At 62.6% G+C, this 55,982-nt stretch carries 50 protein-coding genes, 1 tRNA gene and 3 pseudogenes (2 of these 54 running past the window's edge); 25 read left to right on the forward strand and 29 right to left on the reverse strand.

Annotation, left to right across the window (positions count from 1 at the left end):
• The 3 genes in view from tauB to tauD are tightly spaced (at most 48 nt apart) and all read left to right on the forward strand, a layout consistent with a single transcriptional unit that may run on beyond the window.
• On the forward strand, nt 1–775 hold the 3' portion of the coding sequence (gene tauB / locus C4Q27_RS10525; RefSeq protein ID WP_064491768.1) for a taurine ABC transporter ATP-binding subunit. The gene continues 14 nt to the left of window position 1, outside the view; 775 of the gene's 789 nt are visible here — the last part of the coding sequence; its start codon lies off the left edge, out of view; it ends in the stop codon at nt 773–775.
• Complete coding sequence (gene tauC / locus C4Q27_RS10530) at nt 772–1,611, forward strand: taurine ABC transporter permease TauC (RefSeq protein ID WP_064491767.1); 840 nt, start codon at nt 772–774, stop codon at nt 1,609–1,611. Before tauB ends, tauC begins: the two co-directional genes overlap by 4 nt.
• Before the next feature lie 48 nt (nt 1,612–1,659).
• The gene (gene tauD, locus C4Q27_RS10535; RefSeq protein WP_020191044.1) at nt 1,660–2,493 is read left to right on the forward strand and encodes a taurine dioxygenase; all 834 of its coding nucleotides are present in this window, start codon (nt 1,660–1,662) and stop codon (nt 2,491–2,493) included.
• Between the two features lie 120 nt (nt 2,494–2,613).
• Here the strand turns inward: tauD and betT are convergent.
• Together betT and epsC are read right to left on the reverse strand one after the other, a co-directional pair.
• Nucleotides 2,614–4,616, reverse strand: a pseudogene (gene betT / locus C4Q27_RS10545) (choline transporter BetT).
• A 270-nt stretch (nt 4,617–4,886) separates the two neighbouring features.
• Nucleotides 4,887–5,819 carry a serine O-acetyltransferase EpsC gene (epsC, locus tag C4Q27_RS10550; RefSeq protein WP_003255846.1) on the reverse strand — a complete coding sequence of 311 codons (933 nt, stop codon included), beginning with the start codon at nt 5,817–5,819 and terminating at the stop codon, nt 4,887–4,889.
• 309 nt (nt 5,820–6,128) lie between these two features.
• Between epsC and tcyJ the strand changes: the two genes are divergently transcribed.
• The 9 genes from tcyJ to C4Q27_RS10595 all read left to right on the forward strand — a co-directional run bounded on the left by tcyJ (nt 6,129) and on the right by C4Q27_RS10595 (nt 15,150).
• Nucleotides 6,129–6,923: a cystine ABC transporter substrate-binding protein gene (gene tcyJ, locus C4Q27_RS10555; protein WP_003255847.1), complete on the forward strand. Its 795-nt coding sequence runs from the start codon at nt 6,129–6,131 to the stop codon at nt 6,921–6,923.
• On the forward strand, nt 6,920–7,588 hold the full coding sequence (gene tcyL, locus C4Q27_RS10560; protein ID WP_003255849.1) for a cystine ABC transporter permease: 669 nt from the start codon (nt 6,920–6,922) through the stop codon (nt 7,586–7,588). The genes tcyJ and tcyL overlap by 4 nt, the downstream gene beginning before the upstream one ends.
• 2 nt (nt 7,589–7,590) lie before the next feature.
• Nucleotides 7,591–8,349: an L-cystine ABC transporter ATP-binding protein TcyN gene (gene tcyN, locus C4Q27_RS10565; protein ID WP_010951607.1), complete on the forward strand. Its 759-nt coding sequence runs from the start codon at nt 7,591–7,593 to the stop codon at nt 8,347–8,349.
• Nucleotides 8,350–8,662: 313 nt separating this feature from the next.
• Nucleotides 8,663–9,904 carry an SfnB family sulfur acquisition oxidoreductase gene (locus tag C4Q27_RS10570; RefSeq protein WP_064491766.1) on the forward strand — a complete coding sequence of 414 codons (1,242 nt, stop codon included), beginning with the start codon at nt 8,663–8,665 and terminating at the stop codon, nt 9,902–9,904.
• Nucleotides 9,905–10,045: 141 nt separating this feature from the next.
• Nucleotides 10,046–11,227: an SfnB family sulfur acquisition oxidoreductase gene (locus C4Q27_RS10575; RefSeq protein WP_064491765.1), complete on the forward strand. Its 1,182-nt coding sequence runs from the start codon at nt 10,046–10,048 to the stop codon at nt 11,225–11,227.
• Nucleotides 11,227–12,612, forward strand: a complete 1,386-nt coding sequence (locus C4Q27_RS10580) for an LLM class flavin-dependent oxidoreductase (protein ID WP_064491764.1) — start codon at nt 11,227–11,229, stop codon at nt 12,610–12,612. Before C4Q27_RS10575 ends, C4Q27_RS10580 begins: the two co-directional genes overlap by 1 nt.
• Nucleotides 12,605–13,405 (forward strand): MetQ/NlpA family ABC transporter substrate-binding protein, encoded by an 801-nt coding sequence (locus C4Q27_RS10585; protein WP_064491763.1) that lies wholly within the window; start codon nt 12,605–12,607, stop codon nt 13,403–13,405. The genes C4Q27_RS10580 and C4Q27_RS10585 overlap by 8 nt, the downstream gene beginning before the upstream one ends.
• Nucleotide 13,406: 1 nt before the next feature.
• Complete coding sequence (locus tag C4Q27_RS10590) at nt 13,407–14,516, forward strand: methionine ABC transporter ATP-binding protein (protein ID WP_064491762.1); 1,110 nt, start codon at nt 13,407–13,409, stop codon at nt 14,514–14,516.
• Entirely contained in the window at nt 14,506–15,150 is a 645-nt protein-coding gene (locus tag C4Q27_RS10595) for a methionine ABC transporter permease (protein ID WP_010951601.1), read from the forward strand. Before C4Q27_RS10590 ends, C4Q27_RS10595 begins: the two co-directional genes overlap by 11 nt.
• A 27-nt stretch (nt 15,151–15,177) precedes the next feature.
• Here the strand turns inward: C4Q27_RS10595 and dibA are convergent, their stop codons facing one another.
• The gene (gene dibA / locus C4Q27_RS10600; protein ID WP_064491761.1) at nt 15,178–17,073 is read right to left on the reverse strand and encodes a phosphodiesterase DibA; all 1,896 of its coding nucleotides are present in this window, start codon (nt 17,071–17,073) and stop codon (nt 15,178–15,180) included.
• Between the two features lie 146 nt (nt 17,074–17,219).
• Here dibA and desA point away from each other — a divergent pair, with 146 nt between their 5' ends.
• Nucleotides 17,220–18,404 (forward strand): delta-9 fatty acid desaturase DesA, encoded by a 1,185-nt coding sequence (gene desA / locus C4Q27_RS10605; RefSeq protein ID WP_014589316.1) that lies wholly within the window; start codon nt 17,220–17,222, stop codon nt 18,402–18,404.
• 99 nt (nt 18,405–18,503) lie between these two features.
• Nucleotides 18,504–19,532, forward strand: a complete 1,029-nt coding sequence (locus C4Q27_RS10610; RefSeq protein WP_064491760.1) for a sensor domain-containing diguanylate cyclase — start codon at nt 18,504–18,506, stop codon at nt 19,530–19,532.
• 89 nt (nt 19,533–19,621) lie between these two features.
• Here C4Q27_RS10610 and C4Q27_RS10615 read toward each other — a convergent pair.
• The 3 genes and pseudogenes from C4Q27_RS10615 to gabD all read right to left on the reverse strand — a co-directional run bounded on the left by C4Q27_RS10615 (nt 19,622) and on the right by gabD (nt 23,921).
• Nucleotides 19,622–20,880 (reverse strand): annotated as a pseudogene (locus tag C4Q27_RS10615) (HDOD domain-containing protein).
• Nucleotides 20,881–21,018: 138 nt separating this feature from the next.
• The gene (gene gabT / locus C4Q27_RS10620) at nt 21,019–22,296 is read right to left on the reverse strand and encodes a 4-aminobutyrate--2-oxoglutarate transaminase (protein ID WP_003255866.1); all 1,278 of its coding nucleotides are present in this window, start codon (nt 22,294–22,296) and stop codon (nt 21,019–21,021) included.
• A gap of 182 nt (nt 22,297–22,478) precedes the next feature.
• Entirely contained in the window at nt 22,479–23,921 is a 1,443-nt protein-coding gene (gene gabD / locus C4Q27_RS10625) for an NADP-dependent succinate-semialdehyde dehydrogenase (protein WP_010951596.1), read from the reverse strand.
• A 475-nt stretch (nt 23,922–24,396) separates the two neighbouring features.
• Between gabD and C4Q27_RS10635 the strand changes: the two genes are divergently transcribed.
• The 3 genes from C4Q27_RS10635 to C4Q27_RS10645 all read left to right on the forward strand — a co-directional run bounded on the left by C4Q27_RS10635 (nt 24,397) and on the right by C4Q27_RS10645 (nt 26,974).
• Nucleotides 24,397–24,473 (forward strand) — tRNA-Arg (locus C4Q27_RS10635).
• 162 nt (nt 24,474–24,635) lie between these two features.
• The gene (locus C4Q27_RS10640; protein WP_064491759.1) at nt 24,636–26,366 is read left to right on the forward strand and encodes a dipeptidase; all 1,731 of its coding nucleotides are present in this window, start codon (nt 24,636–24,638) and stop codon (nt 26,364–26,366) included.
• Between the two features lie 170 nt (nt 26,367–26,536).
• On the forward strand, nt 26,537–26,974 hold the full coding sequence (locus tag C4Q27_RS10645) for a CBS domain-containing protein (RefSeq protein WP_010951586.1): 438 nt from the start codon (nt 26,537–26,539) through the stop codon (nt 26,972–26,974).
• A gap of 6 nt (nt 26,975–26,980) precedes the next feature.
• On the opposite strand, the gene C4Q27_RS10650 is transcribed toward C4Q27_RS10645, so the two are convergent.
• The 3 genes from C4Q27_RS10650 to C4Q27_RS10660 form a co-directional block, all read right to left on the reverse strand.
• Nucleotides 26,981–27,619, reverse strand: coding sequence for a hypothetical protein (locus tag C4Q27_RS10650; RefSeq protein WP_003255871.1), 639 nt, complete (start codon nt 27,617–27,619; stop codon nt 26,981–26,983).
• 69 nt (nt 27,620–27,688) lie between these two features.
• Complete coding sequence (locus C4Q27_RS10655; RefSeq protein ID WP_020190423.1) at nt 27,689–27,931, reverse strand: DUF2789 domain-containing protein; 243 nt, start codon at nt 27,929–27,931, stop codon at nt 27,689–27,691.
• 61 nt (nt 27,932–27,992) lie between these two features.
• The gene (locus C4Q27_RS10660; RefSeq protein WP_003255874.1) at nt 27,993–28,451 is read right to left on the reverse strand and encodes an aminoacyl-tRNA deacylase; all 459 of its coding nucleotides are present in this window, start codon (nt 28,449–28,451) and stop codon (nt 27,993–27,995) included.
• A gap of 98 nt (nt 28,452–28,549) precedes the next feature.
• On the opposite strand from C4Q27_RS10660, the gene C4Q27_RS10665 reads away from it, so the two are divergent.
• Nucleotides 28,550–29,896, forward strand: coding sequence for a nodulation protein NfeD (locus tag C4Q27_RS10665; RefSeq protein WP_064491758.1), 1,347 nt, complete (start codon nt 28,550–28,552; stop codon nt 29,894–29,896).
• A gap of 2 nt (nt 29,897–29,898) precedes the next feature.
• Nucleotides 29,899–30,651, forward strand: a complete 753-nt coding sequence (locus C4Q27_RS10670; RefSeq protein WP_064491757.1) for a slipin family protein — start codon at nt 29,899–29,901, stop codon at nt 30,649–30,651.
• 48 nt (nt 30,652–30,699) lie between these two features.
• Here C4Q27_RS10670 and C4Q27_RS10675 read toward each other — a convergent pair whose 3' ends face one another.
• From C4Q27_RS10675 to C4Q27_RS10690, 3 genes are all read right to left on the reverse strand, one after another.
• Entirely contained in the window at nt 30,700–31,332 is a 633-nt protein-coding gene (locus C4Q27_RS10675; RefSeq protein WP_010951582.1) for a LysE family transporter, read from the reverse strand.
• Nucleotides 31,333–31,530: 198 nt separating this feature from the next.
• Complete coding sequence (locus C4Q27_RS10685; protein ID WP_010951581.1) at nt 31,531–32,118, reverse strand: mechanosensitive ion channel family protein; 588 nt, start codon at nt 32,116–32,118, stop codon at nt 31,531–31,533.
• Nucleotides 32,118–34,028: an ATP-binding cassette domain-containing protein gene (locus C4Q27_RS10690; RefSeq protein ID WP_064491756.1), complete on the reverse strand. Its 1,911-nt coding sequence runs from the start codon at nt 34,026–34,028 to the stop codon at nt 32,118–32,120. Before C4Q27_RS10690 ends, C4Q27_RS10685 begins: the two co-directional genes overlap by 1 nt.
• Nucleotides 34,029–34,078: 50 nt before the next feature.
• On the opposite strand from C4Q27_RS10690, the gene C4Q27_RS10695 reads away from it, so the two are divergent.
• A complete protein-coding gene (locus tag C4Q27_RS10695; protein WP_064491755.1) occupies nt 34,079–34,558 on the forward strand; it encodes a TIGR02444 family protein in 480 nt (159 codons plus the stop codon).
• Here the strand turns inward: C4Q27_RS10695 and C4Q27_RS10700 are convergent.
• Nucleotides 34,537–35,556: an AlgP family protein gene (locus tag C4Q27_RS10700; protein WP_104886830.1), complete on the reverse strand. Its 1,020-nt coding sequence runs from the start codon at nt 35,554–35,556 to the stop codon at nt 34,537–34,539. The genes C4Q27_RS10695 and C4Q27_RS10700 overlap by 22 nt on opposite strands.
• 178 nt (nt 35,557–35,734) lie before the next feature.
• Between C4Q27_RS10700 and C4Q27_RS10705 the strand changes: the two genes are divergently transcribed.
• Complete coding sequence (locus C4Q27_RS10705; RefSeq protein WP_049588040.1) at nt 35,735–36,373, forward strand: FKBP-type peptidyl-prolyl cis-trans isomerase; 639 nt, start codon at nt 35,735–35,737, stop codon at nt 36,371–36,373.
• Nucleotides 36,374–36,381: 8 nt separating this feature from the next.
• Here the strand turns inward: C4Q27_RS10705 and C4Q27_RS10710 are convergent, their stop codons facing one another.
• From C4Q27_RS10710 to C4Q27_RS10735, 7 genes are all read right to left on the reverse strand, one after another.
• On the reverse strand, nt 36,382–36,852 hold the full coding sequence (locus C4Q27_RS10710) for an Rsd/AlgQ family anti-sigma factor (RefSeq protein WP_003255887.1): 471 nt from the start codon (nt 36,850–36,852) through the stop codon (nt 36,382–36,384).
• Nucleotides 36,853–37,083: 231 nt separating this feature from the next.
• Nucleotides 37,084–37,590, reverse strand: a complete 507-nt coding sequence (locus C4Q27_RS10715) for a disulfide bond formation protein B (RefSeq protein WP_010951575.1) — start codon at nt 37,588–37,590, stop codon at nt 37,084–37,086.
• A gap of 222 nt (nt 37,591–37,812) precedes the next feature.
• On the reverse strand, nt 37,813–39,051 hold the full coding sequence (locus tag C4Q27_RS10720) for a heme biosynthesis protein HemY (protein WP_014589299.1): 1,239 nt from the start codon (nt 39,049–39,051) through the stop codon (nt 37,813–37,815).
• Nucleotides 39,048–40,148, reverse strand: a complete 1,101-nt coding sequence (locus C4Q27_RS29770) for a uroporphyrinogen-III C-methyltransferase (RefSeq protein ID WP_003255892.1) — start codon at nt 40,146–40,148, stop codon at nt 39,048–39,050. The genes C4Q27_RS10720 and C4Q27_RS29770 overlap by 4 nt, the downstream gene beginning before the upstream one ends.
• A 45-nt stretch (nt 40,149–40,193) precedes the next feature.
• Nucleotides 40,194–40,961: a uroporphyrinogen-III synthase gene (locus C4Q27_RS29775; RefSeq protein WP_003255894.1), complete on the reverse strand. Its 768-nt coding sequence runs from the start codon at nt 40,959–40,961 to the stop codon at nt 40,194–40,196.
• Complete coding sequence (gene hemC / locus C4Q27_RS10730) at nt 40,958–41,899, reverse strand: hydroxymethylbilane synthase (protein ID WP_064491752.1); 942 nt, start codon at nt 41,897–41,899, stop codon at nt 40,958–40,960. The genes C4Q27_RS29775 and hemC overlap by 4 nt, the downstream gene beginning before the upstream one ends.
• 118 nt (nt 41,900–42,017) lie before the next feature.
• A complete protein-coding gene (locus tag C4Q27_RS10735) occupies nt 42,018–42,761 on the reverse strand; it encodes a LytTR family DNA-binding domain-containing protein (protein ID WP_010951571.1) in 744 nt (247 codons plus the stop codon).
• Between the two features lie 297 nt (nt 42,762–43,058).
• Here C4Q27_RS10735 and argH point away from each other — a divergent pair, with 297 nt between their 5' ends.
• Nucleotides 43,059–44,453, forward strand: coding sequence for an argininosuccinate lyase (gene argH, locus C4Q27_RS10740; protein WP_104886831.1), 1,395 nt, complete (start codon nt 43,059–43,061; stop codon nt 44,451–44,453).
• A 100-nt stretch (nt 44,454–44,553) separates the two neighbouring features.
• Here argH and C4Q27_RS10745 read toward each other — a convergent pair.
• A pseudogene (locus C4Q27_RS10745) lies at nt 44,554–45,908 on the reverse strand (IS3 family transposase).
• A 103-nt stretch (nt 45,909–46,011) separates the two neighbouring features.
• Complete coding sequence (locus tag C4Q27_RS10750) at nt 46,012–46,674, reverse strand: glutathione S-transferase (protein WP_064491750.1); 663 nt, start codon at nt 46,672–46,674, stop codon at nt 46,012–46,014.
• 148 nt (nt 46,675–46,822) lie between these two features.
• Here C4Q27_RS10750 and C4Q27_RS10755 point away from each other — a divergent pair, with 148 nt between their 5' ends.
• Both C4Q27_RS10755 and C4Q27_RS10760 read left to right on the forward strand, forming a co-directional pair.
• Entirely contained in the window at nt 46,823–47,125 is a 303-nt protein-coding gene (locus tag C4Q27_RS10755) for a hypothetical protein (RefSeq protein ID WP_010951568.1), read from the forward strand.
• Between the two features lie 69 nt (nt 47,126–47,194).
• Nucleotides 47,195–47,440 (forward strand): TIGR02647 family protein, encoded by a 246-nt coding sequence (locus C4Q27_RS10760; protein ID WP_003255900.1) that lies wholly within the window; start codon nt 47,195–47,197, stop codon nt 47,438–47,440.
• Nucleotides 47,441–47,502: 62 nt separating this feature from the next.
• On the opposite strand, the gene C4Q27_RS10765 is transcribed toward C4Q27_RS10760, so the two are convergent.
• The 7 genes from C4Q27_RS10765 to C4Q27_RS10795 form a co-directional block, all read right to left on the reverse strand.
• A complete protein-coding gene (locus C4Q27_RS10765) occupies nt 47,503–49,446 on the reverse strand; it encodes an FTR1 family protein (RefSeq protein WP_104886832.1) in 1,944 nt (647 codons plus the stop codon).
• Between the two features lie 110 nt (nt 49,447–49,556).
• Nucleotides 49,557–50,975, reverse strand: coding sequence for an efflux transporter outer membrane subunit (locus C4Q27_RS10770; RefSeq protein ID WP_010951566.1), 1,419 nt, complete (start codon nt 50,973–50,975; stop codon nt 49,557–49,559).
• Entirely contained in the window at nt 50,972–51,847 is an 876-nt protein-coding gene (locus C4Q27_RS10775) for an HlyD family secretion protein (RefSeq protein WP_010951565.1), read from the reverse strand. Before C4Q27_RS10775 ends, C4Q27_RS10770 begins: the two co-directional genes overlap by 4 nt.
• The gene (locus C4Q27_RS10780) at nt 51,844–52,056 is read right to left on the reverse strand and encodes a DUF1656 domain-containing protein (protein WP_003255905.1); all 213 of its coding nucleotides are present in this window, start codon (nt 52,054–52,056) and stop codon (nt 51,844–51,846) included. The genes C4Q27_RS10775 and C4Q27_RS10780 overlap by 4 nt, the downstream gene beginning before the upstream one ends.
• Nucleotides 52,053–54,140, reverse strand: a complete 2,088-nt coding sequence (locus C4Q27_RS10785; protein ID WP_020190729.1) for an FUSC family protein — start codon at nt 54,138–54,140, stop codon at nt 52,053–52,055. The genes C4Q27_RS10780 and C4Q27_RS10785 overlap by 4 nt, the downstream gene beginning before the upstream one ends.
• Nucleotides 54,137–54,589 carry a MarR family winged helix-turn-helix transcriptional regulator gene (locus C4Q27_RS10790; protein WP_003255908.1) on the reverse strand — a complete coding sequence of 151 codons (453 nt, stop codon included), beginning with the start codon at nt 54,587–54,589 and terminating at the stop codon, nt 54,137–54,139. Before C4Q27_RS10790 ends, C4Q27_RS10785 begins: the two co-directional genes overlap by 4 nt.
• 133 nt (nt 54,590–54,722) lie before the next feature.
• A complete protein-coding gene (locus C4Q27_RS10795; RefSeq protein WP_014589291.1) occupies nt 54,723–55,517 on the reverse strand; it encodes a tetratricopeptide repeat protein in 795 nt (264 codons plus the stop codon).
• Nucleotides 55,518–55,724: 207 nt separating this feature from the next.
• On the opposite strand from C4Q27_RS10795, the gene C4Q27_RS10800 reads away from it, so the two are divergent.
• Nucleotides 55,725–55,982, forward strand: the beginning of a protein-coding gene (locus C4Q27_RS10800; RefSeq protein ID WP_064491746.1) for a WYL domain-containing protein. The gene runs 303 nt beyond the window's last position; the window shows 258 of its 561 coding nt (coding positions 1–258); it begins with the start codon at nt 55,725–55,727; its stop codon lies beyond the right edge, outside the window.

Genomic DNA, 55,982 nt, shown 5'->3' on the forward strand with positions numbered 1-55,982 from the left:
GCTGGAGCGCATCAGCGCACAGTACCCAGGCGCCAGCACCCCGGTGCTGGCCGATATCAACCTGAGCCTGGGGCCACGCCAACTGCTGGTGGCCCTGGGGCCTTCCGGCAGCGGCAAGACCTCACTGCTCAACCTGATCGCCGGCTTCGTCGCCCCCAGTGGCGGTCACATCACCCTCGATGGTGTGCCGGTGCAAGGCCCCGGTGCAGAACGCGGCGTGGTGTTCCAGGACGATGCCCTGCTGCCATGGCAGAACGTGCTGGGCAACGTCGCCTTCGGCCTCGAACTGGCCGGCGTACCCCGCGCTCAGCGTGAGGCCAAGGCCCGCGAAATGCTCACACTGGTCGACCTCGATGGCTTCGGCGAACGGCGCATCTGGCAATTGTCCGGTGGCCAGAAGCAGCGCGTGGGCCTTGCCCGGGCGCTGGCGGCTGACCCTCGGGTATTGCTGATGGATGAACCGTTCGGTGCCCTCGATGCCTTCACCCGTGAGCAGATGCAAGAGCTGCTATTGCAAGTTTGGCAACGCACCGCCAAGCCGGTGTTCCTGATTACACACGACATCGAAGAAGCGGTGTTCCTCGCCAGTGAACTGGTACTGCTGGCGCCCAGCCCGGGACGCGTAGTGGAACGCCTGCAGCTGAACTTCGGCCAGCGCTATGCCGCTGGCGAATCGGCCCGGGCCATCAAGTCCGATCCAGCGTTCATCGAAACCCGCGAGCATGTGCTGGCGCGGGTGTTTTCCCAACGCCAAAGCCTGCAGGAGCGCGCATGAGCAGCCTGGACCTGCCGGTCGCCGGCAAACACGACGCCCAAACCCGGCCAGCCGCCACGCTACGCCGCCCACTGTCCACCCGCTGGATCAGCACCCTGACCCTGGCCAGCCTGCTACTGGTCTGGTGGCTGGTGACGGCTGCCGGTTGGGTAGAGCCCCTGTTCCTGCCCTCGCCCGGCGACATCCTGGCCAAGGCATGGACCTTGCTGACCCAAGGCTACATGGATGCCAGCCTGTGGCAGCACCTGAGCGCAAGCCTGGGCCGCATCGGCCTGGCGCTGGTGGCTGCGACCCTGACCGCAATACCAGTCGGCATCGCCATCGGCTACAACCGCGTGGCCCGCGGCATTCTCGACCCGCTGATCGAGTTCTACCGGCCCATCCCGCCGCTGGCCTACCTGCCACTGATCGTCATCTGGTGCGGTATCGGCGAGCTGTCGAAAGTGCTGCTGATCTACCTGGCAATCTTCGCCCCCATCGCCATTGCCACAGCCACCGGTGTGCGCACGGTAGACCCGGCCAAGCTGCGGGCGGCGCAGTCGCTGGGTGCATCCAAGGCCCAACTGATCCGCCACGTCATTTTGCCCAGTGCATTGCCTGACATCCTAACCGGCATCCGCATTGGCCTGGGGGTCGGCTGGTCGACCCTGGTGGCCGCCGAACTGATCGCCGCCACCAGCGGCCTGGGCTTCATGGTGCAGTCGGCGGCGCAGTTTCTGGTCACCGACGTGGTGGTGCTGGGCATCCTGCTGATCGCCCTGATCGCCTTCGCTCTGGAAATGAGCCTGCGTGCCCTGCAACGCAAGCTGGTGCCCTGGCATGGGCAGATTCACTGAACCCCATTGTCCACGCCAGCACGCTGGCGCCCGATTGAAGAGACCGACATGAGCCTGACCATCACTCCCCTAAGCCCAGCACTCGGCGCCCAGATCAGCGGCGTGGACCTCCGCCGCGATATCAGTGCAGAAGAGCGCGATGCCCTCGAGCAGGCACTGCTCCAGCACCAGGTGCTGTTCCTCCGCGACCAACCGATCAACCCGGAACAGCAGGCGCGCTTTGCCGCACGCTTCGGCGACCTGCACATCCACCCGATTTACCCCAACGTGCCAGACACCCCACAGGTGCTGGTGCTCGACACGGCGGTTACCGATGTGCGCGACAACGCCGTGTGGCACACCGACGTGACCTTTTTGCCGACCCCGGCACTGGGCGCGGTACTCAGCGCCAAGCAATTGCCTGCTTACGGTGGCGATACCCTTTGGGCCAGCGGCATTGCGGCCTTCGAGGCCTTGTCGGCGCCGCTGCGTGAAATGCTGGACGGGCTGACCGCTACCCACGACTTCACCAAGTCGTTCCCGCTGGAGCGCTTTGGCACCACGCCGCAAGACCTGGCGCGCTGGGAGGCCACCCGGCGCAACAACCCGCCGCTGTCGCACCCGGTGGTGCGCACGCATCCGGTGAGCGGGCGCAAGGCGTTGTTCGTCAATGAAGGGTTCACTACACGCATCAATGAACTGAGCGAACTGGAAAGCGATGCGCTGCTGAGGCTGCTGTTCGCCCATGCGACGCGACCGGAGTTCAGCATTCGCTGGCGTTGGCAGGAGAATGACGTGGCGTTCTGGGACAACCGCGTGACCCAGCATTTTGCGGTGGATGATTACCGACCGAACCGGCGGGTGATGCACCGGGCAACCATCCTTGGGGATGCACCCTTCTAGCGGTTGCCCGTCCTGACCTCTTCGCGGGCCGCTCCCGCAGGTACAACACAGGGTTCGAAACCGGTGCCGTGCCTGTGGGAGCGGGCAAGCCCGCGAAGAGGCCAGGACAGGAGAGCTTGGTCAGCGGACCAGGTGCAGGTACTGCATGTGCCGCTCGTACTGGTCGAGGATGTCGTTGATGATCTGCTCCTTGCTGTAGCCCACCAGGTCATAGTTCTGGCTGCCTTCGCTCAGGTGCACCTCCGCCCGGTAATAGCGGCGGTTCTTCAACTCCTGCGTACCCAGCCCCCCCAAGGCGAACGATGGCGTGAAATAGCCACGCATCTGCACCTGGTAAATGAACGGCTGTTCCTCGCCATGGCCAATCTTCAGGCTGACGTTGTCATGGCTAGGGTCGTCCTGGGTAATCAGTACCAGGCCTTTCTGCTCGAACACTTCACGCACATCGGCAATCGCCGGGCGCACCACATCATCCATGAAGCGGTACACCTCATCACGCGACGGGAAGTGCACCGCCTGGCTCAGGCGCTGGCGCCAGCCGCCACGACCGCGACGTGACTGGGCGAACGGGGCCAGCGAGTGCATCTGCGCGATCTGCCGCTGCGACTCCAGGTAGAACGCCTTGTGCAGCCCCCACATCATGCACAGCAGAATGAGCGAGAACGGCAGCGACGTCAGCACCACTGCCGACTTCAGCGAATCGATGCTGCCAGCGAACAACAGCGCACTGGTGATCAGTGCAGTCATCGCCCCCCAAAAGATACGCAGCCAGTTCGGCCCATCTTCATCAGCGTCACCGCCCTTGGCCGACAAGGTCGACAGCACCACGGTGCCCGAGTCGGCCGAGGTGACGAAGAACACGAAGCTGATGAACACCGTGGTGGCGATGACTGCCTTGCTCCAGGGGTAGGTTTCCAGCAGCAGGTACAGGCTCATCGACGGGTTGTCCAACGCCGACTGACCCAGTGCGGTCATGCCGTGGTTGATCACCTGGTCCAGGGCGCTGTTGCCGAAGATCGACATCCACGCCAGGGTGAAGCCCAGCGGAATCAGCAGCACGCCAAAGACGAACTCGCGGATGGTACGGCCACGGGAGATGCGGGCGATGAACAGGCCCACGAACGGCGCCCAGGCAATCCACCAGGCCCAGTAGAACACGGTCCAGCCGCCCAGCCAGCCACGGTTTTCACCATAGGCATACACGTCGAAGCTCTTGCGCGGCAACGCACCCAGGTAGTCGCCCAGGTTCTGGATCAGCGTGTTGAACAGGTGCTGGGTAGGCCCGGCGAACAGCACGAACAGCAGCAGCGCACAGGCCAGGAACAGGTTGATATCGCTCATCACCCGCACCCCCTTCTCCACCCCGGCCACGGCTACGGCCACAGCCGCGCCCATCATCAGGGTGATGAGGATCACCTGCACCCACTGGCTGTGGCTGATACCGAACAGGTAGTCCAGACCGGCGTTCAGATGCAGCACCCCAAAGCCCATGTCGGCGCCCAGGCCGAACACCGTGGCGATGATGCCGAAGCCATCCACCGCATAACCGATCGGGCCGTTGATGCGCTTGCCAATCAGCGGGTACAGCGCCGAACGCAGGGCCAGCGGCAGGTTGTGCCGGTAGGCGAAATAGGCCAATGCCATGCCGACGAAGGCGAACACCCCCCAGCCATGCAGGCCCCAGTGCAGGAACAGGATCTGCATCGCCTGGCGCCCGGCCTCGACCGTGCCGGCTTCGCCTTGCGGCGGTTGCAGCATGTGGGTCAGCGGTTCGGAGACACAGAAGAAGAACAGCGTGATGCTGATGCCGGCGGCGAACAGCATGCCGGCCCACGACAGGTAGCTGAACTCGGGTTCGTCGTGGTCGGCACCGAGTTTGATCTTGCCGTAGCCAGACAAGGCGGTGACCACCACGAAGACCAGGTACAGCGTCATCGCCAGCATGTAGTACCAGCCGACCGTGTTGGCCGCCCAGTTCTGCGCTGCCAGCAACCAGTCACCTGCGGCTTGCGGGTTGGAGATGACTACCAGGCCAAAGATGAGGATGAAACTCGCCGCAAAGTAGAACACCGGGGGTTCATGCGGATCTTGCCATTGGCAAGGGAAGGGTTCGGTGCACTCATAGGGCGTGCACCTCGTCGAATGACGTGAGGTTCGGAATGAACGGGTTCAGCAAAGGAATCCTCCTGTTGAACACCGGCAGCGGACCAGCGTTTTTTCATTGAACAAGCGTTCAAGTTAAACATGGATCGGATTTCAATGCGAATTGGGGCGCTGATTGGTGTCGTCCTGTTCCGGCCTCTTCGCGGGTTAGCCCTCCCCTACATTGGTATGTTCTTTGTAGGAGCGGGCTTGCCCGCGAAGAGGCCAGCACAGGCAATTTCAATGCGGGATCAGTTCTTGTCCTGGCAATCCAGCTGCAGGTTGGCCTGAGTAATGTTGCTTTCAGCCGGCACACTGCGAGTCAGCCACACATTACCGCCAATGGTCGAACCCTTGCCGATGGTAATACGCCCCAGCACCGTGGCCCCGGCATAGATCACCACATCGTCCTCGACGATCGGGTGGCGTGGCAGGCCTTTATGCAGCGTACCCGACTCATCGCTGGGGAAACGCTTGGCGCCCAAAGTCACCGCCTGGTAGATGCGCACGCGCTCGCCGATGATCGCGGTTTCACCAATCACCACACCCGTACCATGATCGATGAAGAAGCTCGGGCCGATCTGCGCCCCGGGGTGAATGTCGATACCGGTGGCCGAATGCGCCAGCTCCGAACTGATCCGCGCCAGCAGCGGCAGCCCAGCCTTGTACAGGTGGTGTGCCAGCCGGTGGTGGATAATCGCCAGGATGCCCGGGTAGCACAGCAGCACTTCATCGACGCTGCGCGCTGCCGGGTCGCCGTGGTAGGCGGCCAGCACATCGGTGTCGAGCAGAACGCGCAGTTCCGGCAGCGCAGCTGCAAAGCCCTGGATCAGGCTCAGCGCACGGGCGTCGACGCCCGCCAGCTCAGCCTTGCTTTGCCGTGCTGCGTAGCGAAGTTCAAGACGAGCCTGGGCCAGCAAGGCGGTCAGCGCGGCATCCAGGGTATGGCCGACGTAGAAGTCTTCACTTTCTTCGCGCAGGTCGACTGGCCCCAGGCGCATGGGGAACAGCGCCCCGCACAGTTGCTCCAGAATCTGTCTCATCGCTTCGCGCGACGGCAGCTCGCGCCCGCCCTGCTCGCCAATACTGCGGCCATTGCGGGTGCGCCATTGCTCACGGGCACCGCGCAGGCCAGTGACAATGCTCTGCAACTGCCAATGCGCGGATGAAGGTTGTTCGCTCACGGTTTTCTCCTGCCGTATAGGCCATCTGATTTTGTTGCCAGGCCCGCGAAAGGGCCGAACCTGCGTGCATGCAATCCACTTTACGGCAAATCCGAGGCTTGGAAAAAACAACGCTTTATTCCATCCTGCGCTAAGTCAGGCATAAGCCGCGATGACGGAGTGGGTATCGTCGCCTACCCTCAAAGCAGCCGGCACCTGGCAAAAATCAAAAAAGGGAATATTAAAGTTATTTTTTAGTATTTCCCGGCCTAATCAGCCAACCCTATAGTCGCCACCTCACTACCTAGACAACAAGCGCGGGGCTCTGCCATGTCGAAATTCGCCAAACCGCTACTCAACGCCAGCCTGGCCCTCCTGCTGGGTGCCGGCCTGCTCAGTCAGGCTTTCGCTGGCGAGCAATTGAAGACCATCCAGGAAAAGGGCGTCATCAACGTCGGCCTCGAGGGCACCTACCCGCCATTCAGCTTCCAGGACGAAAACGGCAAACTGACCGGCTTCGAAGTGGAGCTGTCCGAGCTGCTGGCCAAGGAGCTGGGGGTCAAGGCCAAGATCCAGCCGACCAAGTGGGACGGCATCCTCGCCGCACTGGAATCCAAACGCCTGGATGTAGTGGTCAATCAGGTGACCATTTCCGAAGAGCGCAAGAAAAAGTACGACTTCTCCGAGCCCTACACTGTCTCCGGCATCCAGGCACTGATCCTGAAGAAGAAAGCCGAGCAGCTGAACATCAAGGGCGCACAGGACCTGGCCGGCAAAAAGGTCGGCGTAGGCCTTGGCACCAACTACGAGCAGTGGGTGAAAAAGGACGTGCCACAAGCCGATGTGCGCACCTATGAAGATGACCCAAGCAAGTTCGCTGACCTGCGCAACGGCCGCATCGACGCCATCCTGATCGACCGCCTGGCCGCGCTGGAATACGCGCAAAAAGCCAAGGACACCCAACTTGCCGGCGATGCCTTCTCGCGCCTGGAAAGCGGCGTGGCCCTGCGCAAAGGTGAGCCGGAACTGTTGGCAGCTATCAACAAGGCCATCGACAAGCTAAAAGCTGACGGCACGCTGGCCAAGCTGTCCGAGAAGTACTTCGGTGCCGATGTCACCAAATGATCGCTGAAAGCCTGCAACTCGTTGTCGACTCCGCGCCCTTCCTGCTGAAGGGCGCGGGTTATACGGTGCTGCTCAGTGTCGGCGGCATGTTCTTCGGTCTGGTGCTGGGCTTTGCCCTGGCGCTGATGCGGCTGTCGAAGATTCTGCCGCTGAACTGGCTGGCGCGGGTCTACGTGTCGTTCTTCCGCGGCACGCCGCTGCTGGTGCAGCTGTTCGTCATCTATTTCGGCATGCCGCAAATCGGCATCGAGCTCGACCCAATCCCCGCTTCGCTGATCGGCCTGTCGCTGAACATGGCGGCCTACATCTGCGAGATCCTGCGCGCAGCCATTTCCTCGATCGACCGGGGCCAGTGGGAAGCAGCCGCCAGCATCGGCATGACCCGCGTGCAAGCCATGCGCCGCGCGATCCTGCCACAGGCCTTGCGCACCGCGTTGCCACCGCTGGGCAACAGCTTCATCTCGCTGGTAAAGGACACCGCCCTGGCGGCGACCATCCAGGTGCCCGAGCTGTTCCGCCAAGCCCAGCTGATTACTGCGCGCACGTTCGAAGTGTTCACCATGTACGTGGCGGTCGCGGTCATCTACTGGGTGCTGTGCAGCATCCTTGCGCACTTCCAGAACCGCATGGAAGCGCGGGTCAACCAGCATGACCAGGAGCATTGAGCATGATTGAAGTCAAAGGCCTGACCAAGCGGTTCAAGGGCCAGACCGTGCTCAACGGTATCGACCTGACCGTGCAGCCCGGTGAAGTGGTGGCCATCATCGGCCCCAGTGGCTCGGGCAAAACCACCTTCCTGCGCTGCCTTAACCTGCTGGAAACCCCCGATGCCGGGCAGATCCAGATCGGCGCCATCAGCATCGATGCCAACCGACCTTTGGGCGGGCAGCAGAGTGCGATTCGCCGTCTGCGCCAGCAGGCCGGGTTCGTGTTCCAGAACTTCAACCTGTTCCCCCACCGCACCGCCCTGGAGAACGTGATCGAGGGGCCGGTGATCGTCAAGAAGACGCCCCGCGAGCAGGCCATCGAGCTTGGCCGGCGCCTGCTGGCCAAAGTCGGCCTGGCGGGCAAGGAAGACGCCTACCCACGGCGCCTGTCCGGCGGCCAGCAGCAACGCGTGGCCATCGCCCGTGCCCTGGCCATGGAACCAGAGGTAATCCTGTTCGACGAACCGACCTCGGCGCTGGACCCGGAGCTGGTCGGTGAAGTACTGGCGACCATCCGCGGCCTGGCCGAGGAAAAGCGCACCATGATCATCGTCACCCACGAGATGAGCTTTGCCCGGGACGTGGCGAACCGGGTGATCTTCTTCGACAAGGGCGTGATCGTGGAGCAGGGCGAGGCCAAGGCCCTGTTTGCAGCGCCGAAGGAAGAGCGTACGCGGCAGTTCTTGCGCAAGTTCCTCGGGACTGCGGCCTCAGAGTAAACCTGTTCCGGCCCATTCGCGGGTAAACCCGCTCCTACAGTGCACAGATCTTGAGGCATGTGTAGGAGCGGGTTTACCCGCGAAGAGGCCGGCACGCCCGTAACAAATCCCCCCTTCTATAAATATTCCAAAAAGTTAGTTCATAAAATTTTTATAAATCATTAGGGTATATATACCGGACCACCGGACCAGCACACGTCTGTCGCGATCAGCTGTAGCGACATAACTATTTTGTGAGGTCAGGAATGGTCAGGATCACAATCACCCCAGTGCGTAACGCCAGGGCATTGAGTGCAGCCAAGGAGCGGCACTGATGCCCAGCCAAGCCAACACCCAATTCCATAGCGATCTCGACAGCTCGCCCCCGCTGCTGCCGGCCAAGGTACTGCGCAACGACGCCGAAGCCCTGCAAGCGGCCCGCGAGCTGGCCGAGGTCGCCCGTGAGCAAGCTGCCCGGCGCGACCAGCAACGCAAACTGCCCTGGGCCGAAATCGAACTGTTTACCCGCAGCGGTCTGGGCAGCATCACCGTACCCAAGGCCTACGGCGGCCCCGACGTGTCGTTCGCAACCGTCGCCGAAGTGTTCCGCCTGATCAGCGCCGCCGACCCCGCCCTGGGGCAGATCCCGCAGAACCAGTTCGGCATGCTGCAACTGCTGCGCCTGACGGCCAGCGAGGCGCAACAAGCGCTGATCTTCCGCAGCGTGCTCGACGGCTGGCGCATCGGCAATGCCGGGCCTGAGCGTGGCACCAGGGATACCCTCACCCTCAAGGCCCGAATCACGCGCGCCGGCGACAGCTACCGCATAAGTGGCGAGAAGTTCTACTCCACCGGTGCCTTGTTCGCCCATTGGGTGGCGGTAAAAGCCCTAGACGATGAAGGCCGCCAGCGCCTGGCATTCGTGCGCCGGGGAAGCCTGGGGTTGCGCATTGTCGATGACTGGTCCGGGTTCGGCCAGCGCACCACCGCCAGCGGTACCGTGCTGCTGGACCAGGTGCCGGTTGACGCGGAACTGGTGATCGACAACTGGCGCCAGCGCGATATCCCCAACATTCAGGGCGCCGCTTCGCAGCTGATCCAGGCGGCGATCGACGCCGGCATCGCCGAAGCGGCTATCGATGATGCGATCACGTTCGTGCGCGAAAAGTCCCGGCCGTGGATTGAAGCCAACGTCGACCGTGCCAGTGACGACCCTTATGTAATTGCCGACATCGGCCGCCTGAAACTCGAGCTGCACGCCGCCGAAGCGCTGCTGCGCAAAGCTGCTCGGGTACTCGACGAGGTCAATGCTGCGCCTATCGACGCAGCCAGCGCGGCACGGGCCTCGATTGCGGTGGCCGAGGCCAAGGTGCTGACCACCGAGATTGCCCTGCAGGCCAGCGAAAAGCTGTTCGAGCTGGCCGGCAGCCGCGCCACCCTTGCCGAGTTCAACCTCGACCGCCACTGGCGAAATGCCCGGGTGCACACCCTGCACGACCCGGTGCGCTGGAAGTACCACGCGGTGGGCGCTTACCACCTTAACGGCACCCTGCCTGCACGGCATTCCTGGATCTGATTTGCTGCCTTTGGGGCTGCTGCGCAGCCCTTCGCGGGCTTGCCCGCTGCCACAGGATTGTCACCGCCTGAACCGGCATCACTTTACCTGTGGGAGCGGGCAAGCCCGCGAAGGGCTGCGCAGCAGCCCCCGGAGAACTCCATGACAATCGCTATCATCACCAGCGACGCCCAAGCCCTGGCCGTCGCCGAAGACATCGCCCAGCAACTGCGCCGCGACAGCGCCTTGCGCGACCGCGAGCGCCGCCTGCCGCTGGCCGAACTCGAACTGTTCACGCGCTCCGGCCTTTGGGCCATCAGCGTGCCCAAAGCCTTCGGCGGTGCCGGCGTTTCCAACGTCACCCTGGCCAAGGTCATCGCCCGTATCGCGCAGGCCGACGGTTCGCTCGGGCAGATTCCGCAGAATCATTTCTACGGTCTGGAAGTGCTGCGGGTAAACGGCAGCCCCGAACAGCAACAGCGCCTGTACGCCGAGGTACTGGCTGGCCGCCGTTTCGGCAATGCCCTGGCCGAGCTGGGCACCAAGACCGCCCACGAGCGCACCACCCGCCTGAGCCGTGACGGCGACGGTTTCCGCATCAACGGGCGCAAGTTCTATTCCACAGGCGCCATCTATGCCCAGCGCATTCCAACCTCGGTCGTGGATGAGCAAGGCGTACAGCAGTTGGCTTTCGTCCAGGCCGACAGCCAAGGGCTGCAGGTGATCGACGACTGGAGCGGCTTCGGCCAGCGCACCACCGGCAGCGGTTCGGTGGTGTTCGATAACGTGTACGTCAGCGCAGCCGACGTGGTGCCGTTCCAGAGCGCCTTCGAGCGCCCCACCCCGGTTGGCCCGCTGGCGCAGATCCTCCATGCCGCCATCGACACCGGCATTGCCCGCGCCGCCTATGAAGACGCCCTGCACTTCGTGCGCACCCGCAGCCGTCCGTGGGTCGACTCCGGCCTGGACAAGGCCACGGATGACCCGCTAACGCTGAAAAGCTTCGGCCATCTGGCGGTCCGCTTGCATGCGGCCGAAGCCCTGCTGGAGCGCGCAGGCGAATACCTCGACCGCGCCCGCGACGACAGCACTGCCGACAACGTGGCCGCCGCCTCCATTGCCGTGGCCGAAGCACGCGCCATCAGTACCGAAATTTCCCTCACCGCCGGTACCACCCTGTTCGAACTGGGCGGCAGCCAGGCAACATTGGCCGAACACAACCTCGACCGCCACTGGCGCAACGCTCGCGTGCACACCCTGCACGACCCGGTGCGCTGGAAGTACCACGCCATCGGCAACTACTACCTCAACGATGCCAACCCGCCACGCCGGGGGACCATCTGATGGCCAAGCAGATTCTGCTCAATGCCTTCAACATGAACTGCATCGGGCACATCAACCACGGTCTGTGGACCCACCCACGGGACACTTCAACCCAGTACAAGACCCTGGACTACTGGACCAACCTGGCACGCCTGCTGGAACGCGGTCTGTTCGACGGGCTTTTCATTGCCGACATCGTCGGTACCTACGACATCTACGGCCAGTCACTGGACGTCACCCTCAAGGAGTCGATCCAGCTGCCAGTCAACGACCCGCTGCTGCTGGTGTCCGCCATGGCTGCGGTCACCCGTCACCTGGGTTTTGGCCTTACCGCCAACCTCACCTACGAGGCGCCGTACCTGTTCGCCCGGCGCCTTTCCACACTCGACCACCTGAGCAATGGCCGGGTGGGCTGGAACATTGTCACCGGCTACCTCGACAGCGCTGCCCGGGCCATGGGCCTGGCGCAGCAACCGGAGCATGATCGCCGCTACGACCAGGCCGATGAATACCTGCAGGTGTTGTACAAGCTGCTGGAAGGCAGCTGGGCCGATGACGCAGTGGTCGCCGACCGCGAGCATCGCGTCTATGCTACGCCCGACAAGGTGCGCAAGGTTCAGCACCAGGGCGAGTTCTACAAGGTCGAAGGCTACCACCTGTGCGAGCCCTCACCGCAGCGCACCCCGGTGCTGTTCCAGGCCGGCAGCTCGCCGCGTGGCCTGGCCTTCGCCGGCAACCATGCCGAATGCGTGTTCATCAGTGGCCAGGACAAGGCAGCCACCCGCGCCCAGGTCGACAAGGTTCGCGCGGCCGCCCAGGCCGCCGGCCGCGACCCGCAGGCGGTCAAGGTGTTCATGGGCATCACGGTGATCGTTGCGGCCACCGAGCAACTGGCCCAGGCCAAACATGCCGAGTACCTGCGCCACGCCAGCGCCGAAGCGGGCGTCGCGCACTTCGCCGCGTCCACTGGCATCGACTTCGCCGCCTATGAATTGGACGAACCCATTGCCTTCAACCAGGGCAACGCCATCCAGTCAGCCACGCGCCAGTTGCAGGACAACGCCTGGACCCGCCGGCGCCTGTTGCAACAGCACGCCTTGGGCGGCCGCTACGTAACCCTGGTCGGCGCGCCTGAACAGGTGGCCGAGCAGTTGATCGCGTGGATCGATGAAACCGGCCTGGACGGTTTCAACCTGACCCGCACCGTCACCCCGGAGAGCTTCGAGGACTTCATCGAGCTGGTCATCCCGCAACTTCAGCAGCGTGGCCGCTACAAGACTGCCTACACCGAAGGCACCCTGCGCGAAAAACTGTTCCAGGCCGACCACCCGCACTTACCCGCCGACCACCCTGGCTCGGCTTACCGCTTTACCCCTACCCCGACTGGAGCCCTGCACCATGCTTGAGAAACTGTTCCGGCCCGTCGCGGCCATTGCCATCACCCTCGGCCTGTGCGCCGGTACCCTTGCTGCCGAGCCGTTGAAGATCGGCACCACCTCGGCCTTTGCCATTCCGCTGGAAGCCGCGGTTGAAGAAGCCCACAAGCAAGGCCTGGAAGTGAAGCTGATCGAGTTCAGCGACTGGATTGCGCCCAATGTCAGCCTCAACAGCGGCGACATCGACGCGAACTACTTCCAGCACATCCCTTTCCTGGAAAACGCCAAGGCTGCTGCAGGCTTCAACCTCGTGCCTTACGCCCCGGGCATCATCAACAACGTTGGCCTGTACTCGAAAAAGTACAAAAGCTTTGCCGAGCTGCCTGAAGGCGCCAGCGTGGCCATCGCCAACGACCCGATCAACAGCGGCCGTGGCCTGCTGCTGCTGGCCAAGGCCGGGTTGATCACCCTGAAGCCAGGCGTGGGCTACAAGGCCACCGAGGATGACATCGTCGCCAACCCTAAAAAGCTGAAGATCCTTCAGGTGGAGGCGGTGCAACTGGTACGTGCCTACGACGACGCCGACCTGGTGCAGGGTTACCCGGCCTACATCCGCCTGGCCAACACCTTCGATGCCACCTCGGCGTTGCTGTTCGACGGGCTGGAAAACAAGGAATACGTGATCCAGTTCGTCATTCGCCCGCAAAGCAAGGACGATCCACGCCTGGCCAAGTTCGTCGACATCTACCAGCATTCGCCAGCGGTGCGCGCTGCGTTGAACAAAGCTCACGGCAAGCTCTACCAAGCCGGCTGGGAAGGCTGAAATGAGCCAGGCCAGCGCGCTCAGGGCGCCTACACCCCAAGCACTGCCGCCAATGGCCAGGGAACAGGCCCTGCGCCCCGAGGTCAATGAAGCCCACGTGCGCTTCATCGGCCTGGGCAAGACCTACCCGGGCCAGGCGCAACCGGCGTTGCAAGGCATCGACTTGAACATCCGCCATGGCGAGATCTTCGGCATCATCGGCCGCAGCGGCGCCGGTAAGTCATCACTGCTGCGCACCATCAATCGCCTGGAGCAACCCAGCCAGGGCCGCGTATTGATCGACCAGGTGGATATCGCGCTTTTCGATGAGGACCACCTTGTGGCCCTGCGCCGGCGCATCGGCATGATCTTCCAGCACTTCAACCTGATGTCGGCCAAGACCGTGTGGCAGAACGTCGAATTGCCTTTGAAAGTCGCCGGCGTGCCCAAGGCCGAGCGCCAGCGCAGAGTGCGCGAATTGCTGGAACTGGTCGGCCTGCAGGAAAAACATCACGTGTACCCGGCGCAACTGTCCGGCGGGCAGAAACAGCGCGTGGGCATTGCCCGGGCACTGGTGCACAGCCCCGAGATCCTACTGTGCGACGAGGCCACCTCGGCGCTGGACCCGGAAACCACCGCCTCGATCCTGGAGCTGCTGCGCGATATCAACCAGCGCCTGGGGCTGACCATCGTGCTGATCACCCACGAAATGGCGGTGATTCGCGACATCTGCCACCGGGTAGTGGTGCTGGAACGCGGCGCAGTGGTCGAGCAGGGCGAGGTCTGGCGGGTGTTTGGTTCACCTCGTCACGAGGTTACCCGCACCCTGCTCGCCCCTTTGCAGGCCAAGCTACCCGCCGCACTGCAAGCCAGCCTCCAGGCCCACCCGGCGAGCGGCAACAGCGCCGTAGTGCTGAAACTGACGGTGCTTGGCGAGCCAGAGCTGTCTGCCCTGTTCAACGACCTGGGCGGGCGTGTACGCCTGCTGCAGGGCGGCGTGGAAACCATCGGCGAACATGCCTTGGGGCAACTCATCCTCTCGGTGCAACACTCGCCGCACGACACCCATCAATTGCTGGAACGTGCCCGCCGTTGGGCCGAGGACGTGGAGGTATTGGGCCATGTGGATTGATCGCCTGCTGGAAGGCTTGCTTGATACGCTGCTGATGGTTGGGGTTTCGTCACTGATCGCCCTGCTGGTGGGTGTACCCATGGCGGTGCTGCTGGTGACCAGCGACAAGGGCGGGATCTTCGAGGCGCGGCTGCTGAACCGGGTGCTGGGCGCCTTCGTCAACCTGTTCCGCTCGATTCCGTTTCTGATCCTGATGGTTGCGCTGATTCCTTTCACCCGCCTGGTGGTGGGTACCACTTATGGTGTGTGGGCGGCAGTGGTGCCGCTGACCATTGCCGCCACACCGTTCTTTGCGCGGATTGCCGAGGTCAGCCTGCGTGAGGTCGACCATGGTCTGGTGGAAGCCGCACAGGCCATGGGCTGCCGGCGCTGGCACATCGTCTGGCATGTACTGTTGCCCGAGGCGCTGCCGGGGATCGTCGGGGGCTTCACCATTACCTTGGTGACCTTGATCAACTCGTCGGCGATGGCCGGGGCGATTGGTGCCGGCGGGCTGGGGGATATCGCCTATCGGTATGGCTACCAGCGTTTCGACAGCCAGATCATGCTGACCGTGATCGCCATGCTGGTAGCGTTAGTGGCGTTGATCCAGCTGGGCGGGGACCGCCTGGCGAAGGGTTTGAACAAGCGTTGAAATCCAGGGCTGCGTTGCAGCCCGGTCTCAATCCCAGCGAAGATCCGCAGCCGGCACTGGCCGCCCGAACCAGTACCCTTGACCCAACTGGCACTCCTCCTGCAGCAGGAAGCTGGCCTGTTCCGCCTGCTCGATGCCCTCGGCATGCACCTGCATACCCATGCTACGGGCCAAGGCGATGATCACCCGCACAATGGCGATGTCGTCTTCATCCACTGGCAACCCAGCCACAAACCCTTGGTCGATTTTCAGCTTCTGCACCGGCAAACGCTTGAGCCGCAGCAGTGACGAATACCCGGTGCCAAAGTCGTCGATGGCCAGGGTCACCCCCAGTTCACGCAAGCGGTGCAGTTGCTCCAGCGCCACCTCAGGGTCTTCCATCACCGCGCTTTCGGTCACTTCCAGCTCCAGCAAGGCCGGGGCGAGGCCGGTGTCGTGCAGCACTTCGGCTACCTGCCGATACAGCTCATGCTGGCCAAACAGGCGACTGGAGATGTTCACCCCCACAAATGCCAGCTGCCGGCCTTGAGCCTGCCACTGCACCATTTGCCGGCAGGCCTGGCGCAGCACCCAGGTATCGATCTCGGCAATCAGGCCGGTGCGTTCGGCAATCGGGATGAACTCGCCCGGCGGTACCAGACCGCGCCTGGGGTGCTGCCAGCGCACCAGCGTCTCGACCCCGACCTGTCGGCCTGATGCCAGGTCGTGTACCGGCTGGAAGTACACCCGCAGTTCATCCTGCTCCAGGGCCCGACGCAATTCAGCGGCGGTCTCGACCCGATGCTGGGCGTGGGCGGTCAGCTCTTCGGTGTACAGCGCATAGCAGGCCCGCCCGTTGCTTTTGGCCTTGTACAACGCCGAGTCGGCATTGCGCAGCAACTGCTCGGCACCCAAGGCATCGCTGGGGTAAAGGCTGATTCCGACGCTGGCGCTGATGAACAGACGATTGCCGTCGAACTGAAACGGCTCACGCATACGCTCGATGATGCACTGCGCCAGCTTGCCCGCCTGGCCGACCTGCTGGCAGTTCTCGACCAGCACGCCGAATTCGTCGCCGCCCAGACGCGCCAGGGTCACACCGTTACCCAACACCTCCCCCAGACGCTCGCCCACCAGCTTCAGCAACTGGTCGCCAATGGTATGGCCCAGGCCGTCGTTTATGCTCTGGAAGTGATCCAGGTCCAGCAGCAACAAGGCGCAACCGCGCTTGTTGGCCTGCGCAGCCGCCAATGCCTGCTCCAGCCGGTCGGTAAACAGCAGGCGGTTGGGCAGGCCGGTCAGCGGGTCGTGGTGGGCGAGGTAGGCAAGCTCTTGTTCCGAATGCTTGATGGCGCTGATGTCACTGAACACCGCCACGTAATGGCTGAGCTCACCCTCGTCATCACGAATGGCGCAAATGGTCTGCCACTGCGGGTAGATTTCCCCGCTTTTGCGCCGGTTCCAGATTTCACCACTCCACTCGCCCTTCTCGGCCAGGGTGGCGAAAACCTCCTGGTAGAAGGCCAGGCCATGGTGGCCCGACTTGAACTTGCTCGGGCGCTGGCCGATAACCTCATCCTGCTGGTAGCCGGTGATGCGCATGAAGGCACGATTGACGTGCACGATCAGGCCTTGGCGGTCGGTCACCAGCACACCTTCGAGGGTACTGTCGAACACTGCGGCAGCCATGCGCAGCCGTTCACGGTCTTCACAACGCAAACGCGCGCCATGGCCGATGAAATTGAGCAGGCGCACGCGCGACACATAGATCAGCAAGGCACTGAGCAGCACCCAGACCACCACGTTGATCTGCCGCCCCACGGTCAGTGCCAAGGGATCGTCAGTCATGCTGTGCAGCATCACCTCCGCCAGCGCAAGCCAGAGGATCGAGAGCACCACATACAGCGCAGCCATGCGCAAGGCGTCGCGAACGGAAACAGACATGTCGGGTGGGAAAGGCCATCAAAAAGGAGTGGGCATTATAAAGGCTGAAACATGTCGTGACCTCCTATCTCAACGGTTGACTGGTTTTATTTCCCCGCCAAGGGATAATCAGCCCTTCCCCCTGCATTTCGAGGGTATTTGCACCTATGTGGTATAACGGCCTGCTCGACCTGTCGGCCTGGCAACTGGTCGGCATCACTCTGTTGATGACCCACGTGACCATTGTCAGCGTCACGGTCTACCTGCATCGCTACTCCGCGCACCGGGCCCTGGAGCTCAACGGCGCGCTCAAGCACTTCTTCCGCTTCTGGCTGTGGCTGACCACGGCGCAGAACACCCGCGAGTGGACCGCCGTCCACCGCAAGCACCACGCCAAGTGCGAAACCCCCGACGACCCGCACAGCCCGGTGTACAAGGGCCTGGGCACAGTGCTGCGCAAAGGTGCCGAGCTGTACCGTGAAGAGGCGCGCAACCCCGAAACCCTGCGCATCTATGGCAAGAACTGCCCGGATGACTGGATCGAGCGCAACCTGTACTCGCGTTACAAACTGGGCGGTATCGCACTGATGGCGGTAATCGACCTGCTGCTGTTCGGCACCCTGGGCATCACCATATGGGCGGTGCAGATGATGTGGATTCCGTTCTGGGCCGCCGGTGTGGTCAACGGCCTGGGCCATGCCCTCGGCTATCGCAACTTCGAATGCCGCGACGCCGCCACCAACCTGGTGCCCTGGGGCATCGTCATCGGCGGTGAAGAACTGCACAACAACCACCACACCTACCCCAACTCGGCCAAGCTCTCGGTCAAACGCTGGGAGTTCGACATGGGCTGGGCGTGGATCCGCCTGTTCTGCCTGCTGCGTCTGGCCAAGGTGCAGCGCGTGGCGCCCATCGCCCACCGGGTGGCCGGCAAGGCCAGCCTGGACATGGACACCGCCATGGCCATCCTCAACAACCGCTTCCAGATCATGGCCCAGTACCGCAAGCTGGTGATCGGCCCGCTGGTGAAACAGGAACTGGCCCGTGTCGACGCCTCGGTGCGTCACCGTTTCCGCCGGGCCAAGCGGCTGCTGTCTCGCGAAACCAGCCTGCTGGAAGACCGCCACCACGTGCGCATCGAGTCCATGCTCGCGCACAGCCAGGCACTGAAAACCATCTACGAAAAGCGCCTGGCCCTGCAGCAGATCTGGGCGCGCACCAGTGCCAACGGCCACGACATGCTGGCAGCCATGAAAGACTGGGTACATGAGGCCGAAACCAGCGGCATCCAGGCACTGCGCGACTTCGCAGCACAACTCAAGACTTACTCGCTGCGCCCGACCGGCGCCTGACCGCCGTTGATCGGCACGCCCCGCAGCGGGGCGTGCCATTCGGAACTTCGCCCCCACCTCTCCACTCGAATCCGGAATATCGCCTGCGTGGCGGGCCGGATGCTGGCCGCACGCTTTCACGTTGAGACCTGCTCCGTGCACATGGCCAAGAACATTCCAACGATTTTCCCCGGCACCCCTCCTCCCGAAGCCGCCCAGACTTTACTGGCGTTGCTCCACGCCCAAGGAGAGGTTGCCCGCCTGAGTGAGCGTGATCAGCTGTTCAGCTCGTTGCTCGACAGCGTCAACGCAGTGCTCTGGGCCTTCGACTGGGAAACCCGTCAGGTGCTGTACGTGAGCCCAGCCTACGAGCGCATCTTTGGCCGCCCGGTCAGCCTGGTGCTGGCTGACTACAACGAATGGCGTGACAGCATCTACCCCGACGACCTCGAGTTCGCCGAACGTAGCCTGGCCCAGGTACTGCTCAAGGGCGCGGTGGAAGACCGCGAGTACCGCATCCTCAATGCCGACGGGCAACTGCGCTGGCTGAGCGACAAGTGCTACATCAACCAGCAGCACGATAGCGACCGGGTAATCATTGTCGGTATCGCCGAAGACATCACCGAGAAGAAGCAGCTTGAAGGCGAACTGCAGCGCCTGGCCACCACCGACGTGCTGACCCAGAGCAGTAACCGCAGGCACTTTTTCGAATGTGCCCAGCAAGCCTTCGACAGTGCACGTGAGGACGGTACACCGCTGGCTTTCCTGCTGTTGGATATCGACGACTTCAAACGCATCAATGACAGCTATGGCCACCAGGAAGGCGACCAGGTGCTGCAACACATCGCCGACAGCGGCAAGGCCGTGCTACGCCGGGGCGACCTGTTCGGACGCATTGGCGGCGAAGAATTTGCGGCAGTGTTTCCGGGCTGCAACGCCCAGGTAGCGGAGCAGATTGCCGAGCGCTTGCAACGGCAGATTCAGCACTTGAGCTTCACCCATGGCCAGCAGACGTACGGGGTGACGGTGAGCCAGGGGCTGACCGGGCTGACCGACGAGGATGTGGCGCTGGACAGCCTGTATGCGCGGGCCGATGCGGCAATGTACCGGGCCAAGCGGCAGGGCAAGAACCAGATAGTCCGCGGCTGATCAGGCGGCACGGGCACTGGCTTTGGCCGGTATTCGAGGGCCTGCGGGAGCGGGCAAGCCCGCGAAGGGCCGCAATGCGGCCCCGAATCTCAGCTGGAAACCTCGGCCCCAGCCACCGGCGGTTCTTCCTGCGGCTTTACTTCCGGGTTCTCTTCTTTGCGCAACCGCCTCAGCTCCGGCAGGCCAAGCTTGAGCAGCCGCGCCGTCTTGCCGCTGGCCACCTTCTCCAGGCCCTGCCCAGCCGGCAGCCGCGACAACTGCCCAGCCAGGTTCATGGCCAGGATCTCCAGCGAGTAAACGCCACCACCCAACTGGTAGATCGCAGCGATCAGCTCGCGCAGTGCCAGCGGCAAACGCCAGCGAGTACGCAACGCCGAGCCGAATGCCGCAGCAAACTCTTCCAGCGATTGCTGCACATTGCGCTCGTCCAGATCCCCCCGGCCAACCGCCACTCTTGCAGGCAGCGCAACACCGCCAGGTCGCCCAGGCAATGCAGCAAGCCCGCGCAGTAACAACGCCCCTCGTCCAGCTCGAGCATGCGCGCCAAAGTGCGGCCATATTCGGCAGTGTGCAGTGACAGGTCCCAGTAACGGGTCGCGTGCTCCGCCAACAGCGGGTCACTGAGGCGTGCGCTGCGCTTGAGGGTCATGCCCAGGATCAGGTTCATGCTTTGGGTACTGCCAAGCTTGTTCAGGGCCTGCAGCAACGTCTGCACCGGGGCTTCACGGTGCAATGCCGCACTATTGGCGGCGGCGATCAGCACCGCCGTCACTTGCGGGTCGTTACGCACTTCCTCTTCGAGCACCCTGAGGTTCAGGCCCTGGGGGTTCAGCGCTCGATTGATCGCTACCTGCACATCGGCCAGCAGCGGCCCGCCATCGGCGGTAGCGCGACGCTGCTCAAGGTAGGCTGACAGGGTGGCCCCCGCCTGCAACGCCGGTACCGGGCAGGCGATCTCCTCGCCAACGGCCAGCAGCAACTCTTGCAGGCGCTTGCGCAGGTTATCCAGGTTCAGCGGCTTGCTCAGGTACGCCGTGGGGTGCAGGGGCAGCGCTTCGCGCACACTGGCGCTGTCATTGCGGTTACTCATGAGAATGAACGGCACCCCTGGCCCTTTGGCGCGCACCTTGCGCAGCAGGTCGAGGCCGTCGACACCGGCCAGCTCACGGGCGGCGATGATCAGGTCAGGCTTGCTGGACAAGGCACTAAGCGCCTGCGAGCCGTCCGCGCATACCTGCAGGCGGGCGTCACAGCGCACGCTGAGCAGCATCTCGCTGAGCATGTCCCGTACCCAAGGATCGCCTTCGACAATCAGTACGCTTGGTGGGGTGGGGGCTGCAGCGCTCATCGCCAACTACTCCTGAATAACCTGACACACAGTCCGTCGCAGCTTCCAAAGCCAGTCCTCCGATAACCATAGCGCCACACGGCTTATCTGGGCATAAAAAAAACCCGCCTAGGCGGGTTTTTTCTGAAGCGCGTCACATCAGGCGATTTCAGCGAAGCACTCTTCGATGATGGCCAGGCCTTTGTCCAGCAGCGCGTCTTCGGCGGTCAGCGGAACCAGGATACGCAGGACGTTGCCGTAGGTGCCGCAAGACAGCAGGATCAGACCCTTTTCACGAGCCTTGGCGACAACCTGGCCAACAGCAGCAGCGTTCGGGGTGTGAGTGCCCTTCTCGAAGACTTCGACGGCAATCATCGAGCCCAGACCACGGACGTCGCCGATGATCGGGTACTTCTTCTGGATTTCGCGCAGGCCGGCGGTCAGGCGCTCACCCACAGCCTTGCTGCGGTCCAGCAGTTTTTCTTCTTCGAACACTTCGATCACGGCCAGGGCCGCGGCGCAAGCGATCGGCGAACCGGCGTAGGTACCGCCCAGGCCGCCAGGCGCGATGGCGTCCATGTATTCGGCCTTGCCGCACACACCGGCCAGCGGGAAGCCGCCAGCGATGGATTTGGCGAAGGTGGTCAGGTCAGGCGCAACGCCCATCTGTTCCATGGCGAAGAAGGTGCCGGTACGGCCAGCGCCAGTTTGTACTTCGTCGGCGATCAGCAGGATGCCGTGCTGGTCGCACAGGGCGCGCAGGCGTTTCATCAGCTCTTTCGGCGCTGGCAGGAAGCCACCTTCGCCTTGTACTGGCTCGAGGATGATTGCGGCGATGTCGCGCGGCTCGGCGTCGTTCTTGAAGATGCGCTCGACCGAGGCGATGGCGTCATCAACGCTGATACCGTGCAGTTCGCTCGGGAACAGGGCGCGGAAGATGCCGCCTGGCATCAGGCCCATGCCAGCGGAGTACGGCACGACCTTGCCGGTCAGGCCCAGGGTCATCATGGTACGGCCGTGATAACCGCCGGTGAAGGCGATGACGCCAGCGCGGCCAGTGGCAGCACGGGCGATCTTGACGGCGTTTTCAACGGCTTCGGAGCCGGTGGTGACCAGCAGGGTCTTCTTGTCGAAGTCGCCTGGGACCAGCTTGTTGATCTTTTCGCACAGCTCTACGTAGGGCTCGTAAGCCAGCACCTGGAAGCAGGTGTGGCTGACCTTGGTCAGCTGCTCTTGCACGGCTGCAACCACTTTCGGGTGCAGGTGGCCGGTGTTCAGTACTGCGATGCCGCCGGCGAAGTCGATCAGTTCGCGGCCTTCAACGTCGATCACGGTCGAGTTCTTCGCGGTGTCGACGAAGATCGGGTGGATCTGGCCGACGCCACGTGGAACGGCAGCTACACGACGTTGCATCAAGGATTCGTTGGTTTTGCTCATAATGCCCTCATTGCGCCGACAGGAATGGCGCTTTTATTCGGGGGCGGCTGGGAGTGCTCGCGAACAGTATTCGTTGATCGACTGTCGTGAACGCCCTGGCCACCAGGTACTGCAATGTAAAAAAGGCCAGCGAGACGTCGCTCTCGCGCCCCGCTGGCAGAGGTAAAGCCTTTACCGTGCTATCAGACGCTGATGCACAGGTATTTGATTTCGAGGTAGTCCTCGATACCGTACTTGGAACCTTCGCGGCCCAGGCCCGAAGCCTTGATACCACCGAACGGCGCGACTTCGTTGGAGATCAGGCCGGTGTTGATACCCACCATGCCGTATTCCAGGGCTTCGGCGACACGGAACACACGGCTCATGTCACGGGCGTAGAAGTACGAGGCCAGGCCGAACTCGGTGTCATTGGACATGGCGATGACTTCGGCTTCGTCTTTGAAGCGGAACAGCGGCGCCAGTGGGCCGAACGTCTCTTCCTTGGCGACAGCAGCGGTCTTCGGTACGTCAACCAGGATGGTCGGCTCGAAGAAGTTGCCTTCGATCAGCTTGCCACCGGACAGCACTTTGGCGCCTTTGCTGACGGCGTCCTCGATGTGTTCCTGGACCTTGGCGACAGCCTTGCCATCGATCAGCGGGCCAGTGGTGGTGCCTTCTTCCAGGCCGTTACCGATCTTCAGCTTGGCAACTGCAGCGGCCAGCTTCTCGGCGAACGCGTCGTAGACGCCGTCCTGCACGTAGATACGGTTGGCGCAGACGCAGGTCTGGCCGTTGTTACGGTACTTGGAGATGATCGCGCCCTCGACCGCCTTGTCCAGGTCGGCGTCGTCGAACACGATGAACGGGGCGTTGCCACCCAGCTCCAGGGAAACCTTCTTGATGTCCTTGGCGCATTCTTCCATCAGCTGGCGACCGATTTCGGTCGAGCCGGTGAAGGACAGCTTGCGTACCAGGGAGTTGCCGGTCAGTTCGCCGCCAACTTCGCCGGCGCTGCCGGTAACCACACTCAGCACGCCAGCCGGGATGCCGGCACGGTGGGCCAGCTCGACCAGCGCCAGAGCGGAGTATGGGGTTTGCGAAGCCGGCTTGAGGACCATGGTGCAGCCAGCGGCCAGGGCCGGGCCGGCTTTACGGGTGATCATGGCGGCCGGGAAGTTCCACGGAGTGATGGCCGCGGTAACGCCGATTGGCTGCTTGATGACAATCAGGCGCTTGTCTGGCTGGTGGCCCGGGATGGTGTCACCGTAGATGCGCTTGGCTTCTTCGGCGAACCACTCGATGAACGAGGCAGCGTAGGCGATTTCGCCCTTGGCTTCGGCCAGCGGCTTGCCCTGTTCGGTGGTCATCAGGCGAGCCAGGTCGTCCTGGTTCTCGATCATCAGTTCGAACCAGCGACGCAGCTTGGCCGAGCGCTCTTTCGCAGTCAGGGCACGCCAGGCCGGCAGGGCCTTGTCGGCAGCTTCGATGGCGCGGCGGGTTTCCGCGGTGCCCATCTTCGGCACGGTACCGATGACTTCGCCGGTGGCCGGGTTGGTCACCTTGATGGTCTGGCCGTTGTCCGCATCCAGCCACTCACCATTGATATAGGCTTGCTGGCGGAACAACTGAGCGTCTTTGAGCTGCATGTCGGCTTCCCGAATTGTTGATTGTTGAAAAGCGCCCAAGGCAGGGCATCGAGCGTTTGAAATCTCAAACGAATGCTAAGCGGCTGCTGGGGTGTTGGACAATAGGCTGTTCGAAAAAAAGAACGAATGGTTGAACAGCCCATCTGAAATCGCCCGCAGAATGGCCGCTGAAGGGTAGACGATGCTGCGGCCGGACGTGGGGCGAAGCAAAAATTCGTTTTACTGCTTGTCACGGCCAATTCCCCCCCGCCCTGATGTTGGGCTGAAACGATGATGCTGTCGTCATCGGCGCCGTAATCGATGGCATTGGCGTGCGCCCGGTTAAGGCCGGTCTCCCCGACCCACCGTTGTTCATTTCCGATCGGTATTGTCGTGTATCCACCCCAAAGGGATCTGCACAGCCAACGCGGTAAAAACAGCTACAGATCAAGGCGATGGACGTCAACGACACAGATGGGTATCATGCGTGCGCGTTGCACTCGTAGCTCAGCTGGATAGAGTACTGCCCTCCGAAGGCAGGGGTCGTGGGTTCGAATCCCGCCGAGTGCGCCATATCAAGAAAGCCCTGGGCCTGAGCCCGGGGCTTTTTCGTTTGTGCGACACGTCACCTTTCTGGTACTCCCGTACCACGGGTCATTGGTGTTAGCGTGGGCGTCTTCCCGTTTCCCGAACGGGTAACCCTGAACAATGATTGGCAAAGGAATGCGCACAACCATGCAGTTGAAAAAATTCACCGCCACCACCCTGCTGCTGGCCGGCATCGGCCTGTTTACCCTGCCTGCTCAAGCCAACCTCACCCAGCAGCAGTCCGCAGCCATCATCAAAGCCTTTGACGGCAGCGACCCAAGCGACTTCAGGCAATTCCTCGGCAAGCTCAAAGACAGCGACCAGGGCAAGGCCGACAACCTCAAGGCAACCGTCGACGCCTACCTGGCCGACAAGCCATTGGCCGCCGGGCAACAAGACGAGATCAACCGCCTGCTCGGCCTGTATACCCGCATCAAGTATGGCAAAGCCGCGACCGAAACCCTGCGTGAACTGGTAGCCATCCCCACCTTCAATGTCGAGGGTACGCCGCAGTACGAAAACCCTGAATTCCTCAAGATCGCCGACAAGATCAAGGCCTTGGCCGACCGCTTCGGCCTGGCCTTCCGCAACATCGACAACCGGGTGTACGAGATCTCGCTGGGCAGCGGGAAGGAAGTGATCGGCATCCATGCCCACGCTGACGTCGTGCCGGTCAACCCGGACAACTGGAAGCTGGCCGACGGTACGCGCCTAGACCCGTTCAAGGTCACCCTGGTGGGTGACCGCATGTACGGCCGCGGCACAGAAGACGACAAGAACGGCATCGTGGTGGCGATGTACGCGCTGAAAGTGGCCAAGGACGAAAACCTGCCGCTCGCCCGGCAGTTCAAGCTGCTGATCGACACCACCGAAGAAACCAGCGGTGATGCCATCCCCTACTACTTTGAGCGCAACCCTACGCCCGATTACAACCTGGCCCTCGACGGCGGCTACCCGGTAGTGATTGCCGAGAAAGGCTACGGCACGGTCATGGCCAGCTTCACCAAGCGCCCGGCTAGCGGCAAGGGTGCCGAGATCGTCAACCTGACCGGTGGCCTGGCCACCAACCAGATCCCGACAACTTCGGTTGCGACCCTGATTTCTGACAACCCGGCACAGTTGGTCAAGCACCTGCAGCAAGCCGGCGCCAGATATGTGAAGCAGCATGGAAGCGACTTCAGCATCGACGCCAAGGCCGACGGCAAGCAAGTCTTGCTCACCGTGACCGGTGTTTCCGCACACTCTTCGGAGCCGGAATCCGGCATCAACCCGGTGGCGCGTATGCTCGATTTCATCAATGGCCTCGGCCAGCAGGTGTCGCTCAAGCACAACCACTTTACCGACGCGGCCCGCTACGCCGCCGAAAACTGGGGCCTGGACTACCTGGGCAACAAGCTCGGCGTGGCCTTCAAGGACCCGTTCATGGGCCCGCTGACCACCTCGCTGACTTTTGTCGGGGTGGATGACAAAGGCTTGAAACTGGCGGTGAATCTGCGCATTCCCAAGGGGAAGCCGATCGCCACGATCAAGGACGAACTGGCCGACAAACTGGGCAAATGGACCCGGCAAAGCAACACCTCGGTGGCGTTCGACTTCAGCCTGGACGAGCCGATGTACCGCAACCCTGAAGGCGAATGGGTCAAGGCTCTGCTCGCTGTGGCCACCGAGAACCTGGGTATGAAGCATGAGTTCGGAACCTCGGCCGGCGCGACTTCTGTGCACGATCTTCCCAACGGTGTGCAATTTGGCCTGGCCATGCCGGACGTGAAGTACACCGGGCACAACGACAACGAGTTCAAGACCGTGGAGCAGTTCATGCTGGACTTGCAGGTGGTGAGCGAAATGGTGGCGCGGATCGGGCAGATGCCGAAGCTTTGATGCGCAGTACCGGCCTCTTCGCGGCTTTAGCCGCGAAAAGGCCGCTACAAGCGAACAGCCATGACGTTTTTCAATCGCCTCCATGCCGTTTCCTGCATTGCCGTGCAGAGCGCCGTACCGGATGCTTTAGTTACTCCGAGACAGTGCTTTTTTCACCCGCAGAGGCCCGTATGAAGACCGTCGAACAAATCCTCAAGACCAAGTCCCAGCACCAGACCGTGTACACCATCGGCCCGGATGACTCGGTGCTCGACGCCCTGAAACTGCTGGCGGAGAAAAACATCGGTGCGCTGCCCGTGGTCGAGGGTGGCCAGGTAGTGGGTATCGTCAGTGAGCGGGACTACGCGCGCAAACTGGTCCTCAAGGGCCGCTCTTCCGCCGCCACGCCGGTACGCGAAATCATGAGCGCACCGGTGGTCACCGTGGAGCCCAAGCAAAAGCTCGATTTCTGCATGAACCTGATGACCGACCGGCACCTGCGTCACCTGCCGGTGGTCGACAACGGCAGATTGCTCGGCCTGCTGTCGATCGGCGACCTGGTCAAGGAAACCATTGACGAACAGGCGAGCCTGATCAAGCAAATGGAGCAGTACATCCGCGGCGAATGAAGCGCCTCAATGGTAGGCGCGCTCCAGCTCGTCCAGCTGATGGTCGAAGCTACGCAAGCGCGCCGACCAGGTGTACACCAGCACTTCCAGATCACGGTTGAGCACTGCCGTATTGCCGTGGCCGCTGTGCGTGGGCTCGCCGAGGTCCAGCTGGTAGCGTTCGCGGGCCATCGCCTGGGCCACGCTGGACAGGTCGCGAGCGTTGGCCAGCCAGTGGTGATGGCGGTCATGGATTTCGCGGTCGAGCACCCGGCACTGGCGCTTCAGCGCATCCAGGCTCTGCTCCAGCGGAGTGCCCCTGAGCTCGCCCATGACCTCTTCGAAGGTGCGCCCCGAATGCCAATAGCTGCCCCAGAAATAACGATCGAAAACCGTCTCGACGCGGCGTAGCGCAACCTTGGTGTTCCAGATGGTCAGCAACGTTCGCCCCTGCACCACTTCGCGCTTGTTCAGGCGCAGCTGCTGCCAGGCGATCCATGTCAGCGCCACCAGTGCAACCGCTACCGTGACTGCGGCAGCGGCGTACAGGAAATGCACGGCCTGGTTCATCTGTTGCGTCTGCCTGATGCCATAGAAGTAACTGGCCGTCAGGGTGCCCAGGATCGTCACGGAACACCAGAAACCTGGTGCGTAGGGATCTTTCATCGCGCTATCCCCTTATTGTTTTCCTGAGCATAGCAACGGCCGATCACTCGTCAGGTGCCGCTCGGCGCTTTATTTTCGGGGGCGGCGCAACGCTTCGTTGAGTTGATCGAAGGGCACGGCCCAATCGGAATCTTCAATGATGCTGTCCTTGAGAAATGCCCGCTGAGAGTCGTTCCAGAACGGCGCATCCACCAGCTTGATTTCGTTCTTCAGCGGGGAATGGCTGGTGATGAACTGATCGATACTCGTGGGATCGTCGGGTAAGCCCAGCTGCTTGAACAGTTCGGCAAAGGGATGGATCGGCGCTTCCATGGTTCCTCCTTAGCGCCAGGCAAGCCGTCCACGACGCCCGCCTGGCATTGGTTTGAAAACATCAGCACAGCTCGCGCACTTCGGCGTGCGGCACCAGTTTCATGTACTGCTCCATGCTCATGTGAATCAGGTGATCGTGGTCACCCGCCTCCAGGTAGACATCGCCTTGGCGGGTAAGACTCGGGTCGAGCAGCATTTTTATCTGGTACGCATCGCCAAGGGCCGGCACGGCACCGCGTTCGCAGTCATTGAACAGGCTCGGCAGACCGCTTTCACGGGTCAGATGCCAGGCCCCGGACATACGCACCTTGGTCATGTCCAGGTGCCGGTTGGCCGGTAGCACGGCCATGATGTAGTTGCCATGACGGTCATCGAGCATCACCGACTTGGCGACCCGCTCGGCGGGCACGCCGGCCGTTCGGGCCGACTCCAGGCTGGTGGCCGAATGTGGGTGGGGAATGATGTCGTAGTCGCAGTTGGCCTTGTCCAGGCGGGCCTGCAGGGTCTTTGCCATACGCATGATGCACCTCCGGTTTCGCCCCCCAATTCTCAATTTTAGGCCGGGTACGGGTGGTCGGGGCTAAACTTGTGAAATACGCGCAAATGAGGTGACGACAGGTGATCGCCCGCTGCTGGCGCTGGCTGTTGCTGCTGTTGTTGCTTGGCATCACGCCAGGTGGCCAGGCAGCGCCCGGCGCGGTGTGGGTGCTGAACATCGACGACGCCATCGGCCCGGCCAGCGCCGACTACCTGGTGCGCAGCCTCAGCCAGGCCCAGGCGCAAGGTGCGCAACTGGTAGTTATCCGCATGGATACCCCGGGCGGGCTGGACAGCGCCATGCGCCAGATGATCAAGGCAATTCTCGCCAGCCCTGTACCGGTCGCCAGCTACGTTGCCCCCAGCGGCGCCCGCGCCGCCAGCGCCGGCACCTATATTCTCTACGCCAGCCATGTCGCGGCTATGGCGCCCGGAACCAATCTGGGAGCTGCCACGCCGGTGCGGATCGGCGGTGCGCCTGGCACGCCCAGTGACGACAAAGCCAAAAGCGGCGACGATGAAACCCTCGCACGCAAACAGGTCAACGACGCCGCCGCCTACATCCGTGGCCTGGCGCAGATGCGCGGCCGCAACGCCGACTGGGCGGAGAAGGCCGTGCGCGAGGCCGTCAGCCTGTCCGCCAGCGAGGCCTTGCGGCTGAACGTGATCGATCAGGTGGCCGATGACCTGCCTGACCTGCTGCGCAAGCTCGACGGCAAAACGCTCCAGGTGGCCGGCCAGCCACGCCAGTTGCAGACCGCAGGTGCCAGCGTGGTCGAGCACCTGCCGGACTGGCGCACCAGGGTTCTGGCGGTCATCACCAACCCCAGCGTAGCGCTGATCCTGATCATGATCGGCGTTTACGGCCTGTTGTTCGAATTCATGAACCCAGGTTCTGCGGTGGGCGGTGTGGTCGGTGGTATCTGCCTGCTGCTGGCGCTGTATGCGCTGCAGCTGTTGCCGGTGAGTTTCGCCGGGGTGGCGCTGATCCTGCTTGGCATCACCTTCATGATCGCCGAAGCCTTCTTGCCCAGTTTCGGCGTGGTCGGCTTCGGCGGCATCGTTGCCTTTGTGGTCGGCGCATTGATCCTGATCGACACCGACGCCCCCGGTTTCGGCATCCCCCTGGCCTTGATCGGCACCTTGGCGCTGCTCTCGGCACTCCTGATCGGTGGCGTGCTGGGCATGGCTCTCAAGGCCCGGCAACGGGCGCTGGTCAGTGGCGACGCCGGCCTGGTCGGCAGCCTGGTCACCGTCACCCAGGTGATGGCAAGCGACCCCTTCTGTGGTGTCGTGCTGGCTCAGGGCGAGCAATGGCAGGTGCAGTGCGCAACGCCGCTGCAAACTGGCCAGAACGTACGGGTGACCGCGCGCCATGGCGTGATGCTGGAAGTGAGCGCCGCCGCCCCAGCGACGCAAGGAGAATGAGCATGTTCATGCAAGTCGGTTTCGGCGCCGTTCTGATCGTGCTGGCCATGCTGGTGCTGTCGGCGTTTCGCATCCTGCGCGAATACGAGCGAGGCGTGGTGTTCCAGCTGGGGCGCTTCTGGCAGGTCAAAGGGCCGGGGCTGATCCTGTTGATCCCGGTGATCCAGCAGATGGTACGGGTCGACCTGCGTACAGTGGTACTGGATGTACCGCCGCAGGATGTGATCACCCGCGACAACGTTTCGGTCAAGGTCAACGCAGTGTTGTACTTTCGCGTGCTCGACCCGCAGAAAGCGATCATTCAGGTCGAGGATTTTCTGGTGGCGACCAGCCAGCTGGCCCAGACGACCCTGCGCGCGGTGCTGGGCAAGCACGAACTGGATGAGCTGTTGGCAGAACGCGAGCAACTGAACATGGACATCCGCCAGGTGCTGGACGCGCAGACGGATGCCTGGGGCATCAAGGTGGCCAACGTCGAGATCAAGCACGTTGACCTGAACGAGTCAATGGTACGCGCCATCGCCCGCCAGGCCGAGGCCGAGCGCGAACGTCGGGCCAAGGTGATTCATGCCGAGGGTGAACTGCAGGCGTCGGAGAAACTGATGCAAGCCGCGCAAATGCTGAGCAAGGAACCGGGGGCGATGCAGTTGCGCTATATGCAGACGCTGGGGACGATTGCCGGGGACAAGAGCTCGACCATCGTCTTCCCGCTGCCGATAGATCTGCTGAAGGGGTTGGTAGACAAGGAGAAATAGTGATGGGCCATTCGCGGGCTTGCCCGCGAATGGCCTGTATGCGGTCTGTCAGACCGGCGCGCGGCGCAAGGTCGCCAGGAATGTGGCTGCACCAATGAACAACCCGGCAAAGGTGCGGTTCAAACGCTTCTGCTGTTTCGGCGTGCGCAGCATGCGCAACACATGCGAAGCCAACCCGGTGTATCCCGCCATCACCAGCAGGTCGACCGTGACCATGGTCACGGTGATCGCCACATATTGCGGCAGCAGCGGCGCATGGGGATTGAGGAACTGCGGCAGCACCGCCAGCATGAACACCAGCGCCTTGGGGTTGCTGATGTTGACCAGGAAACCACGGAACACCAGGCTCAGCGGCTTGCCGATCGGGCGCACGCCTGATTCATCGCTCATGTCCATCGGCAGGGCACGCCACTGCTTGTAGGCCAGGTACACAAGGTAGCCGACGCCAAACCACTTGATGACCTGGAACGCCGTGGCCGAGGCAGCCAGGACGGCACCGACGCCGGCGGCGATGATGGCGATCTGCATGATCAGGCCCAGCTGCAGGCCCAGAGCGTTCCAGTAACCACGCCAGAAGCCGTATTGCAGGCCGCTGGACATCGAGGCAATCGCCCCGGCACCGGGTGAAAGGCTGATCACCCAGCAGGCGGCAAAAAAGCCTAACCATACTTCCATCGACATCACACACCTCGCTCGAACATTTGTTGCAAAACGTTAAGCTAAGGTTTTGGCGAAAAAATAACCAGTGATTTCTGATGGATTTGTGTGGCCTGACCTGGCCTCTTCGCGGGCACGCCCGCTCCCACACCTACAATGCATTTTCAGACGCTGTGGAATACCTGTGGGAGCGGGCGTGCCCGCGAAGGGGCCAGAACAGGCTCAGTCCGCTTCGGCAGCGGTTTCTTTGTGCAGGGCCTGTACCTCGGCCCCGCGCCAGCGCCGCACGGACTTCTGGAAGAACTGACTATTGGGCACCTGCACCAGCGCCCCGCCCGCTTCGGGCACTTCCAGCAGGGTGGTGAACAGCAGGTTAATGGCGATCACCCGGCCTTTGACGCCAGGCTTGTCGAGGGTGTCGACCAGCTCGACCACATCGCCGATGCGAAACGGCCCGACCGTGAAGATCAACACTGCGCACAACAGGTTGGACAGCACGCTCCACATGGCGAAGAAGGCCACCGCCGCTACCGCTACGAAGCCGGAAAGTGCTGTCCACAACACAGTTGCCGAAACACCCATGCGCTCCAGCACGAACAGCAGCGCGCTGCCCATGATCAGCCAGCGCAGGCCACCGCGCACGGGCACCAGCAGCTCCGGCGGTAACGGGTAACGCTGGCCCAGGCGGCTCAGCCCGCGAGCGACGATACGTTGCAGGATGAACGCCGCTGCCAGGATCAAGAGGATCTGCAAACCCAGCCAGAAGGTGTCCATCCATTGCCCTGGCAGCAGCGAACGCAGTTCCTCCATCAGGACAACGCCTCGAGTTCGGCCTGCATGCTTTCTAGGGTTTCCAGCGCTTCCATCCAGGCCTCTTCCAGCTCGCCTTCGCGTTGCTTGAGCTTGGTCTGGCGGGCCAGCAGGTCGCGCAACTCATCCTTGCGCGCCGTATCGTAAAGGCCACCATCACCCAGCGCGGTCTCGATCTCGGCCAATTGCGCGTGCACCTGGTTGAGCTCGGTTTCCAGCTTGTCGGCAGCCTTCTTGTGCGGTGCCAACTGCTGACGCAAGGCTGCGGCAGCCTGGCGCTGGGCTTTCTTGTCGGTCTTGTCCGGGTTGGCCGGTGCAGTACTGGCCGGCGCACTGCGCTGGCGGTACTCGACCAGCCAGCGGCTGTAGTCCTCCAGGTCACCGTCGAAGGTGTCGACCTTGCCGTCGGCTACCAACAGGAAGTCGTCCGTGGTGCTCTTGAGCAAATGACGGTCGTGGGACACCACCACCACTGCACCGGCAAACTCCTGCAAGGCCATGGTCAGCGCCAGACGCATTTCCAGATCGAGGTGGTTGGTCGGTTCGTCGAGCAGCAGCAGGTTTGGCCGCTCCCAGGCAATCAGCGCGAGTGCCAGGCGGGCCTTTTCGCCACCGGAGAAGTTAACCACCGGCTCGTCGCAGCGGGCACCATGGAAATCGAAGCCGCCAAGGAAGTCGCGCAGCGTCTGCTCACGCTCGGTAGGGGCGATACGCTGCAGGTGCAGCAGCGGGCTGGCCTTGTCGTCCAGCGAGTCCAGCTGGTGCTGGGCAAAGTAGCCTACAGCCAGGTTCTCGCCACGAACCAGGCGGCCCGACAACGGCTCCAGCTCACCTGCAAGGTTCTTGATCAGGGTCGACTTGCCGGCGCCGTTGGGCCCAAGCAGACCAATACGAGCGCCTGGGGTGAGCTGCAGCTTGACCTTGTCGAGGATGGCCTTGTCGCCATAACCCAGGCGACCTTCGGAAAGGCTCAGCAACGGGCTGGAAATTTTCTGCGATTCACGGAAGACAAAGTCGAACGGTGAATCGACATGCGCCGCCGACAGCTCTTCCATGCGCTCCAGGGCCTTGATCCGGCTTTGCGCCTGACGGGCCTTGGTGGCTTGCGCCTTGAAGCGGGCAATGTACTTTTCCATGTGCGCGCGCTGCGCCTGCTGCTTCTCGTAGGCCTGCTGCTGCTGCGCCAGGCGCTCGGCACGGGTGCGCTCAAAGGCGGTGTAGCCGCCTTTGTACAAGTTGAGCTTGCGCTGCTCGACGTGCAGCACATGGTCGACCACGGCATCGAGGAAGTCACGGTCGTGGGAGATCAGCAACAATGTGCCGGGGTAGCCCTTGAGCCAGTCTTCCAGCCACAGGATAGCGTCGAGGTCGAGGTGGTTGGTGGGCTCGTCGAGCAGCAACAGGTCGGACGGGCACATCAGTGCCTGGGCCAGGTTCAGGCGCATCCGCCAGCCACCAGAGAAATCGCCGACACGGCGGTCCATCTGTTCGTTGGTGAAGCCCAGCCCAGCCAGCAACTTGCGCGCACGGGCGTCGGCGGTATAGCCGTCGGCACTTTCCAGCTCACTGTGCAGACGCGCCAGGGCGGTGCCGTCATGGGCCTGCTCGGCCGCGGCCAGTTCGGCCTGGACCTTGCGCAGGCGCACGTCGCCATCAAGCACATAGTCCACAGCCAGGCGGTCGAGGGTGTCGACCTCTTGGCGCATGTGGGCGATGCGCCAGTCGCCGGGCAGTTGGCAGTCACCGGCATCGGGCGACAGCTCACCGCGCAGCAAGGCGAACAGGCTGGATTTTCCGGCACCGTTGGCGCCGATCAGGCCGGCCTTGTGACCGGCGTGCAGGGTCATCTCGGCGCCTTCTAGCAAGCGCTGCGGACCACGCTGTAAAGTGAGGTTGGATAGTCTGATCATGATGGTCGCGGAGTCTACCAGCTTCCTCGGCCCATAGCGCGAGTGGAACCATGCACACCGACCTGTGGAATTACGCCCTGGCCCTGTATGCCAGGCCCGGCGTGGAAGCCGCCTGCCTTGAACTGCAGGCACTGGGTGGCGATGTCTGCCTGCTGCTGTGCGCTACCTGGCTGCAAGCACGTGGTGTGGCTGTACTGGGCGAACGTGCGCAAGCACTGCAAGAACTTGCCGAGCCTTGGCAGCGTGACGTGGTCGCCCCGCTGCGCAGCCTGCGCCAGCAATGGCGAACCCCAGCATCGGGTGATGCACAATTGGCCGCATTGCGTGAACAGGTGAAGGGGTTGGAGTTGCAGGCAGAAAAAGCCTTGCTGGAGCGCTTGCAGGAACGCTCGCAACAGTGGCCCGTGGGCTCCCATGAGCCCGCGGACGACTGGCTGGCCCGGCTGGCACCGGACCAGGCTCTGCATCACGACGCGCTAGTTCAGTTGCGCGTCGCAGCGGCTGCGCTTCAGGACGCCGAAGGTGCCTGAGACGGCGTGCTCACAGGTGCCGACGGTGCTGCAGCAGCCGGGCTCACCGAGTTGGTTGCGGCGGCCGGTGTAGCGGGTTTGGCTTCAGCAGGTTTGGCGGCGGGTTTGGCGGCCGTGCGTGCTGGTGCCTTGGCGGCAGCTGGTTTTGCGGCCGGCTTGGCAGCAGGGGCTTTGGCAGCTGGCTTGGCCGCAGGTTTGGCTGCCGCAGTCGCCTTGGCAGCCGGTTTGGCGGCAGCAGTCGCCCTGGCAGCCGGTTTGGCCGCAGGCTTGGCGGCAGCGGTCGCCTTGGCAGCTGGTTTGTCCGCAGGCTTGGCGGCAGCGGTCGCCTTGGCAGCCGGTTTGGCCGCAGGCTTGGCGGCAGCGGTCGCCTTGGCAGCTGGTTTGGCCGCAGGCTTGGCGGCAGCGGTCGCCTTGGCAGCCGGTTTGGCCGCAGGCTTGGCGGCAGCAGTCGTCTTGGCAGCTGGTTTGGCCGCAGGCTTGGCGGCAGCGGTCGCCCTGGCAGCTGGTTTGGCCGCAGGCTTGGCGGCAGCGGTCGCCCTGGCAGCTGGTTTGGCCGCAGGCTTGGCAGCAGCGGTTGCCTTGGCAGCCGGTTTGGCCGCACGTTGATCAAGGGCCTTGCCTGCAGCTTCGCGTACTTTACCTACACCCTGAGCCAGCTTGAGGCTGTCCTGAGCATCGCGTTTGAGTTGCTGAATGTAAGAGCGCGTCTGGGTTTGACGTTCCTTGAGAGACTCGAGCAGTTCTTCAAGTTCACCGATGGCTTTTTGCGCCTTGCTTTGCGCCTTGGCTTTACCTGCCTTGGCCGCGTCTTGCAGTTTCAGGCGACCGTTGTGCAGTTTTTCCTGCGCCTTGCCACGCTGCTTTTCCAACTTCGCCAGCAGTTTTTCCGCATCAGCCAGCGCTTGCGAGCAGGCCTCTTCCAAGTGTTCGAGCAAGCTGCCCGAAAGTTGCTGGAGCAGGTGTAACGGCGTACTTACTGGCTTCTTTTTGGCCGACATGGTTTACCTCCTGGCTGACGAGATTGCGGCTCATACTATGCTTCTGCTGCTACCGCCGCTAGGGCATGTTGACCGTAATGTTTACGCCGCGTTGCATGCCTGGGCAAAGTTGTTATCTTGCAGCTGCGTGAAAGTGTAGTTGCTGAATTAATCATTGCTGGTATTTGGGAGTCAGGCGTTGCCTCGATATCTTGTTTTGGGTTTATGCCTGATGGCGCCCCTCGCCTTGGCCGACAACGACGACCACGATTTGGCCTACAGCCTGGGTGCCAGCCTGGGTGAACGCCTGCGCCAGGAGATGCCGGGCTTGCAGCTGGATGCACTGGTCGAAGGCCTGAAACAGTCCTATCAGGGGCAACCCCTGAAACTCGACAAGGCACGCATGCAGGCAGTGCTGCAGCAGCATGAAGCCCAGGAAGGTGACGCCGCTGCGCAAAAGCTGCAGGCCGCCGAAACGCGTTTCATGGCTAATGAACGTGGGCGTTATGGGGTGCACGAACTAACGGAAGGTGTGCTGTACAGCGAATTGCAGGCAGGCACGGGTGCACAGCCAAAAGCGGGCGGCAAAGTGCAAGTGCGCTATGTGGGCAGATTGCCGGACGGCTCAATATTCGACCAGAACCAGACCCCCCAATGGTTCAACCTGGATTCGGTTATCGAAGGCTGGCAGGTCGCCTTGCCGAAAATGCACACCGGCGCCAAATGGCGCCTGGTAATTCCTTCAGCGCAAGCCTATGGCGCCGAGGGGGCGGGAGACCTGATCGCACCCTACACCCCCTTGGTATTCGAGATTGAACTGCTGGCGGTTGGCGACTGACGCCAACCTCAGGCCTGCACTGCACCCTCTTCCTTGTGTGCGTTGTGCAGCACTTCGATCAGGCAGTCTTCAAGCTCGAAGCGCTCATGCAACAACCCGCCCAATTTGGCCAGCTTCTCGGCAAAGCGTTCGGTGTCCTTGCACTCCCCCTTGGTGCAATGGTCATTGAAGGCCAGTGCGATCTGAGTACTGTCGTTGATCCGTGGGTTGATCTCTTCGGCCAGTTTCAGCGCCTTCTTGTCTCCGAACGCCTTGGCCTCGCTGACCAGTTGCTCGCAGACTTCGAAGTGCCACGCCGAAACGTAGTCGACCAGAAGGGCGCAAAAGTCCCCGTTGGTGTCCTTGTCGGCGAAGGCTGGCCTCACATCGCGCAGGGCGCGAAAAGCCTGCACCAGTTCCTGGCGCTCCTCCAGCCAACGGTCGATCAGCTTGTGAACCCCACCCCAGCGTTCCTGGGCGTTCTGACAACTATCGAGCATGGCGATCTCTTCCCTTCTGGGTAGATGCCGCTGCACCTCGCACCACGACCGCGCAGCACAAAGGTGACATCAGCAGGACGGCATCGAGCAGTTGTTTTTCCGGTATGCGTGCTGGGAGATTATTCCCGCGCGTGCTGCCCTTCAAGGTACGCAGCACACAAAGTTCATACAAGTGTTTAATACCCTGTTACATCACCATTGGTCGCGCTAATGGCACAACCTTGCGCCAGGTCATGTTCTTGCCAAGGTGCGGAAACGATACGCCAGCAGGCAACTCAAGGGCAGCACCGCCAGCAGCAGGAAGGCCAACAGGCTCCATTCCGGCAGTGTCAGATCGAGAAAACTCCAGGCAAGCGAACGGCAATCCGGGCCACCCAGCAGCAGTTGCCGTGCCGCCTCACTCCAGGATTGCTCGAACACTCGCCCGATCGGCACCGGGCATACCTCATTGACCCCCTCAGCCCCCTGCAACCAGACATGCCGTGCTGCCAGCAAAGCGCCGGCCAGCGAGCAGCCCAGGGCCAGCCGAGCATAACGAAGGATGCCCCGAGTGCCCGGCGCCTGCAGCACGGCTGCGAAACACAGGAGCGCGTACCCGCCAAGCAGCAACCGTTGGCTGAGGCACAATGGGCACGGCATCAGCCCCACTGTGTTTTCCAGACGGAAAGACGCAACCAGTACTGCCAGTGCGACCAGGCAGGCAGGAAGAAAAAAGGTGCGCAAACGGGCCGGCAGCATGGGCGGTGAAGGTCCCGGGGAAAAAGTAGTGGCTTGAAACGGTAGAGGAAAGACACGCTTTGTTTCAAGGCACGACAGCAACGACAAGTCACTGAATCGCGTAGGAAATTTCCAGATATGCCGTAGGAGGCGACGGAAGAAATAGACTTCAGATCAAACTGACAGCGAAAGATAAATTACCTGCCCCCAATGCCCGCACCTTTGCGCGGGCCTTGGGGTAGGTCAGGCGCGCACGCCTTCTGGCAAAGGCAGCGCCAGCAGGCGCTCGTCCAGCAGGCCAAGGCCCTCCTGGAACAGCTGGTTGCTGCGCTCGGTCTCGCCCAGCCCCGCGAGCAGGCGGGCCAGCTCAGCACAGGCCTCGGGGTTGCGCTCCATGCGCAGGCTGCTTTCCAGGTAGTCACGCGCCTTGCCCCACAAGCGGTTTTGCAGGCTCAGACGGCCCAGAGTCAGCAGCAGGCTGGCGTCTTGCGGATGAGCCTTGAGCCAACCTTCAGCGGTTTGCAGCTGACGCACCGGGTCATCACCACGCACCAGGCCGTAAAGGCGGGCCAGATGGCTTTCGTAGTCGCGCTTGAGGGCCGTGCGCAGTACTTGTTCGGCCTCGTTCTGGGCACCTACCTGGCGCAGTTGCTCGGCGTACGCCAGCACCAGTTGTGGCTCTTGGCGCTGGGCTGCGGTCAGCTGCTGCCAGGCGCGCTCCAAGGATTGACGTGCACTGAGCGCATCTTCGCCACGGGTGGTCGCCAGGCTCAGGTTCTGACCCCAGGCACGTTGCTCCAGAGCAGCCAGCTCGGCGGCAGGCAGCACTTTACCCTTGCGCAGGTCGGGCAGCAGGCGGATCAGTGCAGACCAGTCGCCGCGCTCCACGTACAGGCGTTGCAGCAAGCGCAGCACCTGGCCGTTGTGCGGGTGGCGTTCCTGCATGGCCAGCAGGGTTTCCAGGGCCCCATCGTTTTCGCCACGGTCCATTTGCAACTGGGCATGGGTCAGGGCAATGGCCAGCTCCGCTTGCGGCTGGCGCTCCAGAGCACGCTCCAGCAGGTTGTCGCTGTCTTCGGTACGGCCTTGCTCGTTGGCAGCACGCGCGGCACCAAGGTAGTACAGCAACGGTTGGCGCTCCGCCTCGGCGGCACGGTGCAAGTGCCGTTGGGCACTGGCCCAGCGGCCTTCGGCAAGATCGAGCTGGCCCTGTTCGATCGCCAGGCGGATACGTCGGCTGCGGTTACGCCGTGACCACGGGTTGACCACACCACTGGAAGTCAGCACCAGGCCGACCAGATAGCGCAGCAACCACAGCAGCAGGACGACCGCCAAAATACCCGCCAAGGCTGCCCACAGCCCCGACTGATAACGGAAGCCACCATAGGAAATCAGTACATAGCCGCTGTGCTTGGCAACCGCGATGCCCAGTGCCGCAGCAACCACGATCGCAAGCACCGCCAACAGGTAGACACGCTTCATGGCTTGCCCCCTTCAGCCTCGGCCGGCAGGTGACGGCGCTGAATATAGGCCTGCACTGCCGCCAGGCTTTCACTAAGGTCAGGGGTAACCACCGACACCGGCTGATCGGCCAAGGCATTGAGGCTGTCGAGCATGGCCTTGCTTTGCGGATTGTCTGCGTTGAAGTTGGCCAGCAGTACGCTGCGGGCGTCGTCCAGCGCCTGCGTGTAAACCTTGGCATCGCCATTGAGCGCTGCCCACTGGGCCTGCTCGATAGTCAGGCTCAGGGCCAGGCGCAGCTGGTTCAGTTGCTGCCCGGCCAGCAACGGACGCACGTTTTCATCGGCATTGAAGTCGATCTGGAAGTACTTGGATATTTCTGCCCACCACTGCGACAGCCTGCTGGCACCATCACCGTCGGCGGTCAGGGCGCCAAGCGCATCGGCGTTACTGTCAAACTCGGGGGACTGGGCGCTCAACTGCTGTACCAGCTCACGCTGCGCAGCCAGCTTCAAGAACAGGCCTGTGCGGTCCGGTTGCTGAGTGCTGTTGAGCGTGGCCAGGCTGCGTGCCAGTTGCTCGCGGGCGGCGAAGGCACCCGGGTCGCTCTGCTCGCGCAGGATCTCGTCGGCGCCTTCGACCAGGGCTTTGGCACTGGTGATGTCCTGCAACGCGGAAAGGCGCAGGGTAGCCAAGCGCAGGAGGTGCTCGGCTTCGGCCAGGCGCCACTCTTTGCGGCTTTCTCCCAGCACGGTTTCCAGGCGCTGACTGAGCCGCTGCTGGTCGCCCTGCAGTTGGGCTACCAAACGCCGGCGGTCTTCCAGCTCGCTGGCGGCTGGCAGACTGGCCAGTTGCGCACTGATCTGCTGTTCACGTTGCTGCAACGCCTCGGCGCGCTGGGTCAGCGCCTCGATGTGCTGGCCCTGGTTGAACTCACTGCCCTGCAGTTGACGCACCTGCCAGACACCCCAGCCACCTACCGCCACCCCGGCCGCACCCAGCAGCAAGGCCAACGCTGCCAGGCCACTGCCGGAGCGCTTGGCAGGTGGGGTGGTAACGGGTTCCGCAGGCGCCTGTGCCGACGGTTGATCGTTATTGGACAAGACAGTCTCGCTCACGTATCCATCCTTTGCATGGGGGCGCACCGCATTCAGCTTAGCGCCTTAAGAGGCAGGTGCAGCGCTACGCTGCACGGCTGCCAGCAAGGCCGTGGCACTGGCGCCACGGCAATCCACAACCTGTTGGGCCCCGGCGGCCTTGGCCTGCTCGGCGACCCGCGGGCTGGGCACGAACAGCGGCAACTGGGCCAGCCGCAGCCAATCGGCACCGGCCATCTGCTGCAAATGTTCAAAACCCTGCCCACTGCTGACCACCAGGCCATTGAGGCGTTCCGCTTCAATGCGGCGCATCAGCGTACCCGCCGGGTAGGCCGGCAGGCAGCGACGATACAGTTCCAGATATTCGACACTAGCACCTTGCTCTGCAAGACGCTCTGCCAGCAGTTCGCGACCTCCGACGCCGCGAACGATCAAGACACGCGGTGCCGGCTCGGTAAGTGCCTGGCGCAGGGCCGGCAATGCCAGCAAGGCTTCGCTGTCATCGCCACGCGGCGGAAAGCTTACCTCCAGCCCTGCACCCTGCAGCACCCCAGCGGTTGCCTCACCTACGGTGAACCAGCCTCGCTGCGGAGGCTGGATGCTGGTCTCGGCCAGATGCTCAAGCAACAGCCGGGCGGCCGGCTTGCTGACCACAATGATCGCCTGGAAGTCATGCAAGCCCTCCAGCGACAGTCGCTGTGGGGCTTGCACGGTAATAGGTTCAATTTCCAGCAGGGGCAGGCAACTGCTGCCCACTCCCGCTGCCGCCAGGCTTTGCGCCAGCGCCGCGCAGTCCTCGGCAGGCCGGGTCAGCAACAGGCGCCATTGGCTCACGGGTGACCGGCCTCGCCGTAGACTTCCTTGAGAATGGCCTCGGCGCCCTGCCCCAGCAGGTCTTCGGCCACCTGCACGCCCAGGGCCTCGGCAGCAGCACGGGGTGCACGGGCATCGGCCACCAGCAAGGTCCCGCCGCTAGGCTGGCCGACCAGGCCACGCAGCCACAACTGGTCACCTTCAAGTACCGCGTAGCAGGCGATCGGCACTTGGCAGCCACCATTCAGGCGTTTGTTCAGCGCGCGCTCGGCGATCACCCTGTCAGCGGTGTCGACATGGTGCAGTGGCGCCAGCAGTTCATGAATCTCAACGTCGGCACTGCGGCACTCGATGCCCACCGCACCCTGACCACCTGCCGGCAGGCTGTCATCGACGCTGATGGTGGAGGTGATGCGGTCTTCGAAGCCCAGACGGATCAGGCCCGCGGCGGCGAGGATGATGGCGTCGTACTCGCCGGCATCCAGCTTCGCCAGGCGGGTGTTGACGTTGCCGCGCAGAAAACGGATTTGCAGGTCCGGGCGGCGCGCCAGCAACTGGGCCTGACGGCGCAGGCTTGAGGTGCCGACGATACTGCCGGCGGGCAGCGCTTCGAGGCTGTCAAAGGTATTGGAAACGAAGGCATCACGCGGGTCTTCACGCTCGCAGATGCAGTAAAGGCCCAGGCCCTCTGGGAAGTCCATGGGCACGTCCTTCATCGAATGCACGGCGATGTCGGCTTCGTTGTCCAGCAGCGCGGTTTCCAGTTCCTTGACGAACAGCCCCTTACCGCCGATTTTTGCCAGCGGCGCGTCGAGCAACTTGTCACCGCGACTGACCATGGGTACCAGGGTCACCTGCAGGCCGGTGTGGGCCTGCTCGAGGCGGGCCTTGACGTATTCGGCCTGCCACAGGGCCAAAGCACTTTTACGGGTGGCAATGCGGATTTCGCGAGTGGACATGAAACGCCCCGATCCAGAGAAATACCGTCGATCATAACAGCATCGCCGGTATCGCTTGCAGATACGGATCAACAGGTCATACGCAGTCAGGTGCAGGTGCGGGCCGAGTCCAAGGGCCTCAGAGGGTCTGCATCATCTTGCGCACACCGGCCACATGGCGACGGCTGACGGTCAAGGCATCGCCGTCCAGGCCTTTCAGATACAGCTGAAAGTGACCCAGGGGGGTGCGCTGCAAGCGTTCGATGCGCTCGCGGGCGACCAACGCATTGCGGTGGATGCGCACGAAGCGTTCGCCAAATTCGTCTTCCAGGGCTTTGAGTGGCTCGTCAAGCAGCACTTCACCGGCTTCGTGACGCAAGGTCACATACTTGTGGTCGGCAATGAAATAGATCACCTGGGGTAACGGGATCAGTTCGATGCCTTTGCGCGTGCGGGCGCTGATATGGCTGCGTGGGCCGCCGCCTTCATTGGCCGGCCGGGTAAGCGCCGCCAATTGGGCGCGGTTGGGTTTTTCGGCCTTGCGCAAGGCATCGCGCAAGGCGTGGGCCTGGAAGGGCTTGGTCACATGGCTGAGGGTACTGTCCTTGAATGCCTCTGCACCGTATTCATCATCCCCGGAGCAAAACACCACCGCGGGCGGCGCCTCGCGTTCGCACAGGCGAGCGGCAACCTGCAGGCCATCCAGGCCTGGCATGCCGATGTCCAGCAGGACCACATCGGGCTTGAGGCTTTCAATCAGCGCCAAGGCCTCATCGCCGTTGGTGGCGCTGGGCTCCAGCACAGTGTAACCCTCCAGTTCGCCGAGCAGCCGGGTGAGGCGTTCACGGCCTTGGGGTTCGTCATCAACGATCAGGACATTCATAATTGCGCTGGATTCCTGAATGAGTCTCGCACAGGTATAGCGTAGACAGGTGTGGTTCGAGCGACACTGCGGTCACGCTCTAGACCGGTGCGATGGCCAAAGATTCACTCGGCCCGGCAGATTCACTGCCAGTCCTTTGTCCAACTGTAGACGGTCCGTGGAACACTGCCGTTCATTCCTTGAAATCCTTCTCTGCGATTTTCCGGGCATTTCTCTCGACCGGCGCCCTGCGGCAGCCAGCCCAACCCTGCTATCATCGACGCCACTTTTTCGTTCACGCCTGCAATGAGTGAATCCATGAGCACCGAGAAGACCAATCAGTCCTGGGGCGGCCGCTTCAGTGAGCCCGTCGACGCCTTCGTCGCCCGTTTCACCGCCTCGGTAGATTTCGACAAGCGCCTGTACCGTCACGACATCATGGGTTCGATTGCCCATGCCACCATGCTGGCGCAGGTCGGCGTGCTCAGTGATACCGAGCGCGACACCATCATCGATGGCCTCAAAACCATCCAGGGCGAGATTGAAGCCGGCAACTTCGACTGGCGTGTCGACCTCGAAGACGTGCACATGAACATCGAAGCACGCCTGACCGACCGCATCGGCATCACCGGCAAGAAGCTGCACACCGGGCGTAGCCGCAACGACCAGGTGGCCACCGACATCCGCCTTTGGCTGCGCGACGAAATCGACCTGATCCTGGCCGAAATCACCCGCCTGCAGCAGGGCCTGCTGGAGCAGGCAGAGCGTGAAGCCGAAACCATCATGCCTGGTTTCACCCACCTGCAGACGGCGCAGCCGGTCACCTTTGGCCACCACCTGCTGGCGTGGTTCGAAATGCTCAGCCGCGACTATGAGCGCCTGGTCGACTGCCGCAAGCGCACCAACCGCATGCCACTGGGCAGCGCCGCGCTGGCCGGCACCACCTACCCGATCGACCGTGAACTGACCTGCAAGCTGCTGGGCTTTGAAGCCGTGGCCGGCAACTCGCTGGATGGCGTGTCGGACCGTGATTTCGCCATCGAATTCTGCGCCGCTGCCAGCGTGGCGATGATGCACCTTTCGCGCTTCTCCGAAGAGCTGGTGCTGTGGACCAGCGCGCAGTTCCAGTTCATCGACCTTCCGGACCGCTTCTGCACTGGCAGCTCGATCATGCCGCAGAAAAAGAACCCGGACGTGCCAGAGCTGGTACGTGGCAAGAGCGGCCGCGTGTTCGGCGCCCTGACCGGCCTGCTGACCCTGATGAAAGGCCAACCGCTGGCCTACAACAAGGACAACCAGGAAGACAAGGAACCGCTGTTCGACGCCGCCGATACCCTGCGCGACTCGCTGCGGGCCTTCGCTGACATGATTCCGGCGATCAAGCCCAAGCACGCCATCATGCGTGAAGCGGCCCTGCGCGGTTTCTCCACCGCTACCGACCTGGCTGACTATCTGGTTCGCCGTGGCCTGCCGTTCCGTGACTGCCACGAGATCGTTGGCCACGCGGTGAAGTATGGTGTGGACACTGGCAAGGACCTGGCCGAGATGAGCCTGGACGAACTGCGCCAGTTCAGCGACCAGATCGAGCAGGACGTGTTTGCCGTGTTGACTCTGGAAGGCTCGGTGAATGCGCGTGACCACATTGGTGGTACGGCGCCGGCGCAGGTGCGTGCTGCCGTAGTGCGTGGCAAGGCCCTGTTGGCGTCTCGCTAACCCCCCAAGGCGAGGGCTTCGCCCTCGTTCGCGGGCACGCCCGCTCCCACAGGTATTGCACAAGTTTCAAAATGGACTGCCCCCCAAAAGTTGGACAGTTTTAAGCTGCAGCCTGAGCCCTGTACTCCACAGGGCTCAGGCCATTGAGCCTCAGCTTGATGCGATCATGGTTGTAGTAGTGAATGTACTCATCCAGACCCGCTCTCAGCTCATCAATGCTCTCGAAACGCTTCAGGTAGAAAAACTCAGATTTCAGCGTGCCGAAGAAGCTTTCCATGGCCGCGTTGTCCAGGCAATTGCCTTTTCGGGACATGCTCTGCTTTACCCCGCATTCGCTTAGCTTACGGCGGTATTGCGCCTGCTGGTAATGCCATCCCTGATCCGAATGCAGCACGAGCTTCGGTTTCTCTCCCAGGCAATCGAGCGCTTTGCCAAGCATGTTCCCAACCAGGCTATAGCACGGGCGGCTGGCCATTTCGTAGGCCACGATTTCGCCGTTGTACAAATCCATCACGGGCGACAGATAGAGCTTCTGTTGAGCTACTTTGAACTCGGTTACGTCAGTCACCCACTTCTGGTTTGGGCGTTGAGCGACAAAATTTCGCTCCAGTACATTCGCTGCCACTTTGCCGACGGTACCTCGATAGGAGCGATATTTCTTGGGGCGCACTACTGATTTCAATCCCTGCTCAGCCATCAGCCGTTCAATGACCTTCTTGTTCACCCGCTTTTCCTTCCTGATTACGAGTGCGATACGGCGATAACCATAAAGCCGTTTCTACTCGTGATAGACGCGATGCACCAATGCCTTGAGCTCAGCATGCCGGTCTGGCTTCTGCTGAGCTTTGAGCTGGTAGTAGAAGGTGCTGCGCGCCAGCTCGACCAACTGAAGGAGGTCAGGCAAAGGAAACCTGCGCTTGAGTTTGGAAACGATCAGGACTTTTTCCCGCGTGTTCGTTCCTTTTCCTCGCGCAGAGCCTTGAGCTCCTTTAGGACAGCATTCTCCATGCGCAGGTACTCAAGTTCAGCCATCAGCTGATCTCGAGACTTCTGATCATCATTGGTATCGGTGGGTTTGGCAGGCTTGATCTTCTTCGACACGTCGATTGGCTTTCTTGGCTTGATGGCAGTAGAGGGTGCAGGACTGCCACTGTAGTACTGCCGCTGCCAAATGCCTATCTGAGAGGACTGCCCAAGACCAAAGTGGGCAGCGGTCTGGCGCAGCGAAAGCCGATGCTCGTGCATATAGCTAAGCACCTGCTGTTTGAAATCACTGGTATAGCGCCGCCCATGCGAGCCTGGACCAATGCCATTATTGGCCTGGTAACTGGCCACCCAGCGTCGAAGCAGGCTGAAATCGATACCTAAGTGTTGAGCCATCTTTCGGAAACCGTTGCTGCCATCCAGGTAGGCTGTGATCGCTGTGAGCTTGAATTGCTCGGTGTACTTACCCATAGATCCCCCAAGGGTTGGATTGGTGTCCAACTTCTTGGGGGCAGTCCAAAAACGGTGCAGACCTGTGGGAGCGGGCATGCCCGCGAAGGGCTCAACACCAGACTCAGCGCTTGCCGCTGCGGATCATCTCCATGAAGGCTGGCATCGACGCTTCCTTGTCCGCCAAGATCCGCGGCATGTGCGGGTTCTCCCCCATCAGTTGCAGCAACGCCTTGGCCTGCGGGAAGTCCGCCAGGAAGTCGATGTCCAGCACCTTCTTGCCCACCGCGTTGGCCAGGTCGACCGAGAAGCAGAACATCAGGTCTGCCAGCGTCAACTGCTCGCCCGCAACATAGGGGGCAAAGCGCCCGTTGCGCTTGAGCGTGGCAAACCCGGCCAGCAGGTCCGCACGCGCTTTCTCTTTGATCAGCGGGTCGACCGACATGCCAAAGAACGACTCGGCATAACAGGTACGCGCAGGCAGCTCGATGTACAACTCGATTTCCTTGAGCAGCTCCCGCACCTTGGCTTGGCCGAACGGGTCGGCTGGCAGCAGCGCCTTGCCGCCTTGGGTCTGCTCGATATAGTCGAGGATCACACTGGTTTCGCTGAGGAAGCCATGCTCGGTTTCAAGCACCGGCACCTTGCCCCGCGGGCTCACTTCCAGCGCCTTTGGCGCCTGGCCGCCATAGAAGGTGACTTCTTCGAAAGGCAGGCCTTTTTCGAGCAGGGCCAGCTTGACCATGTTGTAGTAGTTGCTGACCGAGAATCCATAAAGCTTGAGCATGACGAAACAGCCTCCAGGCCGTAAGGGGTTGGCGTGGCCTTTATAGACTGAACACCTGCCCCTGACCAGCGTCATGCACCCCGTCAATGCCCGGGCATTGCCGCCATAGGCATGGCACACTGTTGCATCCCATCCTAGGAGTACCGCGATGAGCGAGCCCACCGACATCGACAATGACGACGACGAAGCCTTCGCCGAGGCAACGCTGACCCAAGCCATCGAAAACCAGATCGAAAGCGGCGAGCCGCCTGCAGCAAAGGCCACTTTCAACAAGCTGACGCTGGTCGGCTATGAGCGTGAAGACATTCTGAACCTGATGGCCCATGTGCTGGCCTTCGAGATCGACAACATGCTGGTAGAGGACCGTGCGTTCAACGGCGAGTGGTATGAGAACGCTCTGCGGGCACTGCCGGAGCTGCCGCCTGAGATGGATCAAGGCGACGACGAATAACCCGGCTACACTCGAAGATCAGGCACCGTAGAAAGTGCCGCAATCCTTGTCTGGAAGTCAGGAGTCGCCATGCCTTTTACCCCCGATTTGATCGACGAAATGGAAGTACTCGCGCTGTTCAAACACGACAGCAGCCAGGAAGGCATCAAGATAACCAGCACCGCATCCCCTGCCCTGATCGCGGCTGCGCAACGCCTGCATGAGAAGGGGCTGACCGATCAGCCGGATGGCGGCTACCTGACCAGTCTGGGTCATGACGCCGTTGAAAGTGTCCAATTGCTACAGAACATTCTCAAGGCGCCACAGCCGGCCTGAGCATCAGGCTTGCGCAAGATCTGAGACCTTGCGCGGTCCCTGTGGGACCGCGCAGGCTCCAGTCAGTTGGCCGCAGCACTGCGCTTTTCCGCCAGCCACGAGCGGCCGTAAAGGAACACGATGGCCAGCAAGGCCACCGCTTGCGCCGACAGCGAGTAGGCATCGGCATGAATCCCCAGCCAGTCAAACTCAAAGAACGCCACTGGCCGTGTGCCCAGCACGCCGGCCTCTTGCAGCGCCTTCACGCCATGCCCGGCGAATACTACCGACAGCGCGCACAGCAGCGCGGCGTTGATGCTGAAGAACAGCGATAGCGGCAGCTTGGCCGAACCCCGCAGAATCACCCAGGCCAGGCCCACCAGCAGCACCAGTGCCGTCGCGCCACCCGCCAGCACCGCATGATGCCCGGCGGGGCCTGCCTGCAGCCACAGGGTCTCGTAGAACAGGATCACTTCGAACAATTCGCGGTACACCGAGAAGAATGCCAGTACAGCAAAGCCGAAACGCCCGCCACCGCTGACCAGGCTGCTCTTGATGTAGTCCTTCCAGGCGGCAGCGTGGCGGCGATCATGCATCCACACGCCAAGCCACAGCACCATTACCGCGGCGAACAGCGCCGTGCAGCCTTCCAGCAGCTCGCGCTGAGCGCCCCCCACATCGATCACATAGGCCGCCAGCGCCCAGGTGGCAAAGCCGGCAACCAGCGCCAGGCCCCAGCCGATGTTGACGCTGCGTACTGCCGACTGCTGCCCGGTATTGCGCAGGAATGCCAGGATCGCCGCCAGCACCAGAATCGCCTCGAGGCCTTCACGCAGCAGGATCAGCAAACCGGAGATATAGCTCAGCGTCCAGCTCAGGCCATCGCTGCCAAGCAGCTTGGCCGCCTGCTCGAGCTTGGTTTTGGCGTCGGCCAGACGCTGTTCGGCCTGGGCCACGGGCAGGCCGTCCTGCAAGGACTGACGGTAGGCCATCAGCGTTTTTTCGGTGTCCTTGCGCGCCTGGGTGTCGATGTTGTCCAGCGAGCTTTCCACCAGCTCGAAGCCCTCCAGGTAGGCCGCCACCGATAGATCATAGGCCTGATCGTGGTCGCCTGCGCGGTAGGCGGCCAGGCTCTTGTCCAGAGTGCTGGCCGTGTATTCGAGCAATTGCGCCGGGCCGCGCTTTACCTGCGGTGGCTGGGCACGCTGGGCGCGGAATGCCTCGACAGCCGCAGTGCCTTCGTTGACGGCGACTTCGGCCGGCGTTTGGCGAGCCAGGTCGGCGAGGTTCCAGGTCTTGTCACCCTTGCCCGCTTCCGGCTTGGCGGTGAAGCTGGCGATATACGCGGCCACATCCCAGCGTTGGCGGTCGTCCAGCTGGTCGGCAAACGACGGCATTTCGGTGCCGTCTATACCCAGGGCCAGGGTGTTGTAGAGGTCGAACAGGCTTAACTGGTCCAGGCGCGAGACATCGCGCAGGTTGGCGGGTGCAGGCTCCAGGCCCACGCCAGCCGGGCCATCGCCGGCGCCGGTGTCGCCGTGGCAGATCGAGCAGTTCTGTGCGTACAGCGCAGCGCCGCGGGCGGGGTCCGGGGTAATCACCGGGGCCTGGCTGACCTCGTAGGCCACCGCCAGTCGCGCACCCAGCTGCCGGGCCTGCTTGGCGACCGCGGTACCTTCCTGACGCTGGTCGATGGCCTGGCGCAGCGCCTGGACGCCCTGTTCCAAAGCCGCTTGTTCAGTATTTGCGGGCAGGCCTTTGACCAGGTCAGCCAATACCGCGCTGAACTCCTGTTGCTCGCGGTATTCGCCCTCGTCGATCACCTTGCCGTCCTGCACGGTCGGCGGGTAGTCGGCGCCAATGTAGTCCAGCAAGTGCTGGGCTTTGGCAGCCTCGGCGGGGGACTCGGCCAGCGCCAAGGTGCTGCACAGCGCCAGCACCGGGCCGAGCAATGCAGCCGGCAGCCAGGCAAGCAGACGGGAACGGGTTTTCATGGCCAGTCTCGAAGGAAATGCGAAAGAGAACATTGTTCACTTCCACTTTGCTTCACTCAAGGGTGCTGGGCAGATTTCATGAAAAATCTTGCTACAAATCAGATGAAGTGGAGGGCATAGCGGACCAGCCCTCAAGGATCGCATCAGGGCTTGGCCGTGCCCTTCCAACCCCCACCCAACGCCAGGAACACGGCAATTTGCCCCTGCGCCACTTGACTATTGGCTGCAGCCAACTGCGCACGCATATCGGTGTAGGTTCGCGTCGCCTGCAAATCCGCCAGGAACGACTCACGCCCTGCCTGGTAATACCGGTGCGTCTGGTCCGCGGCTTCCTTCGCCGACTTCTCCGCCTCGGCCAGCGCATCGCGCCGATCGAGCAAGGCGCTGTACTGTGCCAGCCGGGTCTGGGTCTCGCGAATGGCGTTCAGCACCACGCCATCGAAGTGCGCCAGGGCCGCCTGGGTCGAGGCCTCGGCCATGCGAATGCGGGCACGGGTGCCGTTGGTGGGGATGCTCCAGCTGATCTGCGGGCCAAAGCCCCAGCGGTTGGTCGAAGGCTCGCCAAGGTTCTCCAGGATGCCGATGGTGCCAACCTGGGCGCCAATGCTGATATCCGGGTACAACGCGCCGGTAGCCACGCCAATATAGGCGGTGGCGGCAGCCAGCTGGCGTTCGGCCTGGCGCACGTCGGGGCGGCGCTTGAGCAAGGCCGCACCATCGCCCACAGGAACCAGCTGGTTCAGGTGCGGCAACTCGGCACAATCGGCGGTACCGGCAGGCAACTGGTCGACCGGCTTGGCCAGCAGCGCGGCCAGGGTGTACATGCCCGTCTCGCGTTCGGCCTTGAAGCGTGGCAGTTCGGCACGCAAGGATTTGAACTGGGTCTGCGAGCGGGTGACCTGGGTTTCATCGCCACGCCCAGCATCGCGCAGGCGCTGGTTGAGTTTCACGCTTTGCTCCTGCAAATCGAGGGACTCGCGGGCAATGTGGTATTCCTCGTTGGCCGAGCACACCTGGGTATATGCCTTGACCACGTCCGCCACAAGCGTGATGCGGGCCGTGTCGGCAGCGGCCTGCACCGCGTCGGCATTTGCCTTGGCAGCCTCGGTACCACGCTTGAAGGTGCCCCACAGGTCGAACTGGTACGAGGCACTGATGATGGCCTCTCCGATGTTGGCTACCGGCACCTTCTCTGGCTGCAGGAAGGCTTCGCCCGACTCCTGCAACCGCTGAGCGCCTAGTTTGACGCCACCGTTGAAGCCGCCTTGCGATTCAGCCACCTCCACCTGAGCGCGAGCTTTGGCGATGTTGGCTGCCGCCACGCGCAGTTCGGTGTTGGCACTCAGCGCCTGACGCACCAGCTCGTTCAGCCGCTGATCCTGATACAGCTGCCACCAGTCCTCGGGGACCGGCGCCGACACGACGCTGTCGGCATCCTGGCGCAGCGGGCCGTTCAGGTCATTGCGTTGCACGGCCGCATCCCCAGGCACCTCATAGTCGGGCCCCACCATCATGCAGGCCCCCAGCGACAGGCACAGGCCAGCCAGGATCAGCTGTTTCATGGGCGCTGGCCCTCGATGATCGACACCGTCGCAGTACGCCCGGCGATCATGCGGAAGTCTTGCGGCACTTCGTCAAAGGCGATGCGCACCGGAATGCGCTGGGCCAGGCGTACCCAGCTGAACGCCGGGTTGACGTTGGGCAGCAAGTTGGCGCCACTGCTGCGGTCGCGGTCTTCGATGCCAGCGGCGAAGCTCTGCACATGGCCACGCAGGCGGGTGTTGTCGCCCATCACGCGGATATCCACGGCGTCACCAATATGGATACCCCCCAGCTTGGTTTCCTCGAAGTAGCCGTCGACGTGGTAGGAGGCACTGTCGACCACCGACAGCACCGGGCGGCCAGCGGTGACGAACTCGTGGTTACGCGGCGCGCGGTCGTTGAGGTAGCCGTCTACCGGGCTGCGCACCACCGAGCGGTCAAGGTTGAGCTGGGCAGTATCTACCGCCACTTGCGCCTCGCTGACGGCCGAACGGGCACGGGCCTCGCGGGACTGGCTTTCTTCCAGTTGCTCGGCGGCCACCAGATTGCCCAGCTTGCGGTTGCGCTGCGCTTCGCGGGAAGCCTGGGCCAGGGTCTCCTGGCGCTCGCCAAGGGTTGCCTTGGCTTGACGCAGGGCCAGGGTGAAGCGGTCCTGGTCGATGGTGAACAGCACGTCGCCACGTTTGACGGTCTGGTTGTCGCGCACCTCGACCTTCTGGATCAATCCCGACACATCGGGGGCGATCTGGATCACGTCAGCGCGGATATGGCCGTCTCGGGTCCAGGGGGCAAACATGTAGTAGACCACCATCTGCCACACGAGCACGGCGGCGAAGGTCACTACCAGCAAGGTCAGGACCACACGGCCCAAGGTCAGCAAAGGTTTTTTCATGGCAGCATCAGGTTTCGACAAAAGTGGTCCACCGCGCCGAGCAGCACGGCATACAGGGCAACGTTGAATAACGCCCGGTGCCAGACCAGGCGGTAGAAATGCAGGCGCACCAGCACCGCGTGCACCCCCAGGAACAGCAGGTAGGTGCCAAACATCATCACCAGCAGCGTGGGCAGAAACACCCCGCTGATATCCAGTTCACCAATCACAGGGGTGCTCCGTCGAGGCCGGGGGGCAGTTGCGGTTGTTCAGCTGGCTCGAGCATCACCTCCACACCCGGCAACAGCGCCAGGCGCAGGCCACTCAGGGCATGCAGCAGGTGGGTGCGGGCATCACCGCGCTCGTACAGCTCGTCCAGGTTCAGCGCCAGGCGAGCGCGTTCCATGTTGCGCAGCAGTGCGGCCGGGGCATGCAGGCGTTCGCCAGCACGCAGGCAGGCGGCGTAGTGCGCACCGACTTCCTCGACCACAGTGTTCAGGCGCTCGCGAGCCTGCTGGCCGGCGCGCGGCATGTACGCCAGCAGGTCGAGCAGGTTCAACCCCACGCGCAGGTCGCGCAGTGCCACACCACTGTCCTGGCCGGTTTGCGACAGACGTGGCAGGTGCTGCATCAGGCGGTCGAGCATCTGTACGCCAACCTGGCGGTGTTCGGCCAAGGTCGCAGGCTCGGTCATTTCGACGATGTCGCGCCAGGCGAAGCGGGTCATGCGCTTGGCCGCCAGTTCCACGCCGAACGGGCGCATCACCAGGGTCCAGATAAAGGCGAACAGAAGGCCCGCGGGGCCGGCAAGGTTGGAGTTGAGGAAGGTAAAGAAGTCGGCGTCGTAGGCACCCTGGATGCTGATGAAGGTCGACGTGTTGACGATGGTCAGCAAGGTGCCCAGGTAGAAGCGCGGCTGTACGGTCAGGGTGCCTATGCAGATGAACGGCACGGCAAAGGCCAGCACCAGCATCGGGAAGTCGTGCAGGTTGGGCAGTACCAAAAACAGGTACAGACTGGAGAAGATGACCGACATCAGCGTCCAGAAAAAGAACCGGTAGATCTGCGGTGCCGGGTCGTCCATGGCGGCGAAGAAGCTGCACGCAACTGCCGCGAGGATTACCGCACTGGCGCCGTCGTTCCAGCCCAGGCCGATCCACAGGCCGCAGGCGACCACGATCGCCAGGACCGTGGAGGCTACCGAGTAGAGCATCAGGCCACGATCGAAAAACGCTGTCAGGCGGCCCAGCCGCCAGTGGCGATACACCGCACGCCAAGGCTTGGCATCATCGGTACGCAGGGCGTGCTGCAGGGTGCAGCAGTCCTGCCACAGGTCGGCCCATTCGGTCAGGCGGTACAGGGCGTTGGACAACAGCAGCTCGGCGCGCTGGTCGAGGGCGGCTGTAGCGGGCTGCAAGCGGCCGATCTGCTCATGCAACGTGGCCCAGTGCGCTACCGAAGCGCTGTCGGCGGTGCCTTTGAGCCATTCACGAGCGGCTTCCAGCACGGGTTGAAGCTGGGCGAACTGGGCCGGGGCGCGGCCTTCCAGGGCAACCAGTGCATCGTCAAGGGCGTCGATCACCGGCAGCAGATGGATCATCCGCCCGCGCAACTCGCGGGCGTTCTTCAGGGTATGGGGGCCGGCACCTTCGTGGGCGAGCTGACCGATCATCAGCTCCAGCGAGTTGAAGGTGGTGACCATCGCCCCGCGCATACCGCCGACCTTGTCAGCGCTGGCATCGCGGGCCAGGTAGGTGTCGCTGTAGCGAATCGCCTCGGTGAACCAGTTTCCGGTGGCACCGACTACCACCGGCGCCAGCCGGCGTGGCCAGAAGATAGCCCCGACGACTGCCGCGCAGACAATTCCCAAACAGATTTCCTGCGCACGAGAAGAAGCCACATCGAACACTGCCAGCGGATTATCCACCACGGCCAAGGCAATCATCGGCAGGGTATAACCGGCCAGCATCAGCACGTAGTTGTTGGCCGTGCGCAGGTTCAGCGAAAGGAACAGCAAGGTGCCGGTCCACAGGGCAACGGCGATGCTCAGCAGCAACGGTGACTGCACCAGCGGCGGCACCAGGAAGATTGCCCCGCCAGCGCCGAGCAACGTGCCTACGGCACGGTACAACGCCTTGGAGCTGGTCGGGCCGACGAAGGGGCTGGAGACGATGTATACCGTCGCCATGGCCCAGTAGGGGCGCGGCAGTTGCATGAGCAACGCAATGTACAGGGCAATCATGGACGCGCCGAAGGTGCGCACGCCGTAGAACCAGTCACGGGCCGGAGGGACGGAGCTGAAGAAGCCGTTCATGCCACCCCGCCTGCACTGCCCAGGCCGGCAGCCTCGAAGGCACGAAGCACACGCAAGGCAGCTTCCAGGTCGGCCTGATCGATACCGCCGAGCACATCGCGGCGCAAGCGCACCAGTTCGGCTTCGATGGCTTCGGCCAGGGCACGGCCTTCGGCAGTCAGGCTCAGTGCCTTGGCGCGGCGATCCAGTGGATCCTCGCTGCGGCACACCAGGCCAGCTTTGCACAATTGGTCAAGCAGGCGTACCAACGACGGGCTTTCCAGGCCGGCGGCCTGGGCCACAGCTACCTGGTGCACGCCGTCGCCCAGGCGCACGATCATCAGCAGCGGTGCAGCACAGGCCTCGGAAATGCCGTAGCCGGTCAAGGCGGTATGACAGATGCGCCGCCAGTGGCGGGCAGCGACTACCAGGCCACTGCTGACTTGCAGGCGCAGGAAATCAAGAGACATGAAGAGAACCAAATATATTCATAGTTTGCTAACTATCAATATACGCCCCGACATCCCCCTGTCGTCAACAGGGGGCGACGGATAGCCTGGGTTAAATGTTGTTCATTTTTCAGTCAGCACTGAAGAGAAATACTCAGGGATGGATCTGGTCTTCCAGCTTCATGGTCAAGGCCAATGTGCTGCCCATCTGCACCGCCCGGTCCCGCCACTCCTGATACCGCACCGCATCACGGCTGCTGAAATGTACCGCCAGCTCCTCTGCCGCTTGTACCACCCCCGCCGCTGCCGCCAGCTCAAGCCAGTACAGCGCTGCCTTGAGGTTGGCCTCTACGTGCAGCCCATGCATCAACCGATAGCCCACTTCAAAACGACAACGCGCTTCGCCCTGTTCGGCGCCACGCAAGAACCACTGATAGGCTTGCACCAGGTCAACCTGCCACTCCAGGTCACCGTCGCACACCTCCTCCTCATACAGGTCACCCAGTGCGGCGGCGGCATGCAGCATGCCGCGGTCGAAGGCCTGCCGGTAACACTCCGCCGCCTGCACATAGGAAGGGTCGATGCCTTTGCCGAAGTAGTGCTGCTGGCCAAGGTTGAACCAGGCAGCAGCATTGCCCTGCAGGGCTGCCATGCGCAACAGGTGCCCGGCCAGCACGGTATCGGCCCGCCAGTACTTGCCGTTGAGCCAGATCCAGCCGAGGTCGTTCAATGCGGACACGCTGCCTTGCAATGCCTGGCGACGCAGGTCGACATACACCGCCTGCAGGTCGTTGGCCTCATCCAGGCGGTTGACCAGCAGCGACCGCTGGCTGGGCAAGCCCACACCGGAAAACAGCCGCTGTCGCCTTCCTGCAGGAGCAGGAGGGGCGATGACCCGCTCGGGCAGAAGGCGGGCAAGTAGCGAATGGATATTGCTGGCAACAGACATGTTCATCCTCATTGAACGACGCACAACCCCAACCTTCGGCTGTGATGAGGCGTGATTCTGCGTGATGTCACGTCAAAACCTGTCGCGAACGATTCGGCACGAGGCAACCAAATGCGACTTCCTTGATCTGAGCAGGCTGTGGCCAATTGCCATGCCCCACGCATGCCGCCATCCTATTGCGGCAAGCCTAGACAAGGACGTTATCTTTTGCCGTTCGCCACCACTCGCGCCACCCTCAGCCGACAGTGGGCGCTGCTGCGCCAGTTGCCCAGCCGTTCCCCAGGCATAACCAGCGCCGAGCTGGTCTGGCGCCTGCGTGACGTGGGGTTCACGGTCAGCAAACGCACTGTCGAGCGTGACCTCAACGAGCTTTCGCTGATATTCCCGCTGGAACGCAATGACAAGAGCATTCCGTTCGGTTGGCACTGGTCGGCCAGTGCCGTCGGCGAATTGCGCGGTAATTTC

Source organism: Pseudomonas sp. SWI36 (assembly GCF_002948105.1).
Lineage (GTDB): Bacteria > Pseudomonadota > Gammaproteobacteria > Pseudomonadales > Pseudomonadaceae > Aquipseudomonas > Aquipseudomonas alloputida.

What these genes read in the sequence shown, in the direction of transcription:
- C4Q27_RS10655 (WP_020190423.1), bottom strand. Translation starts at nt 27,931, where the DNA reads ATGGAAGCGCCGATCCATCCCTTTGCCGAACTGTTCAAGCAGCTGGGC.
- C4Q27_RS10785 (WP_020190729.1), bottom strand. Translation starts at nt 54,140, where the DNA reads ATGAACGGCTTCTTCAGCTCCGTCCCTCCGGCCCGTGACTGGTTCTAC.
- C4Q27_RS10720 (WP_014589299.1), bottom strand. Translation starts at nt 39,051, where the DNA reads ATGAAGCGTGTCTACCTGTTGGCGGTGCTTGCGATCGTGGTTGCTGCG.
- C4Q27_RS10750 (WP_064491750.1), bottom strand. Translation starts at nt 46,674, where the DNA reads ATGCTCAAGCTTTATGGATTCTCGGTCAGCAACTACTACAACATGGTC.
- dibA (WP_064491761.1), bottom strand. Translation starts at nt 17,073, where the DNA reads ATGTCTGTTTCCGTTCGCGACGCCTTGCGCATGGCTGCGCTGTATGTG.
- C4Q27_RS10695 (WP_064491755.1), top strand. Translation starts at nt 34,079, where the DNA reads ATGCACACCGACCTGTGGAATTACGCCCTGGCCCTGTATGCCAGGCCC.
- tcyL (WP_003255849.1), top strand. Translation starts at nt 6,920, where the DNA reads ATGATCGCTGAAAGCCTGCAACTCGTTGTCGACTCCGCGCCCTTCCTG.
- C4Q27_RS10590 (WP_064491762.1), top strand. Translation starts at nt 13,407, where the DNA reads ATGAGCCAGGCCAGCGCGCTCAGGGCGCCTACACCCCAAGCACTGCCG.
- tauC (WP_064491767.1), top strand. Translation starts at nt 772, where the DNA reads ATGAGCAGCCTGGACCTGCCGGTCGCCGGCAAACACGACGCCCAAACC.
- gabT (WP_003255866.1), bottom strand. Translation starts at nt 22,296, where the DNA reads ATGAGCAAAACCAACGAATCCTTGATGCAACGTCGTGTAGCTGCCGTT.
- C4Q27_RS10755 (WP_010951568.1), top strand. Translation starts at nt 46,823, where the DNA reads ATGAGCGAGCCCACCGACATCGACAATGACGACGACGAAGCCTTCGCC.
- C4Q27_RS10770 (WP_010951566.1), bottom strand. Translation starts at nt 50,975, where the DNA reads ATGAAACAGCTGATCCTGGCTGGCCTGTGCCTGTCGCTGGGGGCCTGC.
- C4Q27_RS10585 (WP_064491763.1), top strand. Translation starts at nt 12,605, where the DNA reads ATGCTTGAGAAACTGTTCCGGCCCGTCGCGGCCATTGCCATCACCCTC.
- C4Q27_RS10790 (WP_003255908.1), bottom strand. Translation starts at nt 54,589, where the DNA reads ATGTCTCTTGATTTCCTGCGCCTGCAAGTCAGCAGTGGCCTGGTAGTC.
- tauD (WP_020191044.1), top strand. Translation starts at nt 1,660, where the DNA reads ATGAGCCTGACCATCACTCCCCTAAGCCCAGCACTCGGCGCCCAGATC.
- tcyN (WP_010951607.1), top strand. Translation starts at nt 7,591, where the DNA reads ATGATTGAAGTCAAAGGCCTGACCAAGCGGTTCAAGGGCCAGACCGTG.
- C4Q27_RS10775 (WP_010951565.1), bottom strand. Translation starts at nt 51,847, where the DNA reads ATGAAAAAACCTTTGCTGACCTTGGGCCGTGTGGTCCTGACCTTGCTG.
- C4Q27_RS10690 (WP_064491756.1), bottom strand. Translation starts at nt 34,028, where the DNA reads ATGATCAGACTATCCAACCTCACTTTACAGCGTGGTCCGCAGCGCTTG.
- C4Q27_RS10570 (WP_064491766.1), top strand. Translation starts at nt 8,663, where the DNA reads ATGCCCAGCCAAGCCAACACCCAATTCCATAGCGATCTCGACAGCTCG.
- C4Q27_RS10795 (WP_014589291.1), bottom strand. Translation starts at nt 55,517, where the DNA reads ATGTCTGTTGCCAGCAATATCCATTCGCTACTTGCCCGCCTTCTGCCC.
- C4Q27_RS10670 (WP_064491757.1), top strand. Translation starts at nt 29,899, where the DNA reads ATGTTCATGCAAGTCGGTTTCGGCGCCGTTCTGATCGTGCTGGCCATG.
- C4Q27_RS10710 (WP_003255887.1), bottom strand. Translation starts at nt 36,852, where the DNA reads ATGCTCGATAGTTGTCAGAACGCCCAGGAACGCTGGGGTGGGGTTCAC.
- C4Q27_RS10685 (WP_010951581.1), bottom strand. Translation starts at nt 32,118, where the DNA reads ATGGAGGAACTGCGTTCGCTGCTGCCAGGGCAATGGATGGACACCTTC.
- desA (WP_014589316.1), top strand. Translation starts at nt 17,220, where the DNA reads ATGTGGTATAACGGCCTGCTCGACCTGTCGGCCTGGCAACTGGTCGGC.
- C4Q27_RS10580 (WP_064491764.1), top strand. Translation starts at nt 11,227, where the DNA reads ATGGCCAAGCAGATTCTGCTCAATGCCTTCAACATGAACTGCATCGGG.
- C4Q27_RS10660 (WP_003255874.1), bottom strand. Translation starts at nt 28,451, where the DNA reads ATGCGTATGGCAAAGACCCTGCAGGCCCGCCTGGACAAGGCCAACTGC.
- C4Q27_RS10765 (WP_104886832.1), bottom strand. Translation starts at nt 49,446, where the DNA reads ATGTTCTCTTTCGCATTTCCTTCGAGACTGGCCATGAAAACCCGTTCC.
- C4Q27_RS10735 (WP_010951571.1), bottom strand. Translation starts at nt 42,761, where the DNA reads ATGAATGTCCTGATCGTTGATGACGAACCCCAAGGCCGTGAACGCCTC.
- C4Q27_RS10645 (WP_010951586.1), top strand. Translation starts at nt 26,537, where the DNA reads ATGAAGACCGTCGAACAAATCCTCAAGACCAAGTCCCAGCACCAGACC.
- C4Q27_RS10595 (WP_010951601.1), top strand. Translation starts at nt 14,506, where the DNA reads ATGTGGATTGATCGCCTGCTGGAAGGCTTGCTTGATACGCTGCTGATG.
- C4Q27_RS10760 (WP_003255900.1), top strand. Translation starts at nt 47,195, where the DNA reads ATGCCTTTTACCCCCGATTTGATCGACGAAATGGAAGTACTCGCGCTG.
- tcyJ (WP_003255847.1), top strand. Translation starts at nt 6,129, where the DNA reads ATGTCGAAATTCGCCAAACCGCTACTCAACGCCAGCCTGGCCCTCCTG.
- C4Q27_RS10575 (WP_064491765.1), top strand. Translation starts at nt 10,046, where the DNA reads ATGACAATCGCTATCATCACCAGCGACGCCCAAGCCCTGGCCGTCGCC.
- C4Q27_RS10640 (WP_064491759.1), top strand. Translation starts at nt 24,636, where the DNA reads ATGCAGTTGAAAAAATTCACCGCCACCACCCTGCTGCTGGCCGGCATC.
- argH (WP_104886831.1), top strand. Translation starts at nt 43,059, where the DNA reads ATGAGCACCGAGAAGACCAATCAGTCCTGGGGCGGCCGCTTCAGTGAG.
- hemC (WP_064491752.1), bottom strand. Translation starts at nt 41,899, where the DNA reads ATGTCCACTCGCGAAATCCGCATTGCCACCCGTAAAAGTGCTTTGGCC.
- C4Q27_RS10610 (WP_064491760.1), top strand. Translation starts at nt 18,504, where the DNA reads ATGCTGGCCGCACGCTTTCACGTTGAGACCTGCTCCGTGCACATGGCC.
- C4Q27_RS10715 (WP_010951575.1), bottom strand. Translation starts at nt 37,590, where the DNA reads ATGCTGCCGGCCCGTTTGCGCACCTTTTTTCTTCCTGCCTGCCTGGTC.
- C4Q27_RS10700 (WP_104886830.1), bottom strand. Translation starts at nt 35,556, where the DNA reads ATGTCGGCCAAAAAGAAGCCAGTAAGTACGCCGTTACACCTGCTCCAG.
- gabD (WP_010951596.1), bottom strand. Translation starts at nt 23,921, where the DNA reads ATGCAGCTCAAAGACGCTCAGTTGTTCCGCCAGCAAGCCTATATCAAT.
- C4Q27_RS10675 (WP_010951582.1), bottom strand. Translation starts at nt 31,332, where the DNA reads ATGTCGATGGAAGTATGGTTAGGCTTTTTTGCCGCCTGCTGGGTGATC.
- C4Q27_RS10650 (WP_003255871.1), bottom strand. Translation starts at nt 27,619, where the DNA reads ATGAAAGATCCCTACGCACCAGGTTTCTGGTGTTCCGTGACGATCCTG.